The sequence below is a fragment of the Nonomuraea harbinensis genome, from assembly GCF_019396385.1.
GTDB lineage: Bacteria > Actinomycetota > Actinomycetes > Streptosporangiales > Streptosporangiaceae > Nonomuraea > Nonomuraea ferruginea.
The window spans coordinates 1-56,203 of sequence record NZ_JAHKRN010000010.1 but is presented as its reverse complement, the minus strand read 5'-3'; the positions used below and the strand labels follow the sequence as shown (position 1 = coordinate 56,203).

Sequence of the window (56,203 nt, the reverse complement as noted above, 5' to 3'; positions counted from 1 at the left end):
CGCGGTCGCCGCCGGTGCCGACGACGTCCACGACCGGGCCCTCGACGTGCAGCGGCGTGGCGAGGTCGAGCATCGTCCGGGCCAGGCCGGTCACCTCGGCCACGGTCTCGCCCTTGGCGCGCAGCGCGACCACGAAGGCGGAGATCTGGGCGGGTGTGGCGGTGCCGGACATGATCTCCCGCATCGCCCAGGCCGTCTCGTCGGCCGTGAGGTGCTCCCCGGACAGGAGCGCGGAAAGGATGGCCGGCCAGGTCGTCCGCGAGTCCACGTCAGGCACCTACTTGGCGTTGAGTCGGGTGGAGGAGCGACGGCGCATGAGGTCGGCGACGGTGTCGGCCAGCACCATGGGCTCCAGGGGCTGGGACACGACGGCGTCGGCCCTGGACCAGTCGGCCAGCCAGCGGTCGTCGCGCCGGGCGATGATGAGGCAGATGGGCGGGCAGTCGTAGACCTCGTCCTTGGCCTGGCGGCTGATGCCCATGCCGCCCGCGGGCTGGGTCTCGCCGTCGAGCACGGCCACGTCGATCTCGCCGGAGCCGAGCCACTGGTGCACCTTGGGCTCGGTGGCGCACTCCACGACCTCCACGAAGGGCACGTCCATCGCCGGCCGCCGGCCGATCGCCTGCCTTACCGCCTGCCGGGTGGCGGCGTCGTCGCTGTAGACGAGGACCTTCATCGTGTCGGTGCTCATCGTGTCGGTGCTCACGGTCGCGCTCACTATCGGTCGTAGCGGTAGGGTCATCTGGGATCGTACCGTTGGCACGGCGTGCGGACCCAGGTTGGCGCCCCTGGCGGGCGATATGTCCCAATTATCCCAGGTTAGACGCCTGATTGTTCCCGCTAACGGGGGGGCGTGCGCCGGACCGACCACCAGAGCCGCAATAATGCTGCCCGTGGCGACAGCATCCGCAATTACTTCGACGACGACAGGTCAGCCGTACCGCAGACCCAACCTGGTCAGCGTGGGTACGATCGTCTGGCTGTCCTCTGAGCTCATGTTCTTCGCGGCGCTGTTCGCGATGTACTTCACCATCCGGTCGGTGAGCGTGGGCCAAGGCATCGACTGGGCACCCGCCTACATCCCGGCGGGCGCCTCGGCCGAGGGCCTGGCTCACCTGAACATCCCGTTCGCGACGGTCAACACGACCATCCTGGTTCTGTCCAGTGTGACGTGCCAGCTCGGCGTGTGGGCCGCGGAAAAGGGGCAAGTCAGCAAGCTCAGGTTCTGGTATCTCGTCAGCTTCCTGATGGGGTCGGTGTTCATCGCCGGCCAGCTGTACGAGTACATGGAGCTGGCGAGCGAGGGCGCGACCTTGTCCGCCAACCCCTACACGTCGGTGTTCTACCTCACGACGGGCTTCCACGGCCTGCACGTGACCGGTGGCCTGATCGCGTTCCTGTTCGTGCTGGGACGTACGTACGCCGCGAAGCGCTTCACGCATGAGCAGGCAACCAGCGCCATCGTCGTGTCCTACTACTGGCACTTCGTCGACGTCGTCTGGATTGGTCTTTTCGCGACCATCTACATCATTCAGTAAGGAACGGGACCTCTGTGACTAGGATCACCGCGTGGCGGCGGCATCCCCTCGCGAGATATGCCGTCCTGATTCTGGCGTTGGCGCTGGTCGGGACGGCATATGCCACCTTTGTGCAGGTGAGCAAGCCCGCTGACGCGGCGCTCGCGTCGGGCAAGGTGGACGACGTGGCGAACGGCAAGAGCCTCTTCCAGGCTCACTGCGCCAGCTGCCACGGGCTCAACGCCGAGGGCACGTCGACGGGCCCCACGCTCATCGGCGTCGGCGCCGCCTCTGTCGACTTCCAGATGAGCACCGGACGGATGCCCGCGTCCAACCCGGGTGCCCAGGTGCCGCGCAAGCCGCTGCCCGAGTGGGTCGACAGCGACAGCATCAGCGACATCGCGGCGTACGTGCAGTCGCTCGGCGGCGGTCCCACCGTGCCGTCCGGCGACCAGGTGGACCCGGCGCTGGGCGACGCCGCCAAGGGCGGTGAGCTCTTCCGCGCCAACTGCATCCAGTGCCACAACTGGGCGGGCGCCGGCGGCGCCCTGACGCGGGGCAAGTACGCCCCCAACCTGAACGAGTCTTCTCCCACCCAGATCTATGAGGCGATGGTCACCGGCCCGCAGGCGATGCCGGTCTTCAACGACACGACCATCACGCCCGAAGAGAAGCGCAACATGATCGCCTACATCGTCCAGGTGCGGGAGCAGACCGACCCCGGAGGTTTTGCCCTGGGTCGGATTGGCCCGGTAACCGAAGGCCTCGTAGCCTGGGTCGTGGGCATCCTTGCCCTCGTCCTCGCCGCAATCTGGATCACCGCGAAGAAGCGACAGAAGTCATGACTGACAACGAGCACGAGATCGAGCAGCCGGACGAGCGCGTCCCCAAGCGCGTGATCGGCACCCCGCCGCCGGGCACCCCGATGCTCGGCGAGGCGGAGGCGCGCGACGCCGGCGACGCCGGGGGCGAGACCCCCGGCATCACGCTGCAGGACGAGAAGAGGGCGAGCGGGGCCGAGAAGCTCGTCGCCCTCTGCTTCCTGCTCGCCTTCCTGGGAGGCGTCGCGTTCCTCGTCTCCTACGTGGTGTTCCAGGTGGGCAGCCCCGAGGCGACCGGAGTCTCCAACCTGGCTCTCGGCAGCTCCCTCACCGTGGCGGTGCTGGGCCTGGCCGTCGGCATCGTCGTCTGGGTCCGCCAGATCATGCCGAAGTACGCCCTGGTCCAGGAGCGCCACCTGATGGTCTCCGGCGAGGACGACCGCGAGGTCGTGGCCGACACCTTCGTCGAGGGCGCCAACGAGAGCGGCTTCGTCAAGCGCAAGATGATGCGCCGCACGCTGCTGCTGGCGGCCGCGCCGCTCGGCCTGATCCCCCTGATCCTGCTGCGCGACCTCGACAACACCAAGATGAAGGCCACCAGCTTCAACAAGCTGCTGCGCCACACCGTCTGGGGCGAGAAGACCGTGGAGGGCCAGCCGCGACGCCTCATCGTCGAGGGCACCGGCCAGCCGATCAGGGCGGCCGACTTCAACTCGCCCGGTGGCATCCTGTCCATCGTCCCCGAAGGCTACGAGCACGACCTGAACGTGCTCGCCAAGGCCACGCTGATCTTGATCAAGTTCCGGCCCGAGGAGCTGAAGTCGGGCGTCAACAAGAACTGGACGCACGACGGCATCGTGGCCTATTCGAAGATCTGCACGCACGTCGGCTGCCCCGCGGCCCTGTACGAGCAGACGACCCACCACATCCTGTGCCCGTGTCACCAGTCGACGTTCGACGCCGCCGACGGCGCCAAGGTCATCTTCGGTCCGGCGGCCCGGCCGCTGCCGCAGCTGCCGATCACCGTCGACAACGAGGGCTTCCTCGTCGCGGCCGGTGACTTCCCGGTGCCGGTCGGCCCCAGCTACTGGGAGCGCGGCGACGCCGAGGCGGAGGCCAGGGCCAAGGGAGGCCAGGCATGAGCGAGCTGACAACCGTGCCCAAGGCGGTCGGCGGACCGTCCAACTGGCTCGACGAGCGCCTCGGCGGAGCCAACTTCCTCAAGCGCAACCTGCGCAAGGTCTTCCCCGACCACTGGTCCTTCCTGCTGGGTGAGATCGCGCTCTACTCGTTCATCATCCTGCTGCTGACCGGTACGTTCCTGACGTTCTGGTTCAAGCCGAGCATGGAGCACGTCCTCTACGACGGCTCCTACGCGCCTCTGCAGGGCGTGGGGATGTCCGCGGCCTACGCGTCGTCGCTGGAGATCAGCTTCGACGTCCGCGGAGGTCTGCTCATGCGGCAGATGCACCACTGGGCGGCCCTGCTGTTCATCGCGGGCATGATGGTCCACATGCTCCGGGTGTTCTTCACCGGCGCCTACCGCAAGCCGCGTGAGATCAACTGGATCATCGGCATCCTGCTGCTGACCCTGGCCCTGGCCGAGGGCCTCACCGGTTACTCGCTGCCGGACGACCTGCTCTCCGGCGCGGGCGCGCGCATCACCCAGGGCGTGGCGATCTCGCTGCCGCTGGTCGGCACGTACGTCTCGTTCTTCCTGTTCGGCGGGGAGTACCCGGGCACGGATCTCATCTCCCGGTTCTACGCGCTGCACATCCTGCTCATCCCGGGCATCCTGCTGGCGCTGATCTCGGCCCACCTGGTGCTCATGTGGGTGCAGAAGCACACCCAGATGCCGGGCAAGGGGCGGGCCAACACGAACGTGGTGGGCGCGCCGTTCTACCCGGCGTTCATGGCCAAGGCGGGCGCCTACTTCCTGTTCACGCTCGCCGTGGTGGCAGGGCTGTCGACCTTCGCCCAGATCAACCCGATCTGGATCTACGGTCCCTACACGCCCGCCGACATCTCGGCCGGGTCCCAGCCAGACTGGTACATGGGCTTCCTCGAAGGATCCCTGCGCATCATGCCGGCGTGGGAGATCAACATGTTCGGCACGGCCCATGCCGGCACACTGCCACTGAGTGTGATCATCCCGGCGTTGTTGCCACTGGGGCTCGTCATGACGGGTCTGGCGCTCTATCCGTTCCTGGAACGCTGGATCACGGGCGACCACCGCGAGCACCACATGGCGGAGCGCCCGCGCAACAACCCGCACCGCACCTCGATCGGCATGGCCGGCATCTCGTTCTACGGGGTGCTCTGGCTGCTCGGCGCGAACGACGAGATCTCGGCGTTCTTCCACATCAACCTGAACTGGACCACGTACGCCGGCCGCGTGCTGGTGTTCGCCGCCCCGGTGCTGGCGTACATCATCACCTACCGGATCTGCCTGGGCCTTCAGCGTTCGGACGCCGAGGTCGTCTCGCACGGCGTGGAGTCGGGTGTCATCAAGCGGCTGCCGCACGGTGAGTTCATCGAGATCCACACGCCTCCGGCGGAGGACATCGAGGCCCACGTGCGGGGCAAGGAGCCGGTGGCCATGCTGCCGATGGCCGAGGACCCGTCCGGCATCCCGCACAAGGGCATGCGCGGGCCGATCGGCAAGCTCCGTGCCCGCATGTCCAAGGCCTACGGCGGGGAGAAGATCCCCCTCGTCGACGGCCACGGCCACGAGGAGGAAGAGCGCGCCGCGGTCGGTCCCGGCGAGGAGGACCATACGCTGACGCGATAGCTCATTCGCGAGGGGCTCGGGCGGTTCGCCCGGGCCCCTTTGCCTTTTCCGGCGGGGGTTCTTTTCTTTTACGGCACGGCCGAGGAAGGCCTACCCGCCGCACGCGGCCGGGGGCCTCCAGGAATACGGCCGCTGATCCCGCACGGGGCCGGGCGCCGTTACGCGCGCCTGCTGGGCCGTCTGAGCGGTAGTCGTGGACCGCTGTTTCTCGTTGACAGCCCGATAGGAGTCCCGCCCCTGCGGGAAGCGGAGGCCGGGGCTGGGAGGTGGTCAGTCGGCGTCGGGGAAGCCGATGGAGAAGGCGGCGTCCAGGTCGTGCTTGGAGTAGGCGCGGAAGGCTATGTGGGTCTCGGTGTTGAGCACGCCGGGCACCTTGTTGATGCGGCCGGGGATCACCTCGGCGACCTGCTCGTACTCGGCCACGCGGACCATGGCCAGCAGGTCGTAGGCGCCGGTGATGGAGTAGACCTCGCTGACGCCGTCGATCTCGGCGATCGTCTCGGCGACCTCCGGGATGCGGTCGACCTCGGCGTTGATGTGAACGATAGCCGTGACCATGGAACTACTGTATCGAATCACCGCAGAGGCCGCCCTTCGCGGTGGCGGACGCGGTCGATCCCCTGATAGGCCAGGTCGATGCGGGCCTTGTGGCGGGCGGCGCCGTGGGCCGGCAGGCTCCACTCGCCGTCGACCTCGACCAGCCGCACCCCGGGTGACTCCAGCCATCGCAGGATGCACTCGGTCTCCTCGGCGCTGGCCGCGTGGACCGGCCCAGGGCCGGGGATGACGGCCTCGGCCGTGGCGGTGAGCGACTCGACGAACGGGGTGGGGTGGGCGCCGCGCGGCATCACGCCGGCCGCGGCGAGGCGGCCGTAGCGGATGACGTGGATGTCCCATCCGCCGTCGAAGGCGGGGCTGGCCGCCACCAGGTGGGGGATGCGGGTGACGGCGGAGAGCCGCTGCATGCGGGCGGCGGTGCGGACGAACGCGGCCAGCCGGTCGCGGTCGACGGACGCCTCCTCGTAGCGCTGCTCGACCGACAGCCGCTCCATCCGGGCCGAGACGGCGGAGAAGACGGGGGAGGCGTCGAGCGTCATCGCCCGCCGCGCCGCCTCGGCGTGGGCCAGGTAGTCAGCCTGGCTCTGCTTGCCCTCGCAGGGGGCGCCGCAGCGGCCCATGTCGTGCAGGACGCAGGCCGAGCGGAGGGTGCGCAGGCTGATCGGCTGTGTGCACTGGCGCAGCGGCACCGCTTCGTGCAGCGCGGTGCGGGCGTCGTCGGCCAGACGCGTGCTGGAGAAGGGGCCGAGGTAGGCGGCGTCGTCGTCCTTGACCTCGCGCACGATCGACAGCCGCGGGAACGGCTCCTGGGTGAGCTTGAGCCAGAAGACCTTCTCGGGGAACCGGGACCTGCGGTTGTAGCGCGGCTTGGCGCCGCCGATCAGGCGCAGCTCGCGCACCTCGGCCTCCAGCGCCGTCGCGCACACGACGTGGCGGACCCGATCGGCGATGCCGATCATCTCGCGGATGCGGGGCCTGGTCTCGCTGGCGGTGAAATAGGAGCGCACCCGGTTGCGCAGGTTGGTGCTCTTGCCGATGTAGAGGATCTCGCCGCGCTCGTCCTCGAAGAAGTAGACGCCGGGCGCGTGCGGCACCGACTCGGCGAGGTGGCGCTTGCTCTGCTGCTCGGGCGTGGGGGCGCGGACGAACGACTTGAGCTCCTCCAGCGTGTGGACCTGGAAGGAGCCGGCCCGCTCGATGAGCCCGTGGAGCACGTCGACGGTGGCCCTGGCGTCGTGGAGCGCGCGGTGGCACGGCTCCGTCGAGGCGCGGAAGAAGCGGGCCAGCGTGGACAGCTTGGCGTTGGGCGTCTCGTCACGGGTCAGCACGCGCCGGGCCAGGTCGACCGTGTCGACGACCGGGTTGGCCGGCGGGGGATAGCCGTGGGCGGCGCAGGCGGCCTTGAGGAAGCGGGTGTCGAAGCCCGCGTTGTGGGCGACGAGCGTGGCCCCTCTGATGAACTCCAGGAAGCTCGGCAGCACGGCCTCCACGCGCGGCGCCGCCATGACCATCGCGTCGGTGATGCCCGTCAGCACCGAGATGAACGGCGGGATCGGGCCACCGGGATCGACCAGGGTGGAGAACTCGCCCAGCACCTCACCCGCCCGGACCTTCACCGCGCCGATCTCGGTGATCTTGTGCTCGGCCGGTGAACCGCCGGTGGTCTCGAGGTCGAACACCACGAAAGTGACTTCGCTCAGCGGGGTGCCGAGCTCGTCGAGAGTGCCTTGAACGGGATCCACGAACCAAGACCATAGAGAGGGCCACCGACAGTTGCGGAGCCGAACGAATAACTATTCGGCCTGTTCCTTCGTTACGCTTCCCCTTGTGTCCCAGGAACGACTCGCCCGCCGTTACCTCCTGCTGCGGCCGCTCGGCAGCGGCGGCATGGGCCGGGTCTGGCTGGCCAGGGACGAGATGCTCGACCGCGAGGTGGCCGTCAAGGAGCTGACGCTGCCCGAAGGGCTGCCCCCGCAGGAGCGCGCCGAGCTGATCGCCAGGGCCGCGCGCGAGGCGCAGGCCACGGCCCAGCTCCGTCACCCCGGCATCGTGGCGCTGCACGACGTGGTCGTCGAGCACGACCGCCCGTGGCTGGTCATGGAGCTGCTGCGCGGCCGCACCCTGGGCGACGCGGTGCGCGAGCACGGCCCCATGCCGCAGGAGTACGCCGCCAGGATCGGCGTCGAGATGCTCGACGCGCTGTCCGCGGCCCACGCCCGCGGCCTCCAGCACCGCGACGTCAAGCCCGGCAACGTGTTCCTGACCGACAGCGGCAGGGTGGTGCTCACCGACTTCGGCATCGCCCGCCAGGAGGGCCAGGCGACGCTCACCGAGCAGGGCCTGATGATCGGCTCCCCGGGCTTCATCGCGCCCGAGCGGCTGGAGGGCGACCCGGGCGGCCCCGCCAGCGACGTGTGGTCGCTCGGCGCGACCCTGTTCACCGCGGTGACCGGCGCCCCCGCCTACGGCGGCACGGCGGCCGAGCGCATCCGGGCGACGCTCACCCGGCCGGTGCCGCACGCTCCCGGCCCGCTCGGCCCGGTGATCGCCGCCATGATGGCGCCCCATCCGGCCGCCCGCCCGCCCGCGCCGCAGCTGATCCAGGCGTTACGCCAGGTCGCGGCCGGTCAGCAGGCGCAGCTGCCCGCCCACCACGAGGCCACGACGCCCGTGCGGGTCAGGAAACGCGGCAGGCCGCTGCTGTGGGTGGCCGTCGCCGCGGTCGCGGCGGTGGTGGTCGCCGCCGCCACGACCACCGTCCTGCTGATGCGCGACCGGGCCTCGGGCGGTGTCCCCGAGGCGTTCACCGCGCCGATGGACGTGTGCTCGCTGCTCGGCGAGGAGGAGGTCGGCCTCTTCCTGCGCACCCAGCAGCCGCCCAAGGCGACGCCCGGCTCCGACGAGGTCGGCCCCCGCTGTCAGTGGCCGATCCAGGGCAGCGGGGTGGAGCTCCAGGTGCAGAAGGACTCCGACACCCGGGACCCGTGGGCGATGACCCCCGAGACGGCCCGCACCCTCTTCGCCAACCAGCGGCGCTGGTGGGACACCCACGACAAGCTCGACTGGACGTGGCCCGAGATCGGGACCAAGGCCAGCGTCCCGGTGACCCGCACCCCCGTGCGGACGATCGCCGGCGTCGGCGAGGAGGCGTTCGCGTTCGAGCTGAAGGGCGGCACCGGCCGCATCCACACCGCCATCGTCCACTACCGCCTGTCCAACCTGGTGGTCTTCGTCGGCTACACGGCGCTGTCCGAGCGGCTCGGCGACGAGGACATCAAGCAGGCGGCGGTCAAGGCCGCGCAGGCGACCGAGCGGGCGTTGCGCCATGCCGGTTGACGCCTACCTGCTGGCCGGCCGCTACCGGCTCGTGGAGCGGCTCGGCGAGGGCGGCGCCGGCACGGTGTGGCGGGCCCGCGACGAGACGCTCAACCGCGAGGTCGCGGTCAAGCAGGTGCGGATCCCGCCCCGGCTGACCCCGGCGCAGCGGGCCGAGTTCGCCGACCGGGCGATCTACGAGGCGCGGGCCGCCGGGCGGCTGCGCGACCCGGCCATCGTCGTGATCCACGACGTGGTGCTGGAGGCCGACCAGCCCTGGATCATCATGGACCTGGTCACCGGCCGCTCACTCGACCAGGCGATCAAGGACTTCGGTCCGCTGCCGCCGCCGAGCGTGGCCCGCATCGGCCTGAGCGTGCTGTCGGCGCTGCAGGTCGCCCACTCGTACGGCATGGTCCACCAGGACGTCAAGCCGGCCAACATCCTCCTCGACGCCGACGGCTCGGCCATGCTCACCGACTTCGGGATCGCCGTCACCATGGGCGCCAAGGGCGACCGCTACGGCAGCGCCGGGTCGCCCGGCTACATGGCGCCGGAGCGGCTCAACGAGCAGCCGTCCGGCCCCGCCTCCGACCTGTGGTCCCTCGGCGCGAGCCTCTACACCGCTGTGGAGGGGCGGCCGCCCTTCGCGCGGCCCAACCCGGCCGCGATGGCCGCCGCCGTGCTGCTGCACGACCCCCCGTTCCCTGCCAGGGCGGGTCGCGAGCTCGGCGGGCTGCTGATGGCGATGCTCGCCAAGGACCCTGCCGCGCGCCCCACCGCCGGGCAGGTCCGTCAGGCGCTGGAGCACGCCGTCTCGCCGGGCCGTGCCCCCGCGCCGTCCGCGGGCCGGCGCCGTGCCTGGTGGCTGGTGCCGGTGCTGCTCGCCGCCGTCGCACTGCTCGGCACCGCGGGCTGGTACGGGTGGACTGTGCTCAACCGGGGCGAGCCGGGCCGTTACGCGGCCGCGCCCGACCCGTGCCGCCTGCTCACCGCCGCCCAGGCCGAGCAGGTGGTGGGAGGCGCGACGGGGGCGGAGAAGACCCGCGAGGGCGAGTGCCAGTGGCGTCTGCAGCAGGGCTCCCTGGTCACGCGCAGGGTGACCGTGCGCGTCTGGATCGAGCGGCCCGACGGCTCGCGCGGCGCCCCCGAGGTGGCTGCCCGCCGGTTCGACATGGAGCGCGCCAGCAGGCGGGCCGCCGAGGGCTCGGTGTTCCGCGAGCGGGTCGGCGAGGTGCGCGACGTGCCCGGTACGGGCGAGGCCGCGTTCGTGCAGTCCCGCTTCGAGCGCTACATCAACTCGCCCGGCTCCGGCCGGGCCGACACCGCCGTGCTGCTGCGCGACAGCAACCTGATAGCCGAGGTGGTCTGGCACCGGACGGACGTCGGCATCGACGATCCCGCCGACGAGAAGACCGCCGTCGACGCCGCCGGGATGGTCTCGGGTGCGTTGCGAGGATGAGGTCGTTCAAGTGGCTTGCAACCGGGCTGACTAGCATGTCTCCCCGCAAGTCATGGCTAACCCCAGGAGTCACTGGTGCATCCCGGTAGCGAGAACCAGCCGCCGAACCCCTACCCGGCACCTGGCGGACCCTTCCAGCCACCGGCGGGTCCCCCGGGGCCGCACCCGCCGCCGCACCCGCCGATGCAGGTGATGCGGCAGATGCCTCAGATGCCGCAGAGCCTGCCGGGCCCGCCGCCCGGCCCGCCGCCCGGGCCGCCGCGCCCGCCCAGGCGCCGCCCGTGGCTGCTGCCGCTGCTGGCCGCCGCCGCCGTCGTGCTGGTGGGCGGGGGCGCGAGCGGCTATCTGGTGTACGGGCAGCTCTCGCGGGCGAGCGACCCCGCGCCCACGCGGCAGCAGGCGGACCCCACCGCCTCCCAGGCGTCGGCCGGCGCGGCGGCGGTGGACGGCCCCGACGTCTGCGCGATGCTGCCCAAGGAGGAGGCCGACCGGCTGGTGCCCGGGGCGACCGTGGTCAAGGGCTCCCGGCAGCACCCGTCGGTCACCACGTTCACCTGTAACTGGGTGAACCAGCGCATCTCGTACGGCGAGTTCTGGCGCAACCGCGAGGTGGACGTCAAGATCGGGCAGCACCTGGGCGACGGCGCGAAGACCGGCCGGGCCATGGCGCAGAGCTCCTACGAGTTCGACTACGGCGGCGCGAAGTACCGCGAGACGGCCAGGCCGACCCCGAAGAAGGGCGAGAAGGAACGCATCTCCCCGGTCACGGACATCCCCGGCGTCGGCGACGGCGCCTACGCCCAGTACACCTGGCGCCGCTCCGGCCAGCTGCTGTGGTACTCGTTCGGCCAGGCCTACGCCCGCGTCCACGACATGACGATCGAGGTCAAGTACCAAGCGGGCCAGCAGCGCAAGGACGCGCAGATCCTCAGCAACCAGACCACCCAGTCGATCACCGAGGAGAACGCGATCCGCGAGGTGACCGGCCTGATCAAGCACTTCGCCAAGGGCGTCGCCGACTGGAAGGCCAAGCACCCGAACGTCGTCGCCCAGCCGTACCCGACCGTCACGAGCACGCCGCAGGCCGCCCCCACCCCGACGCCGACGGAGCTGAAGATCTTCCCCGCCGCCTGCGAGTCCATCACGCAGGCCGTCACCGCGCTGGTGCCGGAGCCGGAGACCCGGGCGCGCGGCACCGAGACGGGCAACGACACCCAGACCGAGTGCCGCTGGCTCAACCGGGACGCGCCGGGCGTGGCGGGCAAGACCCGCGTCCGCAGCGTCCTCATCACCGTGCACAGCTTCACCAACCGGGCCGGCGTGGCCGACAAGACCGCGGCCGGGTCCTACTACTCGACCCAGCGCGGCCAGGACAACAGCACCGAGAACTCGTCGTTCAGCGGCATCGTGTTCGGCGACGTCCGCGACGTCGAAGGGCTCGGCGAGGCCGCCTACGGCCGCTACGTCCAGACCCGGCGCGGCGACGTGCACGCCGGCAGCGGCAGCGTGACGGCGCGGCAGGGCTCGCTGGTCGTGGTGGTCGACTACGCGGGCGCCGACCGGCCCGAGGGCAAGCCCGCCGACGCGCCCGAGGCCGAGATGCTCCCGGAGAAGGAGGCCCGCGACGGCGCGCTCACGATGGCCAAGGCGTTCCTGGCCGCGCTGGCCCAGAAGCCGATCGGCAGCTAGGCGGGGGTGTCGCGCAGGCGTTCCACCCGTACGCCGCGCAGCAGCAGCTCGGAGACCAGCAGCGCGCACAGCAGCGTGGCCGCCAGCGCGGCGCCGGTGACGAGCGCCACGGGCGCCGCCGCGACCTCGTGCGGCAGCGGCGGCGTCACCACCGGCTCGGCGAACTGCGGGATGCGGCCCAGCGCCGCCTCGGCGGCGACCAGTCCGGCCACCAGCCCGGCCAGCGTGCCGGTCACGACCGTGATCGCCTGTTCGAGCAGCAGCGACAGCCGCAGAGCCGGCGCCTTCGCGCCGGCCGCCTCCAGCGCGGCCAGCTCGTAGCCGCGCCGCCGCGCCGCCGTGTGCAGGGCCAGCACGGTCCTGCCGAGCGCGAGCACGGCCGCGGCCAGCGCCGACACCAGCAGCAGCATGAGCGCCAGCCCCGGCCCCTCGGCGGCGTATCCGGCCTCCAGATCCGCGGCGCGCACCGTGGACACCACCGTCAGCCCTTCCCTGGCCAGCGCCGCCTCCAGCGCCGCGGTGCCGGACTGGCGGGTCCACACCTGGAACTGGGCCTTCTCGTCCACCCCGTACGCGATCCTGTCGGCCTGTTCGAGATCCATCAGGACGCCGGCGCCGGTGATGCCCGGCGCGGCCGCGGCGGTGACCGCGGGCCGGACGCGGTAGGCGAAGGCGTTGTCCAGCCCCGGCACCGCCTTCGCGCCCACCTCGCCGACCACGATCCCGGCGGGCTCCTGCTCGTAGGTGGCCGGCCGCAGCACCTGCATGCCCGTGTCGGAGACGCCGAAGCTGCCGTCCGTCCGGCTCGGGTCCTGGTCCACCCGCCAGGCGGGAGCCGGCACCGGCTGCCAGGCGCCGTCCCGCAGCACCTCCATGCTCTCCACCCGCACCTCGACGAAGGCCCCGCCCTCCACGCTCCCCAGGGCGTTCAGGTCGGCGTGGATCCTGCGCAGCTCGCAGGGCACCTGGCGGCAGGGCAGGGGCAGGTTCCACTCGTACGCGCCGCCGGCGCCGCGGAGCTCGCCCATGGTGATCGAGACCGGGCCCACCCTGCCGGTGATCCGGAAGGCGGCCTTGACCTGCGCCGCCCAGTTCTCGGTCAGCTCGCTGTGGGCCAGCCGCAGCCGGAACCGCTCGCCGCGCACCCACACCCGGGCGGCGTCGGGGCTCGGCAGCGCGGCCATCGCCCCGGCCAGGTCCTTGCCGCCCGCGAGCTCGGGATCCCAGTGCGCCACCCGTGCCAGCCGGTCGGGGTCGGAGACCACGAGCTGCGGCGTACCCGGCATCTTGATCACCGGCGCGGCGAGCGCGCCTCCGGGGTCGGCGGCCTCGACCGCGGCGGCCAGTTCGCCCGGCTCGACCGGCTGGACGGTGATGGCGGTGGGAGCGCCGTTGTGGAAGGCCGCCACCCGCGCGTAGTCGTCGCTCGTCGCCGTCCACGCCGCCACGGCGAAGGTGGCCAGCCCGAACGCGGTGCCCAGGACGATCACACTGCCCGCCGTCACGGGACCCCTGGCCACCTGGCGCAGCGCCAGGAAGGGCCCCAGCCCGCCGCGCCGCCGGGTGAGACCGAACAGCCATCCGCTCGCCACCGGCAGGACACGGCTGGCCAGCAGCGCGACGCCGAGCGCCATCAGCCCGGGCACGGCCATCGCGCCGGCGCTCTCCCCGGAGGCATCGGTGATCACACCGGCCGCCAGCAGTTCCGTCAGCCCCAGCGCCGTCACGGCCAGCACCACCGCGTCCAGCGCCCAGCCGCGGGCGCTCCTGCGCGGCGTGCGCCGCCACTCCTCGGTGACCGGCCGGGTGGCGACGCGCCAGGCCGACGCGGTCGCGGCCAGCACCCCGCCGAGCGTGGCCGCCAGCCCGGCCGCGACCGCCGCCGGAGGGAACGTGGTGGGGACGCCCGCGGGCAGGAGCGCGCCGATCATCAGGCTCGCCGCCGCGAAGCCCGCCGCGAGGCCCAGCGGCACCGCCAGCAGGAGCAGCAGCAACGGCTCGGCGAGCGCGAACCGCCACACCCGCACCCTGCCGTGGCCGCGGAGCCTGGCCAGCGCGATCTCCGGCCCCCGGGCGCGCACCAGGTCGCCGACCGTCTGGAACAGCAGCAGCCAGCCCAGCCCGACGAGTTGCGCCGCCACCAGCAGCGCGGGCACGCCCAGCGTGCCGGCGTTGGCGTCCATCGTCCGCAGCGTGTCGGCCATCCGGGAGAACACGATGGCGTCGGTGGTCCGGCCCGTGGCCTCGGCCAGCGCCTGCATCTCCGCCAGCAACGGCAGGTCCGTGCCGGTCAGCCGGTCCGGATTGACGCGGATCAGGGCGTAGTCGGTCCAGGCCTGCTCCCCGAGGCCCGAGCCGACGTAGTAGGTGACGGAGCGGGTCTCGCGTGCCGTGAACAGCGCGTCGGCCTTGTTCTGGCTGGGCTGCCCCTGCGGGTCGAACAGCGTCCTGCCGAACCAGAACGGGTCCGCGGGGTCGCCCGGCCGGTAGACGCCGACGACCTCCAGCGGGGCCGTCTCCAGCGTGGCCGAGCCCGGCCGCGCGGACCGGAGCGACCTCAGGCGCACGACGTCGCCGGTCTCCAGCCCGGACGCCTCGCTGGCCATCACCTCCCCGGCGGCGGCGGGGCAGCGCCCCCGGGCCGGTTCCAGGTGCTCGCACTGGCCGTCCTGCCACACCACCGTGTACGCGCGACGGTCGTCCTGGTCGGCGCTGCCGCTGGACACCTCCATGCCGAACACCGGCGGGTCGGTGAAGCCCGCGCCCGCCGTGAAGCCGGCCACCTTGGGCTCGATGGTGCCGCCGGACGTGGTGTAGCGCCAGCCGCGGCCCTCCACCGGCGCCTCGCGTATCGCGTCGCGGACGATCGTGGTCAGCGCGCCCGCCGAGTAGATCGGCGCCACGGCGGCCGAGGCGATCGGCACGACCGCGATCAGCAGCACCACCAGGGCGAGCGTGCGGCGTTCCCACAGGCCTCGCAGGATCACGGCTCCACCCTTCGCAGCACGACCCCGTCCTCCACCGCCTCGATCCTGGCCATGGAACCGGGGGGCAGCAGGTGGTGGTACTCGGGCGGCACCTGCACCGCGCCCTCCCTGCCGACCACCACGAAGTCCTCGCCGTGACGGCCCTCGGCGCCGACCCGGCCGTCCCTGATCGTCACCGTGCGGCCCAGCGCCTCGCTGACGCCCGGGTCGTGCGTCACCACCACCGCCGTGGTGCCCTCGGCCTCGGCGGACTCCTTGATCAGGTCGATCACCCGCTGCCCGGACCCGGCGTCGAGCTGGCTGGTGGGCTCGTCGGCCAGCAGCAGCCTGGGGGAGTTGGCCAGCGCCACAGCCAGCGCCAGCCGCTGCTGCTCGCCGCCCGACATCCCGCCCGCGGGCCGGTCGCCGACGTCTTCCAGCCCGACGCGGGCCAGCAGGTCACGGACCCGGCGCCGGTCGCGCTTCACCGCGCGCTGGGCGAACGCGACGTTCTGGGCGGCCGGGAGGTAGCCGATCAGGTTGCGCGACGGGTTCTGCAGGACCACGCCGATGCGCGACGCCCGCAACCGGTCGAGCCCGCGCTGGTCGAGCCGGCCCACGTCGGTCCCGTCGAGCCACAGCCGGCCGGCGCTGGGCCGCAGCAGCCCCGCGAGCAGCCACAACAGCGTCGACTTGCCCGCGCCCGAGGGACCCAGCAGCGCCACCGTCTCGCCGGGATCGATCACCAGGTCGACGTCGCGCAGCGCCACCACCTCGACGTCCTGCGCCCGGTAGATCTGCACGATCCCGTCGCAGCGCACCATGCTCATCGGTGGACCGCCGCGCGCAGCTCGACGACCCGATCGCAGCGTTCGGCCACCTCCGGGTCGTGGGTGGCGATCACCAGCGTGGTGCCGTCCGCGCCGACGGCGAGCAGCTCGTCCAGCACCACCTCGCGGTGGACCGCGTCCTGCTCGGCGGTCGGCTCGTCGGCCAGCAGCACCCTGGGGCGCAGCGCCAGCGCCCTGGCCACGGCCACCCGCTGCTGCTGCCCGCCGGACAGCTCCTCCACCAGGTGATCGGCGAACCTGGCCACCCGCAGCCGCTCCAGCGCCGCCGCCGCCAGCCGCATCGCCTCACGCGGCGGCCGGCCCGCCGCGCGCAGCGCCACCTCCACGTTCTCCGCCGCCGTCAGCAGGCTCAGCAGACCGTACGACTGGAAGACGAGGGCCAGGCCGGCCCGCAGCTCCGGCTGCTCGTCGAGCGGCACACCGCCCACCAGGACGCGCCCCTCGGCGGGCGGCGCCAGCCCGGCCAGCGTCGTCAGCAGCGTCGTCTTGCCCGAGCCGGACGGGCCCATGAGCGCGACCCGCTCGCCCTCGTCCAGTTCGAGTGTGAGGTCGTCGATGAGTTTCCTGCCCGCGACGACGCAGGAGAGCGCGCGACAGGAGATGGCAGGTGGGGGCACCACGCGCGGATCATCCTCCGGGGGGCGGCTTGACGTCAACCGTCAACAACCTCGCAAGTCCGCTGCAAGCACGCCGCATACCGTGGTGCCAGCAGGCGACACGTGAGCCGCGCGAGCAGAGCCGCCCAGCACAGGGGCCTGGGCGGGCAGGAGTGGGGGAGCCGCGCGGCTCACCGCCGTCTCCGTCCCACCCCTGAGCCGTGACCTACTTGTGATCTTGTGACCGTGGCCCCGGATCAGGAACGGTTCCAGCAGGCCGGGGGCCGCACGCGCCGCCAGCTCCAGAACCTCGCCGCGAGCCGCGCCCGGTGGCCAGTCCAGCCCTGTCAGCACGCGCGCCGGCACCGTCACCGCCGGCACCGCGACGGCCGGCGACTTGACAGCGATTTGACAGCGATTTGACAGCGGCCGCCCGCAGGTTGCCGCGAGGCAGCTCCTGCCACTCCTCCTCCGGCTCGGGCACGGCGGCCTCGCCCATGTCACATCCCTCCGTGCGCGCGGGCCCGGGGGTCATGTGGCGTCGCCCGGGGTGGACTGGGTCGCGGCTGTCAGGCGGGCGGCCAAGGAGGTGTGGGTCAGCCAGCCCCCGCGCGTGTAGACCGCCTCGCCGGTGACCTCCCAGCGCTGGACCCGGTAGTACGTGTGCGGTGCCACCAGAGCCACCGCCAGGCATCCCACCGCGAGTGCCGTCGCCGCCACGCCCAGCCACAACGGCCGGTCGGTCAGGAACCAGAACGCCGCGACCGCGCTCCCGCCGATCGGCAGCATGAACAGCAGCCACTGCACCGTCCACCAGGACACCGCCCGGGGATCCGCCTGATTGCGGGGCGGGCGCAGCGCGGTCTCGCGCGCATCGACAACCACGTCCATGGCCGTCAAGGGTGGCACGAGCCCCGCGGACCCGCGCGTCGGCCCGAGGTTTCGCGCGCCATCGACTTTGGTCGCTGTTCGATCGCCATCGGTAGCGCCTAACCTCGTGAGACGTGACCCCGACGAGCGAGCCGCACCAGGAGTACCGATGGGTGCTCCCGTCCGTGCTGCTCGGCGACGGCGGCGCGGGCGGGCCGGTGCGGCGCTCCACCCGCGACTGGATCGTCGACATCGCCATGTTCCTGCTGGCCTGCGGGCTCACTCTGATGACCGCGCTGGAGATCGACGGGCCGACGCCGCTGGTGGCCGCGGAACAGGTGGTGGGCGTGATCTCCTGCCTGTCGGTGTGGCTGCGCCGCCGCTGGCCGGTCGGCCTCGCGCTGGTCACCACCGTGGCCTCGGGCTACTTCGAGATGGTCGGCGGGGCGTCCGTGGTGGCGCTGTTCACGGTGGCGGTGCACCGGCCGTTCAAGATCTCCGGCACGATCGCCGGGCTCGGGCTGCTCGTGATCGTGCCGTTCTACTTCCTCCGCCCGGACGTGGATCTCGGCGGGCCGACGTACGCGATCCTCGCCCTCGCGATCGTGCTGACCACCTTCGCCTGGGGCATCGTCGTCCGGGCCAGGCGCCAGCTCATCTGGTCGCTCAGGCAGCGGGCCGACGGAGCCGCCGAGGAGGCCAAGCGGCTGGAGCGGGAGCGGATCGCCAGGGAGATGCACGACGTGCTCGCGCACCGGCTGTCCATGCTCAGCCTGCACGCGGGCGCGCTGGAGTTCCGGCCCGGCGCGCCCCCCGACGAGGTCGCCAGGGCCGCCGGGGCCATCAGGGCCAGCGCCCACCTCGCGCTGCAGGACCTGCGTGAGGTGATCGGCGTGCTGCGTCACCACGACGCGGACGCGGAGGTCCCCGACCGGCCCCAGCCCACGCTCGCCGACCTGCCCGCGCTGGTGGCGGAGTGCGAGCAGGCGGGCATGGACGTGAGCCTGCGTCTCAAGGCCGGCGAGGTGCCGGAGAAGCCGGGGCGCAACCTCTACCGCATCGTCCAGGAGGCGCTCACCAACGCGCGCAAACACGCGGCGGGCGCACCGGTCACCGTGACCGTGACCGGTGGGCCGGGTGAGGGGGTGTCGGCCGAGGTGCGCAACTGGCTGCCCGTGCGCCACGGCCCCCGCATCCCCGGCGTCCAGATCCCCGGCGCCGGGGCCGGGCTCATCGGCCTGACGGAGCGCGCCGCGCTGGCGGGCGGGCGGCTGGAGCACGGCCCGACCCCCGAGGGTGAGTACGTGGTCCGCGCCTGGCTACCCTGGCCGGCGCGGACATGACGGCGAGGGGCGGGGAAGGCGCTGGTGAAGGGCTGGTGGCAGGACGGATGACGACGCCAGGGGCGCGGCCGGTCAGGGTGCTGATCGTCGACGACGACGCGCTCGTCCGGGCGGGGCTGTCGATGATCCTCGGCGGCGCCGACGACATCGCGATCGTCGGTGAGGCGGGCGACGGCGCCGAGGTGCCGGCGATGGTCGCCCGCCATCGGCCGGACGTGGTGCTGATGGACATCCGGATGCCGGACGTCGACGGGCTGACCGCGACCGAGGCGCTGCGGGCCGCCCAGTCGCCGCCCGAGGTCCTCGTGCTGACTACGTTCCACGCCGACGCGCAGGTGCTGCGGGCGTTGCGCGCGGGCGCGGCCGGGTTCCTGCTCAAGGACATCCCGCCCGTCGAGCTGGTGGCCGCCATCAGGAAGGTGGCGGCGGGGGAGCCGATCCTGTCGCCCGCCGTGACCCGGCAGCTCATCGCCCACGTCTCCAACGGCGGCGCCGGTGGCCGCGCGGACCGGGCCAGGGCCCTGATCGGCCGGCTCAGCGAGCGCGAGCGGGAGGTGGCGCTGGCCGTGGGGCGGGGCAGGTCCAACGCGGAGATCGGGCGCGAGCTGTTCATGAGCGTCCCCACGGTCAAGGCGCACGTCTCGCGCATCCTGACGAAGCTCGAACTGAACAACAGGGTGCAGGTGGCCCTGCTGGTCTACGACGCCAGTCTCTGACGCACGTCCTGGAGTTCCAGGTTTTGCCCGGCCTTTCCTTGCGGGCCGGTCCCGTACGGGAGTGACTCCACGCAGGTACGGGCCACACACGCACCGTCGGAACCGCTCGCCTCGCACGGACGGCGCGAGAGGACGCGCCCGAGTTCCCGAGGAGACGCCTCGCAGGTCGGCGCTGGGGCAGGGGGGTGGAAACGGCCGCGGGACCGAGCGCTTAGCCGGAAAAGGATGCCCGTTACGGACAGGTACCCGGCAGCCGTACCCTTGTCTGAAAGAGCATGTCATGAAGGGACAGTGGGATGAGCTCAGCGGGTGAAGGCCTGTCTCGCCCGCTTCCCGAGCAGGTGCGACTCAACGTCGTCGACCTGGCCGCCCAGGTTCTCGGCTCGATGCCCGCCGCCACCGTCCCGCCGCCGCTGCGCGGCATCGCCAAGTTCGATCCGCGCAAGCGTGCCCGCCTGGGCGGCGCGCCCATCGCCGCCCAGCTGGAGAACGACAAGGACTTCCGCGTGGCCGTCGCGGAGCACGTGACGGCCGGGTGGCCGGAGCTCGTCTCGTCGCTGGCCGAGGGCAACGTCCCGCCCGCCGCCGATCCCGTGCTCGTCGCCGCGGCCGCCTACCTCACCCGCCCGCCGGGGTGGGAGGAGATGATCGAGGCCGCCAGGACCGACCTGGAGAGGAACGCCGCCGCCGCCGAGGGCGCGGAGCGCGAGGAGGTCGTGTCCCGGCTGCGCGAGCAGCTCGCCGCGCAGAAGTCGGCGGCCAAGGAGGAGGTCGACCGGCTGCGCGAGCAGCTCAAGGCCGCCCGGGGGGAGAACTCCGACCTGCGCCGCAAGCTCCACGACGCCCGGGAGCGGGCGAAGGCGGCCGTGCAGCGGGCCGAGGCGATGGAACAGACCGCCCAGGACGCCAGGGCCGCGGCCACGGCCGCCGGCAGCGCCGGTGAGACCGAGCTGCGCCGGCTGCGCGAGCGCCTGGCCGACGTGGAGAAACAGCTCGAAGCCTCGCGCAGGGCCGCCCGCGAGGGGCGCAGCATCGAGGACGCCCGCATACGGGTGCTGCTCGACGCGCTGCAGGACGCCTCCGCCGGGCTGCGCAGGGAGCTGGCGCTGCCCACCACCATCTCCAGGCCCGCCGACTCGGTGGCCGCCGTCGCCGGGGAGACGCCCGGCGTGCGGGGGGTGCCGGCCCGCGCACTGGCCGACGACGATCCGCAGCTGCTCGACCAGCTCCTCGCCCTGCCGCAGGTCCATCTGATCATAGACGGCTACAACGTGACCAAGACCGGTTACGGCACTCTCACGCTGGCCGACCAGCGCAACCGGCTGATGACCGGGCTCGGCGGCCTGGTCGCGCAGACCAGGGTCGAGGTGACCGTGGTGTTCGACGGGGCGGAGCTGAACGCGCCGGTGCAGGTCGTCGCGCCGCGCGGGGTGCGGGTGCTGTTCAGCGCGCCGGGGGAGATCGCCGACGACCTGATCCGCCAGCTGGTACGCGCCGAGCCGCCGGGCCGCGCCATGGCCGTGGTCTCCTCCGACCGCGAGGTGGCCGAATCCGTCCGGCGCATGGGAGCCAGACCCGTTCCGTCTGCTTTGCTGCTGCGCAGGCTCGGCCGCGCCTAGATTACAAATCAGTGTTTAGGTGAGACCTCACCTTCCACTTCTGTACTATTTCGCCCCAGATGTATTCCCCCTGGGAGGCGAGCTGTGAGGTTGGGCCGGGCGCCACTGGCCGCGGGTCTCGTGATCGGGCTGATCACTCTCCCCACGGGAGGAGTGGCCGCCGACCCGCAACCGACGATCAGTCAGGCCAAGGCCAAGCTCGAGAAGCTCAACGACAAGGCCGACAAGGTCGTCGATCGCTACAACACGGCGACGGAGAACTACAAGGCCGCCAAGAAGCGCTACGACAAGCTCAACGCCGGCTACAAGCGGAAGCTCGCCACCGTCGCCGAGCTGCGGCAGCAGGTCGTCACGATGGCCGTCGACGGCTACAAGATGGGCCGCGACCTGACCTCGATGCCGACCATGGTGACCGCCGAGAACCCGGGTGACCTGCTCTACCAGATGGCGCTGACGGAGCGGCTGACCGCCGATCGCGCCGGCAGGCTGGCCGCCTTCGACCGGGAGAACCGCGGGCTCAAGATCGAGCGTGACAAGGCCCAGGGGGCTCTGGGCGAGGCCGACGAGGAGCGCGACAAGGTCAAGAAGGAGCGCTCCGAGATCGAGAAGCTGATCGCCCAGCAGAAGAAGCTGCTCGACCGCCTCGGGGCCTACCGCGTCGGCGACCCGAACAGCACCGGCGTCAAGTACACCGGCCCCGCCTCGGGGAGCGCGGCGGCGGTGCTCAACTTCGCCTACGCCCAGATCGGCAAGCCCTACCAGTTCGGCGGCACCGGCCCCGGCGGCTGGGACTGCTCCGGCCTGACGCAGGCCTCGTGGCGCGCGGCCGGCGTCTCCCTGCCGCGTACGACGTGGCAGCAGTGGGCCTGGGGCGCGAGCCGGAGGGTGTCGCTGGACGCCCTGGAGCCCGGTGACCTCATCTTCAGCGAAGGGCTGGGCCACGTGAGCATCTATGCGGGAAACGGCAAGATCGTGCACGCGCCGCAGACCGGTGACGTGGTCAAGGTCGTCCCGCTCTCCGCGTACGGGCGCCGGCTCGTCGGCGCGGTACGCCCGTGAGCCGCTGAAACCCCTGTGACTGATGTGACAGAAGGGCTCTGACACATCGTCAGGGCGGCAAGTGTGAGTATGGTCACATCTGGGTAACGGGACTGGCTTGCCAGCAGGGATCCGCGGGTCTGACAGCGGGCTTGTCAGATCGTCATGTGCTGACCGTGCCTTTGCCAGCCCATGACTTCAGGCGTAGGTTCTGGCGTCGCGGCGGACACCCCATGCCCGCCGCCGGCCATCGCCGCCGCGCCGCCGGCGCCGCGACGTGGACGAACAAGAATCCGCCGGTCACCGCCACATCTCCGGGAACCTTCACCCGGGTGGTGGCCTGCCGAATCCGTGCAGCCAGGAGGCACGGAGCCGGGGAACCATAGATCCCGTCATTTCAGGGCGGGATCAGGGGTGAATCGGCGCGGCGACGCGCCGTAGGGCGACTTCCAGGCCCGAATCCGTCAGCTAACCCGGTAGGCGTTCGTGGAAGACTCAAGGAGCAATCCTGTCTACCTCCCCTAAGAACCCCCGTCTGTCTCGCCTTGCCGTCAGCGGCGTGGCGCTCAGCATGACCGTGACGGCCGGAGGGCTGGCCCTCCACGTCCCGGCGGCGCAGGCGGACACGGTGATCGCCCCGGCCGGAGCTTCGGTGACGACGGTCGAGGCCGTCAAGACCACTGCTTCCAAGAAGGCGACTTCGAAGAAGGTCCTGTCCAAGAAGCAGGCGAAGGCGGCCCGGCAGAAGGTGAAGGCCCACAAGGCCGTCGCGGTGGCCAAGAAGCAGATCGGTGACCCGTACCGCTACGGGGCCACCGGGCCGCACGCCTTCGACTGCTCAGGTCTCGTCCAGTTCGCCTGGCGGAAGGCCGGGGTGAAGATCCCGCGCGTGACGAACAGCCAGTTCGCGGGCATCAGGAAGAAGGTCTCCTACAAGAACCTGAAGCCGGGTGACCTGATGTTCTTCCGCGGGCTCGGCCACGTGGGCATGTACATCGGCAAGGGCAAGATGGTGCACTCGCCGAGCTCGGGCAAGACGGTGCGCGTCGAGAAGCTGAACGGATGGCGCAAGTCGTCGTTCGCCGGCGCGGTACGCCCCGGTCTGTGACCGATCGCGAAGGCCCCGCCCCTGACTGGGGGCGGGGCCTTCGTGATGCGTGGGACGGGCGTCCCGCCGCTAGCATCGGACAGCATGTCCGGGATCGTGGGCCGTCGAGCGGTGGTGGCGGGGCTGGTCCTCGCCGTGGCCGCGGCCGGCGGGGCGGCGCCGGAGTCGTGGTCCGCCGGGGTGCCCGACGAGCTGGCCGGGGTGCGGGAGCTGTGGCGGGGCGAGCTGGGCGTCGCGCGCGGCGAGCGGGCGCTGGTCGCCGGGCAGCGGGCCGATCCCGGGCTGCTGGCCGATCTGGCGCGGCGGGCCGACGCGGCGGGGCGACGGGTGTCGGGCGTGCTGGGCCGGCCCGTGCGCCCGCTGGTGCTGGTGCCCGCGTCAGGGGAGCAGGCCGCGCGGCTGGCCGGCGTCGCCGACGTGCGCGGGCTGGCGGCGGTGGCGGACGGGCAGCGGGTGATCGTGGTGCCCGAGGGTTTCGCGCGGCTCAACCCGACCGGCAGGGACGTGGTCCTCGCGCATGAGCTCACGCACGTCGCCGCGGGCACCGACGGGCTGCCCGGCTGGCTGTACGAGGGATTCGCCGACTACGTGGCCTATCGGGACGCGGGGCTGGCGGTCACCGTGGCGGCGGCCGAACTGGCGGCCGAGGTGCGGGCGGGGCGGCTGCCGGACGAGCTGCCCGGGGCCGGTGACTTCGGCTCCCGGGGGGACGCGCTGGCGCGTGCGTACCAGGAGGCGTGGCTGGCGTGTCGGTTCCTGGCCGAGAGCGCGGGCGAGGGGACTCTGGTGAGGCTCTACCGTGATGCCCAGAGTGTCGGCACCGACCGGGCACTCGCCGCGCGGGGGCTCACGCTCGGCGGCCTGACCCGGGGGTGGCGCGCGTACGTGCGGGACCAGCTGGGGTGAGAGGACGCGAAGTGGACGACGGCCACGACAGGAACGGCGCCACGGGCGACCAGGCCGGGACCCGATCCGGGACGCCGGGGCCGCAGGACGGTGGGGCGGGTCGGAGGGGGCGGCGGCAGGCTGGGGTGGCCGGGGTCGTGCTGGGGGCCGGGATCCTCGCGGTGGTGGGGCTGACGACGCCGTGGCAGGCGCTGCCGGGGGCGCCGGAGGTGGCCGCCGACCCGGCCGCGGACTTCACCGCCGGGCAGATCGCCCGCGCCCAGGCGTTCGACGCGGCCACCGGCGTGCCCGGCTACCTGTCGCTCGGGCTGACGCTGGTGTTCGCGGGACTGCTCGTCGCCACCCCGCTGGGCGCCAGAATCCTCGGGGTGCTGCGCGGGCCGTGGTGGGTGCGGGTCCTGCTGGGGGTGCTCGTGCTCACGGTCGTCGAGGAGGCGCTGCGCTGGCCGCTCGGCGTCTGGTTCGAGACCGTGCTGCGCGACTACGGCCTCTCCACGCAGGACTGGGCGTCCTGGACGGGCGACCGGCTCAAGAGCATCGCCATCAACACGGCTCTGCTGGGCGTGATGGTCGTGGCGGTGGTGGCGCTGGCCCGGCGGTTCAGGCGCTGGTGGATTCCCGCCGCGGCGGGGGCGTTCGCGCTCACCGTGGCCGCCTCGTTCGTCTACCCGGTGGTGTTCGAGCCGGTGTTCAACGACTTCAGGTCCATGCCGGAAGGCCCGCTGCGGACGAACCTGCTGGCGATGGCCGAGCGCGACGGGGTGCCGGTGGAGGACGTGCTGGTGGCCGACGCCTCCCGCCGCACCACCGCGCTGAACGCCTACGTGTCCGGCTTCGGCGCCACCCGCCGCATCGTGGTCTACGACAACCTGCTCAAGGCCCCGCAGCCCGAGGTCGAGCTGGTGGTAGCGCACGAGCTGGGCCACGCGGGGGAGAACGACGTGCTCTACGGCACGCTCGTCGGCGCGCTGGGCGCGGCGCTCGGCGCGATCCTGCTGTTCCTGGTCTTCGGGCCGGTACGCCGGCGCGCCGGGGTCACGTCGATCGCCGACTGGCGCGCGGCGGGCGCGATCCTGGGGTTGATGACGCTGGCGACGTTCCTGTCCGGCCCCGCGCAGAACTTCGTCAGCCGCCACATCGAGGCCAGGGCCGACGCCCACGCCCTGAACCTGACGCGGGATCCGGTCACGTTCGCCGCGATGCAAAAACGCCTGGCAACAGCCAATATTTCCGACTTGTCGCCCGATGCAGTGGAATATGTGCTCTATGCCTCCCATCCCACGGCACCGGAACGGATCGCGATGGCCCGCTCCTGGGCGAAGCTGAACGGCGTCCCCGGCCCGTGACCCGAGTCGTCTTCGTCACCAACGACTTCCCGCCCCGCCCGGGCGGCATCCAGTCGTTCGTGCACGGCCTGGCCCTGCGCACCCCGGGCGCGGTCGTCTACGCCCCCGCCTGGCGCGGGTGCGCCGAGTTCGACCGCCGTCAGCCGTACCCCGTCGTCCGTCACCCCGGGCGGCTCATGCTGCCCGTCCCGTCCGTCGCCCGTACGGCGGCCGAGCTGGTGGCCGGGCACGGCGCGGACACCGTCGTGTTCGGCGCGGCGGCGCCGCTCGGCCTGCTCGCGCCGCGCCTGCGCGCGGCGGGCGCGCGGCGCGTGGTGATGCTCACCCACGGCCACGAGGCGTCGTGGGCGAGCGCGCCCGGCTTCCGCGCGGTGCTGCGCCGCATCGGCGCGCACGCCGACGTGGTCACCTACCTGGGCGAGTACACGCGCGCGCGGCTGGCCCGCGCCATCCCGCAGGACAAGCTGGTACGGCTCGCGCCCGGCGTCGACACCGGCCTGTTCCACCCGGGGGCGGCCAAGGCGGAGCTGGGGCTGGCGGGCAGGCCGGTGGTCGCGTGCGTGTCCAGGCTGGTGCCGCGCAAGGGCCAGGACCGGCTCATCAGGGCCTGGCCGGAGGTGCTCGGCGCGGTGCCGGACGCCGTGCTGCTCCTGGTCGGCGGCGGGCCGCACCGGCGCGCGCTGGAGAAGCTGGCCGGCGGGCACCCGTCGATCGTCTTCACCGGCACCGTCCCGGCCGCCGACCTGCCCGGCTACTACGCCGCCGCCGACGTCTTCGCCATGCCGTGCCGTACCCGATGGGGCGGGATCGACGTGGAGGGGCTCGGCATCGTGTTCCTGGAGGCGGCCGCGACCGGCCTGCCGGTCGTGGCCGGCCGCTCGGGCGGCGCGCCCGAGGCCGTACGCGACGGCGAGACCGGCCTGGTCGTCGACGGCGCGGACCCGGCCCCCGCGGCCCGCGCCGTCGTCGAGCTGCTGACCCGTCCCGAGCAGGCGCGGAAGATGGGCGAGACCGGCCGCGACTGGGTCGTCGGCGAGTGGTCCTGGGACCGGGTCGCCGCCCGCTTCCACGCCCTGCTCTGATTCATCCCTTCGTCGAGCCGAGCGTCAGCCCGGCCACGAAATGCTTGTGCAGCAGCTGGAACACGATCAGCGTCGGCAGCGCCACCAGCACCGATCCGGCGGCCAGCAGGTTGTAGTCGGTGAAGAACTGGCCGCGCAGGTTGTTCAGCGCCGAGGTGACGGGCAGCTTGTCGCCCGACACCATGAGCACCAGCGCCCACAGGAAGTCGTTGTACATCCAGGTGAACTGCAGCGTGCCCAGCGCCGCCAGCACGGGCCTGCACAGCGGCAACGTCAGCGTCCAGTAGCGGCGCCACAGGCTCGCCCCGTCGACCAGCGCCGCCTCGGAGATCTCCTCGGGAATCGTGCGCATGAAGTTCGCGATGACGAACACGCAGAACCCGAACTGGAACGCCACGTGGATGAGGATCAGCCCCAGGTACGAGTCGTACAGGGACTGCGAGTCCGACAGCCACGCGGGCAGCGGGATCAGCGTGTAGAGCGAGTACAGCGGGGTGATGAGGACCTGCGGCGGCAGCAGGTTGCCCGCGGTGAACACGATGAGCAGCGTCTTGCGGCCGGGGATGCGCGCCCGCGCGATGGCGAACGCCACGAACGAGGCCAGGAACAGCGTCAGCACCAGCGCCGGGATCACGATGATCAGCGTGTTGAGGTAGTAGCGGGGCAGCTCGGCCTGGCTCCACGCCTGCCCGTAGTAGTCGAGCGTGAGCTGCTCGGGCAGCGAGAAGTAGCCCAGGCGGGCGGTCTCGTCGTACGGGCGCAGCGACGCGTACACGGCCAGCAGGAGCGGCATCAGCCAGCCCAGGGCCACCACCGCCAGGAAGGCGTGCAGCAGCCAGCGCAGCGGCCGGGCCCCGCGCCGGGGCGGCGGCGCCGCCTCGCGTTCCGGGCTGGTGCCGACGGGCGCGGTCAGCGTCATCGTTCCTCCCTGAACAGCTGCGACAGGTAGGTGACGATGAACCCGAGCGAGATCACCAGCAGGATCACCGCGATGGCCGAGCCGAACCCGATCCGGCTGGCCTCGCCCACGATGTTCTCGGTGACCAGCACCGACAGCAGTTCGAGCCCGTTCCTGCCCTTGTTGATGGCGTAGACGATGTCGAACGCGCGCAGCGCCTCGATCACCGTGATCACCAGCACGATCACGTTGACCGGCCGCAGCGTCGGGAACACCACCCGGAAGAACGCCTGCCTCTCGTTGGCCCCGTCGATGGCGGCGGCCTCCTTGAGCGCCGGGTCCACCGCCTTCAGCCCGGCCAGATAGATGATCATGACGTAACCGACGTGCCGCCAGGCCGCCGCCACCATGACCACCCAGATGTTGATCGACCGGTCGCCGAGCCAGTCGGCCGACAGCCCGGTGACGGCGTTCAGCACGCCGTAGTCGTGCGAGTAGACGAGCTGGGCGATGAACCCGACCACCGCCAGCGACAGCACGACCGGCATGTACAGGGCGCTCTGGTAGAAGCGCGAGCCGCGCAGCCGCCGGTCCAGCAGCACCGCGCAGAACAGCCCGAACGGGGTCGCGACCAGCCCGAGGAAGACCAGCCAGAGGATGTTGTTGCGGACGGCCGACCAGAACGGCGGATACTCGCCGGCCAGGTCGGAGTAGTTCCGCCCGCCGATCCACTCGATCGGCCCGAAGCCGTTCCAGTCGGTGGCGGACAGGGCGACGGAGGCCAGCGTGGGCCCCCAGATGAGGCCCACGTTGACGATGACGGCCACCCCCACCCCGATGACCAGCACGGTCACGTCACGGGCGGAGTAGCGACGGGTCTTGACGGTCATCAGCGGAAGATGTTGGCCTTCTGCTGTTCGATGCTCGTGAGTAAGGAGTCGATCTCGGCGGGCTTGTCGACGAACGACTGCAGCGACGGGATCATCACCGTGGAGGCGAAGTCCGGCCGCGTGTCACGGTCGAGGAACTGGGCGATGTGCGAGGCCTGCGACACCAGCTCGGCGCCGCGCTTCTGCAGCGCGCTGTAGCCGCTGGTGTCGGCCTTGGAGCTGGCCGCGAGGGTGCCGGGGTCCAGCTCGGTGGCGATGTCCTGCGACGACGCCTGGGCGAGGTGCTTGACGAGCGCCTTGGCCCCGTCGACGTTCTTGGCCTTGGCGGAGACCATGTAGCCGTCGATGGGGGCGTCGATGGAGTCGGTGCCGTGGGTGGGGTTGATCTCCGGGAAGGTGAAGAAGTCCAGGTCGGCCAGGTCCTCCTCGGGGAACTGCTGGGCCACGAACATGCCGAGCAGGTACATGCCGCTCTTCTTCTGCACCAGCGACTGCGCGGCCTCCTGCCAGGTGCGGCCCAGCGACGCCGGCTGGTGATACTCCATCAGCCCCCGCCAGGTGTCGAACACCTGCTTGACCCGCGGGTCCGTCCACGACTCCTTGCCCGCCATGAGCGAGATGTGGAAGTCGTAGCCGTTCATCCGCATGTTGATGATGTCGAACGTGCCCATGGCGGGCCAGCCGTCCTTGTCGGCGAACGCGATCGGGACGAGGTCGTCGCCCTGCATCTTCTTGGCCAGCGCGGTCAGCTCGTCGAGCGTCTTGGGCGGCTCGTAGCCCTTCTCCTCCCACACGCTCTTGCGGTAGAAGACCGCCCACGGGTAGTAGGTGAACGGGATGAAGTACTGCTTGCCGTCGACGCCGGTGGAGGCGTCCCTGAACGCCTGCGTGTAGTCGCCGCCGATCTCCTGCCACACGTCCGAGATGTCGGTGGCCAGGCCCTGCTCGGCGAAGAACTGCATCCGGTAGCCGGCGAACCAGGTGAACACGTCGTCGGGCGTGCCCCTGAGGTAGCGGTTGATGTTCTCCTGGAAGGTGTTGTGGTCGACGGTGTTGATCCGCACGCTCGCCTGGGTGAACTTCTCGATCACGGTGGCGAGCGACTTCTTCGGCACCTCGTCGGAGGCGTTGGATCCCAGGGTGACTGCGCCGAGGTTGCCGGAGGTGCTGCCGGGGCTCGGCTGTTCGGAGCCGCCGCATCCTGCCAGCACGGCGGGCACGCCGAAGGCGGCGGCCGTGCCGAGCAGCAGATTGCGGCGGGAGATCGGCGGACGGTGGTCCATGGTGGTTCCTCCTTGGCCGGACCCTCAGATTCCCCCGAGTTCGATCACCCTTCATCGAAAAGCCAACTTTTCAAACTGTCAACGGACATATGCCAAAAGGCCGCCAGGGCGTCCTGGCGGCCTTCCGGGTGTTCGTGAGTTGCAGGAGTGGCGGTTGTGGGGCTTGATCAGCCCTTCGGGGCGTACAGCGCCTCGATGTCGGCCTCGAAGTCGCGCATCACGACACCCCGCTTGACCTTGAGCGTCGGGGTCAGGTGACCGCTCTCCTCGGTGATGTCCGCGGCCAGCACGGTGAACTTCTTGATCTGCTCGGCCTTGGACACCATGCTGTTGGCCCGGTCGACCGCGCCCTGCACCTCGGCCAGCACGCGCGGGTCGGTGCGCAGCTCCGCGGCCGTGGCGGGGGCGTACGGCTCCAGCGCCTCGGGATCGAGGGTGACGAGCGCGCTGACGAACGGCCGCCCGTCGCCGATCACCATCGCCTGGGAGACGAGCGGGTGCGCGCGCAGCGCGTCCTCCAGCGGGCCGGGGGCGACGTTCTTGCCCGCGGCCGTCACCAGGATCTCCTTCTTTCGCCCGGTGATGCGCAGGTAGCCGTCGTCGTCCAGCTCGCCCACGTCGCCGGTGTGGAACCAGCCCTCGGCGTCGAGGACCTCGCCGGTGGCCCGATCGTCGTTCCAGTAGCCGGTGAAGACGTTGCGTCCCCTGGCCAGGATCTCGCCGTCGTCGGCGACGCGCAGGGTGACGCCGGGCAGCGGCCGGCCCACGGTGCCGATCTTGTTGCCGCCCGGCAGGTTGACCGAGCACGGGGCGGACGTCTCGGTCAGGCCGTAGCCCTCGAACACCTCGATGCCGACGCCGCGGAAGAAGTGGCCCAGCCGGTCGCCCAGCGCCGACCCGCCCGACACCGCCGCCGACAGCCGGCCGCCCGTGGCCTCGCGGAGCTTGGCGTACACCAGCTTGTCGAAGACGGCGTGCTGGAGCCGCAGCCCGAGCCCGGCGCCGCCGCCGGCGCGGGCCTTGCTCCAGGCGACCGCCACGTCGACGGCGCGGGCGAAGATCTTGCCCTTGCCGCCCGCGATGGCCTTCTGCTCGGCGGCGTTGTAGACCTTCTCGAACACGCGCGGCACGCCCAGCAGGAACGTCGGCCGGAACTCCTGGAGGTCGGGCGCGACGTTCTTCATGTTGGGGGTGTGCGCCATGACCGCGCCCGCCTCCAGCAGCACGACCTGGATCATCCGCGCGAAGATGTGCGCCAGCGGCAGGAACAGCAGCGCGGCGGGAGCGCCGGTGAACAGCGGCCGCAGCGGCCCGCGCAGCACGTTCAGCGCGGTGAACAGCAGGTTGTCGTGGGTGATGAGGCAGCCTTTGGGCCTGCCCGTGGTGCCGGAGGTGTAGACGATCGTCGCCAGGTCGGACCCGCTCACCCGGGACCTGAGCTCCTCCAGGGCGGCGTCGTCCACGTCGCCGGGGGCGAGCGAGCCGTCCAGCGCGGCCTCCACCCGCCAGACGTCCTTCAGCCCGGGCGCCGCCTCGCGCACCGTGCGCTCGTGCGTGTCGAGCTCGGTGAAGGCGGCCTTGGCCCCGCTGTCGGAGATGATCCACCTGACCTGTTCGGCCGAGGAGGTCTCGTAGATCGGCACGGTGACCGCGCCGATCGTCCAGAGCGCGTAGTCGACGAGCGTCCACTCGTAGCGGGTGCGCGACATCAGCGCCACCCGGTCGCCGTGCCCGACCCCCGCCGCGGTGAGCCCCTTGGCCAGGGCGGCCACCTGGTCGCGGAACTCTCCCGCGGTGACCTCGGGCCAGCCGTCGCCGGTCTTGCGTGCCATGATCACCCGGTCGGGCTCGTCCCGGCCCCGTTGGAACACGGTGTCGGCAAGCGAGGCAGAGGCGGGGACATCCACCAGTACGGGGACGCTGTACTCGCGCACGGATCAACTCCTCCGGGTGCACGCTTCGGGTCGACCCGGACGTTACCGCGATATGTTACCTAGCGGTAGGTTTCGTCATCCAGGCGTTATGTGGAACGAATCATCACGCTAGCAGGCGTAACTCGTAGGATTTCCCGCATGAGGGTCCATGTGGTCAGTGACGTACACGGCAGGGCCGACGCGCTGGCGACCGCGGGAGACGGCGCCGACGCGCTGATCTGTCTCGGTGATCTCATCCTGTTCATCGACTACGACGACCACGGCCAGGGCATCTTCGCCGACCTGTTCGGCGCCGAACGGGCCGGGGAGTTCATCGCCCTGCGCACCGCCAAGCGCTTCGACGAGGCCAGGGCGATGTCGGCCGAGCTGTGGGCGAGCCTCGACGGCGACCCCCGCGACCACATCGAGCGCCACGTGCGCGCCCAGTACGCCGAGCTGTTCGCCGCCATGCCCGCGCCGGCCTACCTGACCTACGGCAACGTGGACGTGCCCCGCCTGGGCGGCGACTACCTCAGGCCCGGCCACCGGGTGCTCGACGGGGAGACGGTGGAGATCGGCGGGCTGCGCTTCGGCTTCGTCGGCGGCGGGCTCAAGACCGACTACCGCACCCCCAACGAGATCAGCGACGAGGAGTTCGCCGCCAAGGTGGAGGCGGTCGGAGAGGTGGACGTGCTGTGCTGCCACATCCCGCCCGCCGTGCCCGAGCTGCTCTACGACGTGGTGGCCCGGCGCTTCGAGCGGGGCAGCGAGGCCACGCTGGAGCTGATCAGGCGCACCCAGCCGCGTTACGCCCTGTTCGGGCACGTCCACCAGCCGCTCCACCGCCGCACCCGCATCGGCCGCACCGAGTGCGTCAACGTCGGCCACTTCAGGGGCAGGGGCGTGCCGTACGTCCTCGAGTGGTGACCCGGGCCGCTCCGCCGCTGAGGCGGGTTTCTGCACTACTTTGGTCCCATGGCTGATCGCACCAGTTCGAGTATCACCGTCGACGCCGACCGCGCCCGCGTGATGGCGGTCATCGCGGACCTTCCCTCGTACCCCGAATGGGCAGGTCAGGTCAAGAGCGCCGAGGTCCTCAGCAGCGGCCCCGACGGCAGGCCGGAGACCGTGCGGTTCGTGCTCGACGCCGGCGTGATCAGCGACACCTACACCCTCGCCTACACCTGGAACGGCGACGAGAGCGTCACCTGGCAGGTGTCCGAGCCCGGCAAGATGGTCTCCGAGCTCGACGGGCGTTACCTCCTGGCGGACACGGGCAAGGGAGTCGAGGTGACGTACGAGCTCGCCGTCGGCCTCGCCGTCCCCATGATCGGCATGATCAAGCGGAAGGCGGAGAAGGTGATCGTCGACACGGCGCTCAAGGGTCTCAAGAAGCGTGTCGAAGGTCGTTGAGGTGACTCCGCGCGTTCTGCTCTTCACCGGCAAGGGCGGCGTCGGCAAGACCACCGCCGCGGCCGCCACCGCCACCCTCGCGGCCCGGCGCGGGCTCAAGACGCTCATCGTCTCCACCGACACCGCCCACTCCCTGGCCGACGCGCTCGACGCCGAGCCCGGCGAGATCGCCCCCGGCCTCCACCTGCACCAGGTCGACACCCAGCGCACGCTCGAACGCCACTGGGGAGAGCTGCGGGAGTACGCCCGCGGCGTGCTCGTCGAGCTGGGCCTCGACGAGATCACCTCCGAGGAGATCACCGTCCTGCCCGGCGCCGAGGAGATCATCGCCCTGCTGGAGCTGCGCGAGCACGCCCGCGAGGGCCGCTGGGACGTCATCGTCGTCGACTGCGCGCCCACCGCCGAGACGCTGCGCCTGCTCGCCCTGCCCGAGGCGCTCGACTGGCACGTCAACCGCCTGCTGCCGGTCGGCCGCAGGCTCATGCGGCTGGCCGCCCCGCTGGTGCGCGGCGTGGCCAGGGTCAGCACGCCGGGCGAGGAGGTGATGAGCGCCGGCGAGCGCTTCCACCGCGGGCTGCTGGAGGTGCGGGAGCTGCTCACCGGCGACCACGCCTCCGTGCGCCTCGTGCTCACGCCGGAGGCCGTGGTGCTCGCCGAGGCCAGGCGCACGCTCACCTCGCTCAACCTGTACGGGTACCGCGTCGACGCGGTCATCGCCAATCGGATCTTCCCCGGCGAGGACGCCGACGAGTGGCGCGCCCGCTGGGTGGCCGCCCAGTCGCGGCTGCTGGCCGAGGCGGAGGAGTCGTTCGCGCCGCTGCCCGTGCACACCGTGCCCTACCTGCCCGCCGAGCCCGTCGGCCGGCACGCGCTCGCGGCCGTCGGCGAGGCGCTGTACGGCGAGTGCGACCCGTTCGCGCCGCCCTCGGTGGAGCCCCCGCTGCGGCTGTCGGCCGACGAGCTCACCCTGGCCCTGCCCGGGGCCGAACGGGGCGAGGTCGACCTGGCGCGCAAGGGCGACGAACTGATCATCACCGCGGGCCCGTACCGGCGCATCCTGGCCTTGCCCATGGCGCTGGCGCGAAGGAAGATCAGTGGGGCCGTGCTCCGCGACGGCCTGCTCCGGGTACGGTTCACCTCGGAGGCGGAAACCGACGAAGCGCACGGCCGGGACGGCACGTGAGCGAAGAGGGCGGACGCCGTACCGACCGGGAGGGTCCCATGACCGAGAACACTCGCAACACAGAGAACGACAGAGATCCCATCGGCGCCGTCGCCGAGGAGGCGCGCAAGCTCTTCGACAGCTTGCAGGGCCGCGCCACCCGGCATGTCGGGAAGTCCGTCTTCCACTCGTTCACCGGTGGCGGCGGACGATCCGAGAAGGACGTGTGGAGCGAGGCCGTCGCCGAGCCCGACGACGAGTACATCTGCCGCGCCTGCCCGGTCTGCCGGGCCATCGCGGCGCAGCGCGAGTCGGGCGCCGGCCGCGCCCCCGAGGGCACCGCCGACGTCGCCACCCACCTCGTGGCGGCCGGCGGCGAGCTGTTCGCGGCCTTCCGCGGCGCGCTCGACGTGCTCGGCAGCCGCCCCGAGCCGCGTCAGCGGGACGACAGGGGGCGCGACGACCGCGACAATGTGGAACACATAGACCTGGACTAGCTGAGGGGATGCGTCATGCTCACGATCGGTGTGGACATCGGCGGCACCAAGGTGGCAGCGGGCGTGGTGGACGACGACGGCGTGATCGTCGAGCAGACCCTCAGGCCCACCGACGCCGAACACCCCGATCTGGTCGCCGAGACCGTCGCCGCCTGCGTCCGCGAGCTGGGCGCCGGGCGGGAGATCGAGGCGGTGGGCATCGGCGCGGCCGGGTTCGTCGACGAGTCCCGCTCGGTCGTGCGCTTCGCGCCCAACCTGGCCTGGCGGGAGGAGCCGCTGCAGAAGCGGATCAGCGGCCTGGTCGGGCTGCCCGTCGTGGTGGAGAACGACGCCAACGCCATGGCCTGGGGAGAGTTCAGGTACGGCGCGGGGCGCGGCCAGTCGCACATCGTCTGCCTGACCATCGGCACCGGCATCGGCGGCGGCATCGTCCTCGACGGCGCCCTCTACCGCGGCCGCTGGGGGATGGGCGCCGAGCTGGGCCACACGCAGATGGTGCCCGGCGGGCGGCTGTGCGGCTGCGGCCTGCACGGCTGCTGGGAGCAGTACGCGAGCGGCAACGCGCTGGTCGTCGAGGCCAGGGAGATCGCCGCCGCGCACCCGGAACGGGCCGAGATCCTGCTCGGGCTGGCCGGCGGCAAGATCGACGGCGAGGAGGTGACCGAGGCGGCGCGCCAGGGCGACGACGCCTCGCTGTCCGCCTTCGCGGTCCTCGCCGACGGGCTCGGCCAGGGCATGGCCGATCTGGCCGCCGTGCTCGACCCCGGCTGCTTCATCCTCGGCGGCGGCGTGTCCAGGGCGGCCGACCTGTTCGTCGACCGCGCCAGGAAGGCCTTCGAGGAACGGCTGACCGGCAGGGGCCACCGGCCGGTGGCCGAGGTGCGGCTGGCCGAACTCGGTCCCTCCGCCGGCCTGGTGGGCGCGGCCGACCTGGCCCGCCGGCGCTGAGCCGGTTGACCACCCTCAGGATCGGCACGTACAACCTGCGCGGCCTGCGGGACGACGTGCCCGCGCTGGTCCGCGTGATCAGCGTGATGGGCGCCGACCTGGTCTGCCTGCAGGAGGCTCCCCGGCTGGCCGGCTGGCGGGCCCGCTGCCGCGCGCTGGCGGCCCGTTGCGGCCTGCGCCTGGTCGCGGGCCAGGGCGTGGCCGGGGTGGCGGTGCTGGCCGCCCCCTGGGTGCGGCCGGTGCACGCGGAGAGCCGCCTGCTGCGGGTCTTCCTCGGCCTGGAGCCGCGCGGGCTGGCCATGGCCGTCGTGCGGGCGGGCCCGGCGCTCCTGGCCGTCGGCTCGGTCCACCTCGACCTCGACGGCCGGGCCAGGCTCCACCACGCCGCCGAGGCGGTGGCCCGCCTGCGCCGGATGGCGGCACCGTACGGCGCGCCCGTCGTGCTGGGCGGGGACGTGAACGAGAGCCCGCACCAGCCCGCCTGGCGCTACCTCGCCGGGCAACTGACCGACTGCTACGCCGCCGCGCCCCGGGGCGACGGGCTGACCTTCAGCTCCAGGCGGCCCCTGCACCGCATCGACGGGCTGTTCGCCGCGCCCGGGATCCAGGTGGTGTCCTGCGGCGGCGTGGACGCCTCCGGCGCCGATCTGGCCGGTGCCACCGACCATCTGCCCGTCGTCGCCGAGGTCCGACTTGGAGAGTGAAGGGTGATCGGCGTCGCGCAACCCGTAGCATTTCCCTCATGACCCGTCGCTCTCGGCGGCGTGCGCTCACCATGATCCTGGCGGCCGTCCTGGCCGTACCCGGCCTCCCGACCGCCGCGCATGCCGATCCACGTCCACGCCCCGCCGCCAACGACGCGTGGCAGCGGACCACGAGCGTGCAGCTGCCGGTCGACGGGTCGCTCTCCGACGTGCTCGCGCTGTCGCCCGGCGACGTGTGGGCCGTCGGCCAGCAGCAGATCTGGGACGTGTGGAAGAACCGCGGCACCATCCGCCACTGGAACGGCGAGCGGTGGAGCGAGATCGGCATCCGCGACGCCACCGGCGCCGGCAACCTGCGGTCGGTCTCGGCGGCCAAGACGGGCGAGGTGTGGGCGGTCGGCGACGGCCACGACGGGGTGCCCTACATCGCCCACGGCAACGTCGGCGGCTTCGACCGGATCAGGCCCCAGGGGCTGCGCAGCGGCGACTGGCTCGGCGGCGTCGAGGCGGGCGCCGACCGGGTCGTGGGCGTCGGCAGCCGCGGCAAGCACGCGCTCGTCGTCACCCGCGAAGACGGCGACTGGCTCGTCCGCGAGACCGGCGAGAAGGGCGCTCTCTACGCCGTCGACGGTGACTTCGCCGTCGGCGACACCGGCACCGGGCCGCTGATCATGAAGCGGTCGGGCAGCTCGTGGAAGCGGGTGAAGACGCCGGCCATCGCCGGCGGCTACCTGCGCGACGTGCACACCGACAGCGCCAAGCGGGCGCTCGCCGTCGGCGGCGTCTACCACGGCCCCGGCGAGGTCGAGCCGCTCGCGCTCTCGTGGAACGGCAAGCAGTGGCGGCGCCTGCCCGTCCCGACCGGCGCGGCCAGGCTCTACGGGGTGACCGGCGACGGCAAGGGCCACTACTGGATCTCCGGCTACGACCCCGGCCACGCCGCCGAGGCCTACATGCTGCGCTGCGGCAGGCGTTCCTGCGACGTCGTGCGGGGCAAGGCGGCCGACGGCAGGAGCAGCGTCCGCCTGCAGGCCGTCACCTACCTGGCGGGCAGCCAGGCGGTGTGGGCGGTCGGCCACGCCGTCGACGCCCAGGAGCGCTACACCGACGTGGTGGAGTCCTTCGGGCCGCGCGATCCGAAGAAGTCCTAGAGACGGGCCCCTACAGACGGGCGCCGTCGTCCCACCCGGAGTCGCCGCTGGGACCGTCGCCCATGCGCACCACCAGCGCCACGAACCCGCCGATGAACGCCGCCACCGCGGTGAACAGCGCCCAGCCCTCCATGTGCCAGTCGGCGATCGCGGCGATCAGGAGGTAGGCCGGGCCGCCGAACAGCGCCACCCAGGCGAGCTTGGCCGGCAGGTCGAGCTTCGGCAGCGGGGGAGGAGGCGGCGGCACGTAGTGGTCGTCGTCCTCGTGGGGCTTATCGTCATCATCGTCGTCGTCGGCGCCGTGCTCGTCGTCCTCGGCGAACTCCTCCGGCGGCCTGACCACCCGCCGCCCGGGCTCGACCGGGACGTTCTCGCTGTCCGGCCAGGGCTGATCGGCCGAGTCGCGCTCGGCGGTGTCGTTGAAGGACGCGACGATCTGCCGCCAGACCTCGTCCTCGTCACTCTGGGGCGTCACCTAGATGGGCCTCTCCACAGCGATCGCGACTTCCCCCTGGGTGCGATCAGTCCCTCTGCAAGGGTACCGAGGCATGGGTTCGGATGAAGTCGAGGCTCCCGGCAAAGATCCTGTCGGCATCGTTGTCCAGCGTCGCAACATGGTAACTATCGGCCAGCTCCTCGATCGTGGCCTGCGGGACCTTCTCACGGATGATGGCCACGGAGGCGGGTTTCACCACATGGTCGTCGGTGCTGTGGTAGACGAGCACCGGCTGCGTCAGCTTGTCCAGGTCGGCCTGTACCAGCGACCAGAGCTCGGGCAGCGACGCCGCCGCCTTCACCGGCGTGCGGCTGTAGCCCAGCTCGGTGACCCCCGGCTTCTTCACGTCGTTGGCCACGCCGGGCACCGACGGGACGAACCACTTGAGCAGCGGCGCCAGCTTCATCAGCCACACGTCGTTGGTGATCGACGGGTTGACCACCACCACGCCGCGCACGCCGTCGCCGTGCATCTCGGCCAGCCGCAGCGCCAGGCAGCCGCCCAGCGACAGCCCCGCGGTGAACACCTCGGCGCAGCGGCCCTGGAGGTCCTCGAACGCCTTCTCCACCTCGGCGTACCAGTCCTCCCAGCGGGTGCGGTTCATCTCCTGCCAGGTGGTGCCGTGACCGGGCTGCCGCGGCAGCGACACGGTGAGCCCGTGCGCGGCCAGATACTCGGCCCACGGGCGCAGCGACTGCGGCGTGCCGGTGAAGCCGTGGCACAGCAGCACGCCGATCGGACCTGCTCGGTGGTGATAGGGCTCGGCGCCTGGCATGAGCGGCATAACAGCTCCTCCATGCTTTTTCATCCCGGAACTGCCCGATCGTCGCACGATCCAGGGCATTTGTGCGAGAGCTGGTGTAGGAGCATCCACCGAGGGATGGGAAGATGACTACGCGTTGCCGACCGTCGCGTGAGGAAGAGGTGGCCGGGTGTTCTACTGGGTGGTCAAGGCCATCTTGGGGCCGATCCTCCACATCGTCTTCCGGCCGTGGGCCGAAGGCGTCGACAACGTGCCCAAGGAGGGGCCCGCGATCCTCGCCGGCAACCACCTCTCCTTCGCCGACCACTTCTTCGGCCCGCTCCACCTCCGCCGCAAGGTCATCAGCCTGGGCAAGTCCGACTACTTCACCGGGCGCGGCATCAAAGGCTTCTTCACCCGCATGTTCTTCAGCGGGGTCGGCACCGTCCCGATCGACCGCTCCGGCGGCAAGGCGAGCGAGGCGGCGCTCCGCACCGGTCTTCGCGTGCTGCGCGAGGGCCACCTGCTCGGCATCTACCCCGAGGGCACCCGCTCGCCCGACGGCCGCCTCTACAAGGGCAAGACCGGCGTGGCCAGGCTGGCGCTGGAGTCGCGGGCCCCGGTCATCCCGTGGGCCATGGTCAACACCTTCGAGATGATGCCGCCTGGCCGCCCGCTGCCGAAGTTCGGCATCCGGCCCGAGGTGCGGTTCGGCAAGCCGCTCGACTTCTCCCGCTACTACGGCATGGAGGACGACCGGCTGGTGCTCCGCGCGGTGACGGACGAGATCATGTACGCCCTGATGGAGCTGTCGGGGCAGGAGTACGTCGACAAGTACGCCGCCAGCGCCAGGGTCGAGATGGAGCGCGCGGCCAGGGCCGCGGCCAAGGGCGAGTGACCCCGGCTCCCGCCTGTCAGGGCAGGTGGGCGACGATCTGCCGGATGTGCTCTGGAGTCGTACGGCAGCAGCCGCCGATCAGTGAGGCCCCCGCCGCCTGCCACTCCTTGGCCGCCTGACCGTACTCGATCGGGTCGGCCAGGCCGCGCCAGCGGCGTTCGGCGGCGTCCCAGGTCTCGCCGGAGTTCGGGTAGACCACGATGGGCAGGCCGCCGCGGAGCGCGGCGATGAGGCCGGGGATGTGCCGCGGGGCGGTGCAGTTGGCGCCGACGGCCACCACCTGCGGGTTGCCGGCGAACAGGGCCGCGGCCTCGGTGATCGGGGTGCCGTCGCTGATGTGGGCGGCGTCGCGGCAGGAGAAGCTCACCCACACCTTGACCGACGGCGTCTCGGCCAGCAACCTGGCCAGCGCCCGCGCCTCCGCGAACGACGGGATGGTCTCGCAGGCGAGCATGTCGGCCTCCGAGGAGGCGAGGATCTCCCAGCGAGGGCGGTGCCAGGCCAGCAGGGCGTCTTCGTCGATGCCGTAGTCGCCGGTGTATTCGGCGCCGTTGGCGAGGTAGGCGCCGTAGGGGCCGATCGAGGCGGCGACGAGCCCGTGGCCCGCCTCGTCGCGGGCCTGCGCGGCCACCTCCACCGACGCGCGGATCAGGCGCTCGGCCTGGCCGCGGTCGAGGCCCCTGCGCACGAAGCCGGGGACGGACGCCTGGTAGCTGGCGGTCGTGGCCACGTCGGCGCCGGCCGCGAAGTAGGCGGCGTGCGCCTGGCGGATCAGGCCGGGGTCGTCGAGGAGAAGGCGCGCCGTCCAGAGCTCGTCGCCGAGGTCGGCGCCGAGCGCACTGAGCTGGGTGGAGAGCCCACCGTCCAGAACCATCGTGGTCACCCGTCCAGAATATGGTCCGGACGGGGCTGTCCGGCCCCTCAGGCATGCGTTTTCCCGGGACCGTCATCCGCTCGTTTGTCAGCCGTCCCCGAGGATACCCCGCCCTCGGGCGGGAGGAATCGGACCCTGCCGGACACCCTCGCCGCAGGGCGTACGAAGAGGCGAAAGACCTGCTGAAGCCGGTGTAATACTGCAGCAAGCGTTCTCCCGGCATCCAGGGTCTGGAGGATGTCAAGACTGTGAGAAATCACCCCAAACAAAGCCCTTCGGCGCGTCGCCAGACGACACTCGCGGCTCTCCGGCGGTGCGCGTCGTCCGACAGCTCCGGCCCGGCTGGGTTTTCGGCGCGGGCGGAGCGACGGCGGATTGGACGCGCCGGGCGGTGGCGTCAGGGGCGCTTCCAGAAGGGGCGGCGGGCGTCGCCGGGGTTTCCCGGGGGAGGGCCGCCGGTCAGGGCGGTGAGCACCTCGATGGCCCGCTGCCTGAGGGACTCGGGGTCGGTTCCGGGACGTTCGGCCGATTCCAGCTCGCGGGCCAGTGCCGACAGTTCGGCGTGCCCGCCGAGGTACGCCGACAGGGCGGCCAGGCGGGAGCCGAGGTCCGCCAGGTAGAGGGCGTTCGGCGCGTGCAGCGCCTTCAGCCGGTCCAGCTCGGCGACGAGCTGGACCCTGACGGTGTCCAGGCCCCGCGTCGCCCGCGGGGCGGGCGCGGGACGGGCGGACATGGGACCGCGAGGCATACCCGCGGGTCGGCCGGACATCGGGCCGCGCGGTCCCGCCGCGCCGCCGGCCAGGAAGTCGGGCACGTCCAGGTCGTCGAAACCGGCCGAGCTCATCCGAGCCACCGCCGGCGCGATCGCGCCGGGAGCCGGGCCCGCCATCGCGGTGAGCCCGAACGCCATCGGCGCGGCGGGCGCCTCCCACCCGCTCGGCAGCTCCACCGGCTGGATCACCCGGTGCTCGGGGCCGCCCTCGGCCGCCGGCCGGGAGTCGACCGCGACGTAGGCGGTGAACCGGCACAGCACGCCGTGCTCCAGCGAGACCCGGACGATCTCCCGCTCCAGCTCCCGCTCGCCCATCGCGTACCGGTCCTCCAGCTCGCGCAGGTGGGCCCGCGCCCAGACGGCGCGCAGCGCGGGGCTGTCGGCGACGGTGCCCGGCACCCGCTCCTCCCACGGCGCGCCGGACGCCAGCCCGCGCACGGTCACCGACGAGCCGCCCCGGCACCGCCCGTACACCCGCAGCGGCACGCCCGGGAAGATCGACCCCAGCCGGGTGACCGTGCCCGGCTCCACGTCCAGGTCCTTCAGCGACAGGTCCGTCACCATCGGCGCGCCGATCCGGCGGTGGATCTGCTCCATCGCCGCGTCCAGCCGGTCCTCCGACTCGACCAGCTCGCTGCGGCCCGCGCCGAGACCGGCCAGCCTGCCCAGGAAACCCGCGTTCACCGCCCGGTCGATGCCGACCGTGTGCACCCGCATCGCCGACAGCGCGCCGCCGGTCAGCTCCAGGATGTGGTCCTCGTTGCCCACCTGGCCGTCGGTGACCAGCACCAGGACGCGCTCCCTGCCCTGCTCGCCGTCCAGCAGGCCGATCGCCCGGCGCAGCGGCTCCAGCAGCTCGGTGCCGCCGCGCGCGTCCACCCTGGCCAGGTGCTCGACCGCGCGGTAGCGGTTGCGGTCGGACCCCTCGGCCAGGCCCTCGAACGCCTCCTCCACCACCGAGTCGAACGCCAGCACAGCGAACCGGTCGCGCGGCGTGAGCGTGTCCACGATCCGGGCCGCCGCCCTGCGGGCCGCGACCATCTTCCAGCCCGCCATGCTGCCCGAACGGTCCAGCAGCAGGACGAGGTCGCGCGGCTGCCTGTCGGCCTCCAGCTCGGGCGGGACCACGAACAGCGCGAACGTGCCCGCGCCGTCGAACTGCAGGGACGTGGACGCGGCGAACGACATCCGCAGGATGAAGTCCCGGTCCAGCCGTTCACCGGCGCGCAGTCGTACGATGTCGCCTTCTTCCTCGACCACGTGCAGGCTGGAGGCCAGCTCGCGCAACTCCAGCCCGGCGGCGTCGATCCTGGCCGACAGGGACAGGCGGACGGGGTTCGGGAAGCCGGGGAGCAGCACCGGGGGAGTGATGCGGGAGGCGTCCGGGACCGCGTCGGTGTCCGGCGCGGCGCCCGAGCCAGCCGGCTCGCCGTCGATCGGCTCGCCGGGGATGTAGCGGGGCGCCACCACCAGCGGGAAGCGGAACGTCGCCGCGCCGTCCTCGTACGGCAGCGGCTGGCTCAGCGTCAGCCGGACCGTCACCCGTTCGCCGGGCAGGATGTTGCCCACGCGGATGGTGAACACGTCCGGCCGGTCCTCCTCGGCGATCGCCGCCCGCCTGCCCTCGCGCAGCGCCCGGTCGTAGTCGGCGCGCGCCTGGCCGCGCTCCTTCAGCACGCCCTCGACGACGCGGTCGTCCGCCTCCATCCGGAACGCGGTGACGGCCGCCCTGTCGGGCAGCGGGAAGACGTACGTGGCCTCCAGCGTGACGTCGAACGGGTTGCGGAATCCCTGGGCCACCTCGACCCCGGCGACCAGGCCCGAGATCGTCGCGTGCACGTCGACGTTCTCCAGCGGCAGGTTGCCGCGCTCGGTCCGCAGCGCGCCGATCCCCGCGTCGGGCTCCGGCACGCATCGGGCGGGCTCGAGCGATGTGATCTTCATGTGAGTCCCCTCTCTTCGAGCACCGCGAGCAGCGGCGCCGCGGCCGCGAGTAGTGCCCGCACGTCGTCGTCTCCCGGCGCCGGGCCCGTCCCGTCGAGCACCAGCACCACCCCGGCCGCCAGTCGCACCCCGTGCACGGCACCCGGCACCTTCTCTTGTACGGGCCGGTCCGCCCCTTCCGCAGCCCGATCCGCCTCCTGCGCCGTCCGATCCGTCCAGAACCTGGCCCGTACCTCCGGCTTCCCGTCCCCTCGGTACGCACCCTCACCCCCGCCTTCAGGGAGACTCCCTGGCGGGATCACCCCATCAGAGGGAACCACCACGTCCCCCCGCCGACCCGTCCCCGACCCGGAAACCCGCGCCGCACCCACTCCCGTGGAGTACGGAGGAGCCGGCGCGGGGGCTTGCGTCGGGTCTGTCCCGGTGGGGTGTGGAGCGGCGGGCCGGGAGGTGTGTGCCGCACCCGCTCCCGTGGAGTGCGGCGGAGCCGGCGCGGGGGCTTGCGTCGGGTCTGTCCCGGTGGGGTGTGGAGCGGCGGGCCGGGAGGTTTGCGCCGCACCCGCTCCCGTGGAGTGCGGGGGAGCCGGTGCGGGGATCTGCGTCGGGTCCGGGCCCGCGAGATGCGGAGCGCCCGGTCCGGAGGTTTGCGCCGGGTCCGGTCCTGCGAAGTGCGGAGCGGCCGGCCCAGAAGTTTGCGCCGTGTCCGGGCCCGTGGGGTGCTGAGCTCTCGGTGGGGAGGGTTCCGTGGCGTGCGACTGGTCTGCCCTTGCGGCCTGCGGCGTGCTGGGGCCCGATGAGGGCTGGGTGGCCTGTGGGGGCGCCTTGGTGGGGGCCGGTTGGTGGGGGTCTGGGGTGGGGTGGCCGGGGTCCGGACCCGGGACGGGCCAATGGTGGGGGGCGGCCGGGAGGCGGGCGGTGGCTTCGAGGGTGGTGTCGGCGGCGCCGGCGAGGGCGATCTGGATGTCGGCGATCGACATGCCCTCCGCCTGCAGCCGCTTGACGGCCACGAGTTGCAGCAGGTGACGGCGCCCGTACCGGGCGATCCGGCCGCGCCGGGTCAGGGGCGGGTCGACCAGCCCGATCGTGGTGTACCACCTGATGAGCCGTTCGCCCGGCACCTCGCGGACCCGGCCGTTGAGCGGCCGCGCGTGCGCGCGCAGCGCGTCGGCCGCGCGCTCCGCCAGCTCGCCGATGGTCCAGGTGTCGCTCATGTCCTCACAGTGACACTGTCACAATTACAGTGTCAAGGGGAATTCGGATAAGACGAATGAAAGGGACATCTACGGGGAGGAGGTACACCATGGCTCCGATTACCAGCCCGCTTTCGGGCGAAGCTAAGACCACCACCGCGAAGTGCCTGCAGGGCGCCCTGATGGACCTGATCGACCTGTCCCTGGTCGGCAAGCAGCTGCACTGGAACGTCATCGGCCCGAACTTCCGTTCGGTCCACCTGCAGCTCGACGAGGTCGTCTCGCTGGCCCGCGCGCACACCGACATCGTCGCCGAGCGCCTGGTCGCGCTGGGCGCCAACGCCGACGGCAGGGCCGCCACGGTGTCCAAGTCCACCAAGCTGACGCAGCCGGAGTCCGGCTGGATCGAGTCGGGCAAGGTGGCGGCGACGATGACCGACATCCTCGACGGCGTCAGCAAGCGGATGCGCGAGCGCATCGACCTGACCGACGAGACGGACCAGGCGACGCAGGACATCATCATCGCGGTCACCCAGGAGATCGAGAAGCAGCGCTGGATGTTCCAGGCCATGAGCTGATGTGTGCGGTCACCAGCCCGGGAGCCGAGCGGCCCCGGGCTTCCGCATGTCCGGCGCGGGCAGTTCGCATTCTGTTCGATCCGGGAGTCCTCGCCATTCATGTCCGTGCGGTCCACTAGCGTGGCACCCAGAGGGAGGCCTCAAGATGTCCCGCAAGACTCTCCTCCGCACGGGCCCGCTCTCCCAGGGCGGCGCGGGCCCCTACGGACCTGTCGAGGAGCCCGTCGCCGGCGGGCTGACCCTGCCCGCGGGGTTCGGCGGCAGGGTGGTGGCCCGTTCCGGGAGCAAGGTGGCCGGGCTGACCTGGCACGCCGCGCCCGACGGGGGAGCCTGCTTCCCCGACGGCGACGGCTGGATCTACGTGTCCAACTCCGAGCTCTCGCTGCTCGGCGGTGCGGCGGCGATCCGCTTCCGGCCGGACGGCTCCGTCGGCGACGCCTACCGCATCCTGTCCGGCACCGAGCTCAACCGCGCCGGCGGCGCCACGCCCTGGAACACGTGGCTGTCGTGCGAGCTCGGCCACCGGGGCCGGGTGTTCGAGTGCGACCCGTACGGCGCCCGCGCGCCGCGGCCCCGGCTGGCCATGGGCCGGTTCAAGCACGAGGCGGCCGCCTGCGACCCCGACCGGCGGGTCGTCTACCTGACCGAGGGCGAGCCCGACGGCTGCTTCTACCGGTTCCGCCCGTACGACTGGGGCGACCTGACCGAGGGCGCGCTGGAGGTGCTGTGCGGCTCGGGCCGGTGGGAGCCGGTGCCGTGGCCGGCCGCGCTGCTCAAGGGCACCCGCCACCAGGTGCGCGGGGCGCGCCGGTTCGACCGCGCGGACGCCTGCCACTACGCCGGCGGCGTGTGCTTCTTCACCACCAGGGGCGACGGCGCGCTGTGGGCCTACGACGTCCAGACCTCGGCGGTGGAGCGGCTGTGTGACGGCGTGCGCGCCGTCACCGCGGCCCCGTCCGGCGACCTGTACGTGACCAGGCGGACCACGCGGATCGACGTGATCACCCCCGACCGCGAGATCGCCCCGTTCCTCACCCTCGCCGGTCACGCGGGCGCCGAGCTGACCGGGCTGGCGTTCGCGCCGGGCGGTGACCGGCTCTACTTCTCCGCCAGGCGGGGCTCGGATGAGGGTCACACGTTCGAGGTCACCGGCCCGTTCCGCAGGTAGGCCACCAGCGCCCGCTTGAGCTCGGCGACGAGCTCGGCCGCCCGCGCCGATCCGGCGGCGGAGACCAGCGGCATCACGGCCTTGACCATGGCCACCGCCATCGTGCCCATGAGCAGGGCGCGCGCCTCGTCCAGTCCGGGGGAGCGGCGCCGCTGTCTCCACTTTCGCGCTCAACCTGACCCTGGCGATGGGGCTCGGGCTGGGCATCGACTACAGCCTGTTCGTGATCGCCCGCTTCCGCGAGGAGGTGCGCGCCGGGCGCGACCGCGCCGCCGCCGTGGCCGGGGCGGTCGAGCACGCCGGGCGCACCGTGCTGTTCAGCGGGCTGACCGTCGCGGCCTCCCTCGCCGTCCTGTTCGCGCTGCCCTTCGACTTCCTGCGCTTGTTCGCGTACGCGGGCATCGCCGTGGTCGCCGGCGGCGTCGTGGCGGCGGTGGTCGTGCTGCCCGCCGTGCTCGCCGCGATCGGCGGCCGGATGCTGCCGCGACGGGAGCGGCCGGCCCGGCCCGGCGGGTTCTGGGCGGCGCTGGCGGTGCGGGTGATGCGGCGGCCCCTGGCGTACGGCGGCGCGGCGGCGGCGCTCCTGCTCCTGCTGGCCTCGCCGTTCCTGAGCCTGCGCTTCGGCGTCGCCGACGACCGCGTCCTGCCGCCCGACGCCGCGCCCCGGCAGACCCAGGACATCATCCGCCAGGGCTTCCCCGCCGAGGAGACGGACGCCGTCCAGATCGTCTCCGCCGGCGCGGCGGGCGGCGACGTGACCCGGTACGCCGCCGCGCTGTCCCAGGTGCCGGGCGTCGCCCAGGTCGACTCCGCCGCCGGGATCTTCGCGGGCGGGCAGCGGCTCATGCTCGGCGTGACGTTCGCCGTGCTGCTCGCCATGACCCGCAGCGTCCTGCTGCCCGTCAAGGCGACGCTGCTCAACGTGCTGAGCCTGGGTGTCATGTTCGGCGCCCTGGTCTGGGTCTTCCAGGAGGGCAACCTGTCGGGGGTGCTCGGGTTCACGCCGACCGGCTCGCTCGACCCGAGCATCCCCATCCTCATGCTCTGCGTGGCGTACGGGCTGTCGATGGACTACGAGGTGTTCCTCCTGTCGCGGATCAAGGAGGAATACGACAGGACCGGCGACACCGAGCGGGCGGTGGCGTCCGGGCTGCAGGGCGGCGTCCCTCTGATCACCGCCGCCGGCGGCATCCTGGCGCTCACGTTCGCCGCTTACGCCACGGCCTCGGTCTCGTTCGTGCAGATGCTGGGCGTCGGCATGGCGGTCGTGGTGCTGGTGGACGCGACCTTGATCAGGGCGGTGCTGGTGCCGAGCCTGATGCGGCTGGCGGGCCCGCTCAACTGGGGCCCGCTCAACTGGTGGCCGCGAGGTCGAGCGACCACATCTCCTCGTTGAGCTCGATCCCGTTCTCCATCCCCTTCTCCTGGGAGTCGAGCCGGAACCCGGCGGCCTCGTAGACGCGCCGCGCGCTGGTCAGGCAGTCGCGGGTCCACAGCACCAGCCGCTCGCACCCGTCGGCCCTGGCGTGCCGCACGCACTCGTCCACCAGCCGCCGGCCCAGGCCCAGGCCGCGCGCGGACGGCTCCACCAGCAGCAGCCTGAGCTGCCCCGTGGTGTCGTCCTTGCGCATGTAGAAGACGGAGCCGGCGGGCCGGCCGCCGACCTCGGCGATCCAGGCCGTGTCGCGCGACGGATCGAAGGCGGCGACGATCCGCGCCACCAACAGCTCGAAATCCCTGCCCCAGCCGTACTCCCTGGCGTAGAGCACGCCGTGCCGGTGGACCACCCAGCTCAGGTCGCCGTCGCGGAGCGGCCTGATCAGGCAGGACTCCGGCCCGGCGGGCGGGTCGAGCACGTCCCTGATCGCCCGCATGCCGGTGACCAGGCGTTCCCTGGCGTCCTCCGGCAATCCGGCGAGCAGGCGCTCGATGTCCTCGTTCGAGGCCTGGTCGAGCGTCTCGAACGCCTTCCGCCCCGCCGGGCTGAGCCGTACCACGTGCTTGCGCGCGTCGGCGGCCGAGCGCTCCCTGACGATCAGCCCGTCGCCGTCGAACCTGGCCAGGATCCGGCTCAGGTAGCCCGCGTCCAGGTCGAGCAGCGCCCGCAGCTCGCCGGTCCCGATCGAGTCCGCGTGCGCGACCTCGAACAGCACTCTGCCCTCGGTGAGCGAGTACGGCAGGTGGTGCATGCCGGCCTGCAGCACTCCGATGACCTTGGTGTAGAAGCGGTTGAAGGCCCGGACCTCAGAAACTCTTGCCTCTGTCAACGAATTCATTGCCTCAGTCAACCATGAGAGGATGGCCGTGTGAAGAGGCACCTTTACATAGGCGGCTACGGCCCCGGCATCATCGAGCCCGGAGGCGAGCTGACCCGCCTCGCCGCCCCCTCCTTCCTGGCGCGCCATCCCTCGCTTCCCGTGATCTACGCGGTGGGCGAGCTGGCCCAGGGGTGGATCACCGCCTTCGGCGCCGGAGGGCGCAGGCTGTCGCCGTGGGACGAGCGTTCCAGCGGGGGAGACAGCCCGTGCCACCTGGCCGTCCACCCGTCCGGGTCGCTCCTGGCGGTGGCCAACTACGGCGACGGCGCCGCCGCCCTCCACCGGCTCGACTCGCGCGGCGTGTTCGACGGCGACCCGATCGTGCTCCGCCACCACGGCTCCGGGCCCCACCCCGAGCGCCAGCGGGGCCCGCACGCCCACCAGGCCGTCTTCCACGAGGACCTGCTGTACGTCTCCGACCTCGGCACCGACGAGATCCGCCGCTACACCCTGGAGGGGGAGGCGCTGGAGCCGATCACGCTGCCGCCCGGCACCGGCCCCCGCCACTTCGCCTTCGCCGGCTCGACCCTCTACGTCGCGGGCGAGCTCGACGGCACCGTCACCCGCCTGGCCGCCGGCGAGGACGGCATCCGGGTGCGCGCCTCCACCACCGTGACGGACAACTCCCCGTCCCACCTGGAGCTCGCCGGCGAGCTGGTCTACGTGGCCAACCGCGGCCCCGACACGATCTCCGTCCTGCGGGCCGACGACCTGTCGCAGGTGGCGGAGGTGCCGTCGGGCGGCGCGTGGCCGCGCCACTTCGCGATCGACGGCGACCGCATGTACGTGGCCAACCAGCACTCGGGGAGCGTGGCGGAGTTCGCGCTCGCCGGCGGCGTCCCCGAGCCGACGGGCGAGGTGATCGAGGCCGAGGGCGCGTCCTGCGTGCTGCCCGCCTAGCCGGTCCCGCCTCTGATCACGAGCTCCGTCAGCATCCGCTTGAGCTGCTCCTCAGCGGCCTCCTTGGTCAGCCCGAGCCCGGCCAGCGCCTGCGCGGCCGGGTCCTCGTCCAGCGTGAGCAGGGCGAGCAGCAGGTGCTCTGTGCCGACGTAGTTGTGGCCGAGCCGCAGCGCCTCGCGCAGCGTCAGCTCCAGCGCCTTCCTGCCCTGCGCGGAGAACGGCGGCGTGGCCGGCGGGGCGTCGCCGCCCGGGCCGAGCGCGCTCTCCACCGCCTGCCTGACCTCGGCGAGCGGCGCGCCGAGCGTCACCATGGCCTTGGCCGCCAGCCCTTCGGGCTCGTGCAGCAGGCCGAGCACGAGGTGACCGGGGCCGATGTGGTCGTGCCCGAGGCGGCGCGCCTCCTCCTGTGACTTGACGATCACCACGCGGGCGCGGGCGGTGTAGCGCGCGTAGCTGCTCAGGTCCTCGGCGAGCGAGCCCTCCTTGGGCACGAACCGCTTCTGCGCCGCCTGCTTGGACACCCCCATGCTGCGGCCGATGTCGGTCCAGGACGCGCCGGAGTGGCGGGCCCTGTCGACGAAGTGGCCGATCAGATGGTCGGCCACTTCGCCCAGGTGCTCGCCCAGGGTGACCGCGTCGGACAGCTCGCCGAGCGGGTCGCCATCGGGGTAGCGGCTCTTGATGACCTCGATGAGGTCGTCGAGACGAACGGTGTGTTCCATGCGTCAACCATAGGTTGACGACAGGTGACCGTCAACCCTCGGTTGACGCCATGGCCAGCTCCACCGCCCTCCGCCAGCGGTCGTACAGGGCGTCGTCCCGCCCGCCCGGCTCGAAACGGCGGTCGAGCTGCCAGGTCTTGCGCAGCTCTTCCCGCGAGCCCCACACCCCGGCGCCCAGCCCGGCCAGGAACGCCGCGCCCAGCGCCGTCGTCTCCTGGATCACCGGCCGCTCCACCGGCGTGCCGAGTTGGTCGGCCTGGAACTGCATGAGCAGGTCGTTGCCGCTGGCCCCGCCGTCGGCCTTGAGCACCGGCGGCCGGCCCTCGGCCGACGCCTCCACCACGTCACGCACCTCGAACGCGATCGCCTCCAGCGTGGCCCGCACCAGGTGCGCCCGGGTGGTGCCGCGGGTGATGCCGGTGATGAGCCCGCGCGCCTCCGGATCCCAGTGCGGCGCGCCCAGCCCGGTCAGCGCGGGCACGAACACCACGCCGCCGCTGTCGGGCACCGTGCGCGCGATCGCCTCGGACTCCGGCGCGGTGCCGATCAGCCCGAGCCCGTCGCGCAGCCACTGGATGGCCGCCCCGGTCACGAACACCGACCCCTCCAGCGCGTAGGTCCGCTCTCCCGAGGGCGCCTGCCAGGCCACGGTGGTCAGCAGCCCCGACTCCGAGCGGACGATCTCCCCGCCGGTGTTGGTCAGGATGAACGAGCCCGTCCCGTAGGTGCACTTGACCTCGCCCACCGCGTAACAGGTCTGCCCGAACAGCGCCGCCTGCTGGTCGCCCGCCACCCCGCTGATCGGCAGCTCCAGCCCGAGGAACGCGCCCGGATCCGTACGCCCGAGCTCCCCGAAGTTGGGCACCACCTCGGGCAGCGCCGACTCGGGCACCCCGAACAGCTCGCACAGCTCCGGCTCCCACGCGCCGGACTCCAGCCCGTACAGCAGCGTGCGCGAGGCGTTGGACGGGTCGGTCACGTGCCGCGCGCCCGCAGTGAGCCGGGCGATCAGGTAGGCGTCCACGGTGCCCACGACCACCCGGCCCGAGGTGACGCCCTCCCACGCGGCCGGGTCGTTCTCGGCCAGCCAGGTGAGCTTGGAACCGGTGAAGTACGGGTCGAGGCGCAGCCCGGTCAGCTCGGCCACCCTCGGCTCGTGCCCGGCCGAGCGCAGCCGCTCGCAGATGCCGGCCGTGCGCCGGTCCTGCCACACGACGGCGCGGCGCGGCGCGGCCAGCGACCGGCGGTCCCACAGCACGGCCGTCTCACGCTGGTTGGTGATGCCGACGCAGGCCGGCGTCGTCGACGCCCCGGCCAGGGCGGCGGCGCAGGCGCTCAGCGTGGCCTGCCAGATGTCCTCGGGGTTGTGCTCCACCCAGCCCGGCCGCGGGAAGTGCTGGGCGAACTCCTCGTACCCCCTCGACTCGATCCGGCCGTCCTCGGTCACGACGAGTGCCGTGACACCCGTCGTTCCCGCGTCGATGGCCAACACACTCACGAAATCGCCTCCTGAACCGGGTTTGGGCCGCTACGCTCGCGTTTGGTCTAGACCAATGCCCGCTATGACGGGCACAATGCGATTCTGGTCGTGAACCACATCGGGAGGAACCCGCCATGCGTATAGGAGTGCTCACCGGGGGCGGAGACTGCCCCGGGCTGAACGCCGTGATCAGGGGCGTAGTCCGCAAGGGGGTGAGCGTCTACGGGCATGAGTTCGTCGGCTTCCGCGACGGCTGGCGCGGCCCCCTGGAGGGCGAGACCATGCCGCTCGACATCCAGGCCGTCCGGGGCATCCTGCCGCGCGGCGGCACGATACTCGGCTCCTCCAGGACCAACCCGCTCAAGATCGAGGGCGGCGTCGACCGGATCAAGGAGAACCTGGCGGCCACCGGGGTCGACGCGCTGATCGCCATCGGCGGCGAGGACACCCTCGGCGTCGCCAAGCAGCTCTTCGACCGCGACGTCAGGGTCGTCGGCGTGCCCAAGACGATCGACAACGACCTGTCGGGCACCGACTACACCTTCGGCTTCGACACCGCCGTCAACATCGCCACCGAGGCGATCGACCGGCTCCACACCACCGCCGAGTCCCACCACCGGGCGCTCATCTGCGAGGTCATGGGCCGCCACGCCGGGTGGATAGCGCTGCACGCCGGCATGGCCGGCGGCGCCAACGTCATCCTCATCCCGGAGAAGCCGTTCGACATCGACCGCGTCTGCGAGTACGTCGAGTCCCGCTTCCGCACCCGCTACTCGCCGATAATCGTGGTCGCCGAGGGCGCCCACCCGATCGAGGGGCAGATGCAGCTGCAGGCCGGCGAGCTGGACGCGTTCGGCCACGTCCGCCTGGGCGGCATCGGGGAGACGCTGGCCAAGGAGATCGAGAAGCGCACCGGCAAGGAGGCCCGCACGACCGTGCTCGGCCACATCCAGCGCGGCGGCACGCCCACCGCGTTCGACCGGGTGCTGGCCACGAGGTTCGGCCTGCAGGCGATCGACGCGGTGCACGACGGTGACTTCGGCAAGATGGTGGCGCTGCGCGGCACGGACATCGTCCGCATCGGGCTCGACGAGGCCACCGCCGAGCTCAAGACGGTCCCGGTCGAGCGTTACGCCGAGGCCGAGGTCTTCTTCGGCTGAGTGTCGCCGGGCTGTAAGTGACTTGCAAGCGGCCGGCCGTACCTTCTGGAGCAGCGGGGTTACCGCTACAACCCCCCTTCAGGGTACGGCTTGCGCCGCGGCGAGTCGGCGGCCCACCACGCGTCGCAAGCCGTACCTAGGAGATAGCTCAACCGCGGGGCGTGCCGAAGTAGTCCACATCCGGCGCGCCCTCGCCGTCGCGCGGGTGGGGGCCGGCCGCGCGGGTGAGGTACTCCTGCTCGTGGCGGAGCTCCCGCTCGCTGGGGGAGAGCATGACGGCCAGCAGCAGGCCCACCGTGACGACGGTGATGCCGACGAGCAGCGGCAGCAGGAAGTCGATGCCCGGCGTGCCCCCCACCGGCCCGGGTGTGTGGTGCGGCTCCACGGACATCCCCAGCATGCCGGTGTAGTGCATGCCCGACACCGCCACGCCCATGAGCAGGGCGGCGGCGCCGATCTTCAGCGCCCCGGTGACCCGACCGGCGAACCAGAGCGCCGCGGTGGCGGCGGCGATGGCGACGAGCACGGACAGGGCGACCGTGACCGGGGCGTAGGAGACGTGCGCGGACATCCGCATCGCGGCCATGCCCAGGTAGTGCATGCCGGCCACGCCGACGCCGGCCAGCACGCCGCCGCTCAGCAGGAACGCCGTCCGCTGCCTGCCGTGGTGGGCCAGGAACAGGCCGGCGCCGACGACCACGATGGCCAGCAGGGCGGACGCGGCGGTGAGCGGCACGTCGTACTGGATCACGGTGCCGGCGACCGAGAAGCCCATCATGGCGATGAAGTGCATGGTCCAGATGCCGGTGCCGCCGATGGCGACGGCCGCGCCGATCAGCCAGTAGGCGCTCTCGCGTCCTTCCGCGAGCCGCGCGCGGGAGCTGAGCAGCAGGCCGAGCATGCAGCCCAGGCTGGACATGGCGTAGGCGAGGACGGGCGTGAGCCCGCCGTGCGCGAAGTGGTCGATCGGCGACATATCCCGCCCCTTGGTTCGGTTGGCAGGAGTATGCGGGCGGGGTAGATGAAAGCGCAACTAACGATTTCGTGTCGGCCGAAAGGGTTCCCACCTGGGAGAGGGCCGGCAAAGGCGAGGCAAGCTCACGACGTTCGCGAGCGTCCCGCGCGGACTAAACTCGATGCCGCGAGGCGTTGTTTCTACCGCGCATCCCCTGTCTCCCCCGGAGGTTCCACCATGACGATGCCAGCCCTGGGCGAGCCGTGCGTTCTGCTCAAACTGGGCGAGATCGTCCTCAAGGGCAAGAACCGCGAGCTGTTCGAACGCCGACTCATCGGCAACATCCGCCAGGCGCTCAAGGAGTTCGACCTCAAGGTCGACGTGCGCAGGCGCCACGGCGTCATCGCGATCTTCCTGCCCGAAGGCACCACCGCCGAGCAGGCGCATGCCGTGGCCGAGCGGGTCGCCGACGTGCCCGGCCTGGTGTGGATCCACCCCGCCTGGCGGGTCGCCAAGGACCCCGAGACCGTGCTCAAGGCCGGGCTCGCGCTGTTCGCCGAACGCGAGGAGGTCAAGCGCAAGGCCAGCTTCGCGGTCCGCTCCCGCCGCCGCGACAAGCGCTTCCCGCTGCGCTCCAACGAGCTCGACCGGCTCGTCGGCGGCGCCATCAACGACGAGTACGGCCTGCCGGTCGACCTCAAGAACCCCGAGCTGACCCTCTTCGTCGAGGTCGACAGGGACGAGGTGTTCGTCTTCACCGGCGGCCTGCCCGGCCAGGGCGGGCTCCCGGTCGGCAGCAGCGGCCGGGCGCTGGTGCTCATGTCCGGAGGCATCGACTCGCCGGTGGCCGCCTACCGCATGATGCGGCGCGGGCTGCACGTCGACTTCCTCCACTTCTCCGGCATCCCGTTCACCACGTCCGAGTCCATCTACAAGGCCTACGCGCTGGTCAGGAAGCTCGACCGGTTCCAGGGCGGGGCGCGGCTCTGGGTGGTGCCGTTCGGCAAGGCCCAGCAGTCGATCCGCAACTCCGGCCAGGACCGGCTCGCCGTGATCGCCCAGCGGCGGCTGATGCTCAAGACGGCCGAGGAGGTCGCCCACCGCATCCGCGCCGGGGCCCTGATCACCGGCGACGCGCTCGGCCAGGTGTCCTCCCAGACGCTGGCCAACATCACCGCCCAGGACCACGCCGTCGACCTGCCGATCCTGCGTCCCCTGGTGGGCTGGGACAAGACCGAGATCATGGCCGAGGCCCGGCGCATCGGCACGCTGGAGATCTCCGAGCTGCCCGACGAGGACTGCTGCTCGCTCCTGGCCCCGCGCCGCGCCGAGACCCGCGCCAAGATCGAGGACCTCAAGCAGATCGAGAAGCGCCTCGACGCCGAGGAGCTGGCCGTCCAGCTCGCCGACTCCATCCAGGAATACAAGCTCTGACATCGGCGGGGCCCGTGACGGGCCCCGCCGGGGTCTCAGACCGTCAGCGCGGCGGCGGCCGTCTTGCCCAGCAGCGGCGGGAAGTCGCGCATCACCTGGGCCAGCTCGCCCAGGTCGGTGTCGACCAGCGCCTGCGGCCCGTCACACAGCGCCTGCTCCGGCCGCGGGTGCACGTCGATGATCACCCCGTCGGCGCCGGCCGCGATGGCCGCCCTGCTCAGCGGCAGCACCAGGTCCCGCCGGCCGCCCGAGTGGGACGGGTCCACGATCACCGGCAGGTGCGACAGGCGCTGCGCCACCGGCACCGCCGACACGTCCAGCGTGTTGCGGGTGGCGGTCTCGAAGGTCCTGATGCCCCGCTCGCACAGCACCACATCCAGGTTGCCGCGCTGCGCGATGTACTCGGCCGCCATCAGCCACTCCTCCATGGTGCTGCTCATGCCGCGCTTGAGCAGCACCGGCTTCCCGGCCGCGCCGACCGCCTGCAGCAGCCCGAAGTTCTGCGCGTTGCGGGTGCCGACCTGCAGCATGTCCACGTACGAGGCCACCAGCGGCACGTCCTGGGCCTCCACCACCTCGGTCACGATCGGCAGCCCGGTCCGCTCGCGCACGTCGGCCAGGATGCGCAGCCCCGCCTCACCCAGCCCCTGGAACGCGTAGGGCGAGGTGCGCGGCTTGTAGGCGCCGCCGCGCAGCAGCGTCGCCCCGGCGGCCTGGGCCATCCTGGCCGCGTCCAGCGTCTGCTCCGGCGTCTCCACCGCGCACGGCCCGGCGATCAGCGTCACCGTGCCCGGCCCGATCGGCACCCCGCTCACGTGGACCGTCGAGCGTTCGGGATGGTTCTCCCTGCTGACCAGCTTGTACGGGGTGGAGACGCGCATCACGTCGCGCACCCCGGCCATGCCGCGCAGGCTGGCGGCGTCGAGCTGGGTCACGTCGCCCACCAGGCCGACGATCGTGCGCTGCACCCCCTTGCTCACGAACGCCTCCACACCGGCCGACTGCACGACGCCGACGACGGTCGCCACGTTCGCGGAGGTGGCCTCCGGGCCCATCACGATGACCATGTGTACTCCTTCGGGAAACGCAGAAGGCCCCGGGTCCTGTCGGACCCGGGGC

Annotated in this window: 52 protein-coding genes, 1 pseudogene and 1 riboswitch (1 of these 54 cut by a window edge); of the genes and pseudogenes, 30 read left to right on the top strand and 23 right to left on the bottom strand. The window is 72.1% G+C overall.

Features of this window, described 5'->3' with window-relative positions; all coding sequences use genetic code 11:
• On the bottom strand, positions 1–268 hold the beginning of the coding sequence (gene trpD, locus KME79_RS13145; RefSeq protein WP_219544671.1) for an anthranilate phosphoribosyltransferase. The gene continues 776 nt to the left of window position 1, outside the view; the window shows 268 of its 1,044 coding nt (coding positions 1–268); it begins with the start codon at positions 266–268; its stop codon lies off the left edge, out of view.
• Between the two features lie 9 nt (positions 269–277).
• Positions 278–691: a response regulator gene (locus KME79_RS13140; protein ID WP_372452427.1), complete on the bottom strand. Its 414-nt coding sequence runs from the start codon at positions 689–691 to the stop codon at positions 278–280.
• 193 nt (positions 692–884) lie between these two features.
• On the opposite strand from KME79_RS13140, the gene ctaE reads away from it, so the two are divergent.
• Genes ctaE through qcrB form a run of 4 tightly spaced genes read left to right on the top strand, consistent with a single transcriptional unit; the run spans position 885 to position 5,129 of the window.
• The gene (gene ctaE, locus KME79_RS13135) at positions 885–1,538 is read left to right on the top strand and encodes an aa3-type cytochrome oxidase subunit III (protein WP_281429370.1); all 654 of its coding nucleotides are present in this window, start codon (positions 885–887) and stop codon (positions 1,536–1,538) included.
• Between the two features lie 14 nt (positions 1,539–1,552).
• Complete coding sequence (qcrC, locus tag KME79_RS13130; protein WP_148032808.1) at positions 1,553–2,362, top strand: cytochrome bc1 complex diheme cytochrome c subunit; 810 nt, start codon at positions 1,553–1,555, stop codon at positions 2,360–2,362.
• Positions 2,359–3,480, top strand: a complete 1,122-nt coding sequence (gene qcrA / locus KME79_RS13125) for a cytochrome bc1 complex Rieske iron-sulfur subunit (protein ID WP_148032807.1) — start codon at positions 2,359–2,361, stop codon at positions 3,478–3,480. The genes qcrC and qcrA overlap by 4 nt, the downstream gene beginning before the upstream one ends.
• Positions 3,477–5,129 (top strand): cytochrome bc1 complex cytochrome b subunit, encoded by a 1,653-nt coding sequence (gene qcrB, locus KME79_RS13120; RefSeq protein ID WP_148032806.1) that lies wholly within the window; start codon positions 3,477–3,479, stop codon positions 5,127–5,129. The genes qcrA and qcrB overlap by 4 nt, the downstream gene beginning before the upstream one ends.
• Before the next feature lie 270 nt (positions 5,130–5,399).
• Here qcrB and KME79_RS13115 read toward each other — a convergent pair whose 3' ends face one another.
• Entirely contained in the window at positions 5,400–5,687 is a 288-nt protein-coding gene (locus KME79_RS13115; protein ID WP_148032805.1) for an Lrp/AsnC family transcriptional regulator, read from the bottom strand.
• A gap of 17 nt (positions 5,688–5,704) precedes the next feature.
• Positions 5,705–7,429, bottom strand: a complete 1,725-nt coding sequence (locus KME79_RS13110) for a DEDD exonuclease domain-containing protein (protein ID WP_148032804.1) — start codon at positions 7,427–7,429, stop codon at positions 5,705–5,707.
• Between the two features lie 85 nt (positions 7,430–7,514).
• On the opposite strand from KME79_RS13110, the gene KME79_RS13105 reads away from it, so the two are divergent.
• From KME79_RS13105 to KME79_RS13095, 3 genes are all read left to right on the top strand, one after another.
• A complete protein-coding gene (locus tag KME79_RS13105) occupies positions 7,515–9,023 on the top strand; it encodes a serine/threonine-protein kinase (RefSeq protein ID WP_219544669.1) in 1,509 nt (502 codons plus the stop codon).
• Entirely contained in the window at positions 9,013–10,464 is a 1,452-nt protein-coding gene (locus KME79_RS13100; RefSeq protein WP_219544668.1) for a serine/threonine-protein kinase, read from the top strand. Before KME79_RS13105 ends, KME79_RS13100 begins: the two co-directional genes overlap by 11 nt.
• A gap of 201 nt (positions 10,465–10,665) precedes the next feature.
• Positions 10,666–12,153, top strand: coding sequence for a hypothetical protein (locus KME79_RS13095; RefSeq protein WP_219544667.1), 1,488 nt, complete (start codon positions 10,666–10,668; stop codon positions 12,151–12,153).
• On the opposite strand, the gene KME79_RS13090 is transcribed toward KME79_RS13095, so the two are convergent.
• From KME79_RS13090 to KME79_RS13075, 4 genes are all read right to left on the bottom strand, one after another.
• The gene (locus KME79_RS13090) at positions 12,150–15,140 is read right to left on the bottom strand and encodes an FtsX-like permease family protein (RefSeq protein ID WP_219544666.1); all 2,991 of its coding nucleotides are present in this window, start codon (positions 15,138–15,140) and stop codon (positions 12,150–12,152) included. The genes KME79_RS13095 and KME79_RS13090 overlap by 4 nt on opposite strands.
• Complete coding sequence (locus KME79_RS13085; protein ID WP_219544665.1) at positions 15,137–15,949, bottom strand: ABC transporter ATP-binding protein; 813 nt, start codon at positions 15,947–15,949, stop codon at positions 15,137–15,139. The genes KME79_RS13090 and KME79_RS13085 overlap by 4 nt, the downstream gene beginning before the upstream one ends.
• Positions 15,946–16,590 (bottom strand): ATP-binding cassette domain-containing protein, encoded by a 645-nt coding sequence (locus KME79_RS13080; RefSeq protein WP_219544664.1) that lies wholly within the window; start codon positions 16,588–16,590, stop codon positions 15,946–15,948. Before KME79_RS13080 ends, KME79_RS13085 begins: the two co-directional genes overlap by 4 nt.
• Before the next feature lie 507 nt (positions 16,591–17,097).
• Positions 17,098–17,457 (bottom strand): PH domain-containing protein, encoded by a 360-nt coding sequence (locus KME79_RS13075; protein WP_219544663.1) that lies wholly within the window; start codon positions 17,455–17,457, stop codon positions 17,098–17,100.
• A 113-nt stretch (positions 17,458–17,570) separates the two neighbouring features.
• Between KME79_RS13075 and KME79_RS13070 the strand changes: the two genes are divergently transcribed.
• The 8 genes from KME79_RS13070 to KME79_RS13035 all read left to right on the top strand — a co-directional run bounded on the left by KME79_RS13070 (position 17,571) and on the right by KME79_RS13035 (position 26,594).
• Positions 17,571–18,779: a sensor histidine kinase gene (locus KME79_RS13070; RefSeq protein WP_308248895.1), complete on the top strand. Its 1,209-nt coding sequence runs from the start codon at positions 17,571–17,573 to the stop codon at positions 18,777–18,779.
• Between the two features lie 47 nt (positions 18,780–18,826).
• Positions 18,827–19,495, top strand: coding sequence for a response regulator (locus KME79_RS13065; RefSeq protein ID WP_219544662.1), 669 nt, complete (start codon positions 18,827–18,829; stop codon positions 19,493–19,495).
• A gap of 296 nt (positions 19,496–19,791) precedes the next feature.
• Positions 19,792–21,114 carry an NYN domain-containing protein gene (locus KME79_RS13060; RefSeq protein ID WP_219544661.1) on the top strand — a complete coding sequence of 441 codons (1,323 nt, stop codon included), beginning with the start codon at positions 19,792–19,794 and terminating at the stop codon, positions 21,112–21,114.
• Positions 21,115–21,198: 84 nt separating this feature from the next.
• Positions 21,199–22,173: a C40 family peptidase gene (locus KME79_RS13055; RefSeq protein WP_308248894.1), complete on the top strand. Its 975-nt coding sequence runs from the start codon at positions 21,199–21,201 to the stop codon at positions 22,171–22,173.
• Positions 22,174–22,483: 310 nt separating this feature from the next.
• Positions 22,484–22,650, top strand: a riboswitch (cyclic di-AMP (ydaO/yuaA leader).
• A 61-nt stretch (positions 22,651–22,711) separates the two neighbouring features.
• Entirely contained in the window at positions 22,712–23,260 is a 549-nt protein-coding gene (locus KME79_RS13050; RefSeq protein ID WP_261808682.1) for a C40 family peptidase, read from the top strand.
• Between the two features lie 84 nt (positions 23,261–23,344).
• A complete protein-coding gene (locus KME79_RS13045) occupies positions 23,345–24,166 on the top strand; it encodes a hypothetical protein (protein ID WP_219544660.1) in 822 nt (273 codons plus the stop codon).
• On the top strand, positions 24,163–25,512 hold the full coding sequence (locus KME79_RS13040; protein ID WP_308248893.1) for a M48 family metallopeptidase: 1,350 nt from the start codon (positions 24,163–24,165) through the stop codon (positions 25,510–25,512). The genes KME79_RS13045 and KME79_RS13040 overlap by 4 nt, the downstream gene beginning before the upstream one ends.
• The gene (locus tag KME79_RS13035) at positions 25,509–26,594 is read left to right on the top strand and encodes a glycosyltransferase family 4 protein (RefSeq protein ID WP_219544659.1); all 1,086 of its coding nucleotides are present in this window, start codon (positions 25,509–25,511) and stop codon (positions 26,592–26,594) included. The genes KME79_RS13040 and KME79_RS13035 overlap by 4 nt, the downstream gene beginning before the upstream one ends.
• Before the next feature lies 1 nt (position 26,595).
• Here the strand turns inward: KME79_RS13035 and KME79_RS13030 are convergent, their stop codons facing one another.
• The 4 genes from KME79_RS13030 to KME79_RS13015 all read right to left on the bottom strand — a co-directional run bounded on the left by KME79_RS13030 (position 26,596) and on the right by KME79_RS13015 (position 31,599).
• A complete protein-coding gene (locus KME79_RS13030) occupies positions 26,596–27,513 on the bottom strand; it encodes a carbohydrate ABC transporter permease (protein ID WP_148032789.1) in 918 nt (305 codons plus the stop codon).
• The gene (locus tag KME79_RS13025; protein WP_219544658.1) at positions 27,510–28,382 is read right to left on the bottom strand and encodes a carbohydrate ABC transporter permease; all 873 of its coding nucleotides are present in this window, start codon (positions 28,380–28,382) and stop codon (positions 27,510–27,512) included. The genes KME79_RS13030 and KME79_RS13025 overlap by 4 nt, the downstream gene beginning before the upstream one ends.
• Positions 28,382–29,665, bottom strand: coding sequence for an ABC transporter substrate-binding protein (locus KME79_RS13020; RefSeq protein ID WP_219544657.1), 1,284 nt, complete (start codon positions 29,663–29,665; stop codon positions 28,382–28,384). The genes KME79_RS13025 and KME79_RS13020 overlap by 1 nt, the downstream gene beginning before the upstream one ends.
• Before the next feature lie 167 nt (positions 29,666–29,832).
• Positions 29,833–31,599 carry an AMP-dependent synthetase/ligase gene (locus KME79_RS13015; RefSeq protein WP_219544656.1) on the bottom strand — a complete coding sequence of 589 codons (1,767 nt, stop codon included), beginning with the start codon at positions 31,597–31,599 and terminating at the stop codon, positions 29,833–29,835.
• A gap of 138 nt (positions 31,600–31,737) precedes the next feature.
• On the opposite strand from KME79_RS13015, the gene KME79_RS13010 reads away from it, so the two are divergent.
• From KME79_RS13010 to KME79_RS12980, 7 genes are read left to right on the top strand one after another with little or no spacing between them, the layout of a single operon-like run.
• Complete coding sequence (locus KME79_RS13010) at positions 31,738–32,505, top strand: metallophosphoesterase family protein (RefSeq protein ID WP_219544655.1); 768 nt, start codon at positions 31,738–31,740, stop codon at positions 32,503–32,505.
• A 48-nt stretch (positions 32,506–32,553) separates the two neighbouring features.
• Positions 32,554–32,991 (top strand): SRPBCC family protein, encoded by a 438-nt coding sequence (locus KME79_RS13005; RefSeq protein ID WP_148032784.1) that lies wholly within the window; start codon positions 32,554–32,556, stop codon positions 32,989–32,991.
• Between the two features lies 1 nt (position 32,992).
• Entirely contained in the window at positions 32,993–34,174 is a 1,182-nt protein-coding gene (locus KME79_RS13000; RefSeq protein WP_219544654.1) for an ArsA family ATPase, read from the top strand.
• A gap of 38 nt (positions 34,175–34,212) precedes the next feature.
• A complete protein-coding gene (locus KME79_RS12995; protein ID WP_148032782.1) occupies positions 34,213–34,650 on the top strand; it encodes a hypothetical protein in 438 nt (145 codons plus the stop codon).
• Positions 34,651–34,665: 15 nt separating this feature from the next.
• Complete coding sequence (locus KME79_RS12990; RefSeq protein ID WP_148032781.1) at positions 34,666–35,598, top strand: ROK family glucokinase; 933 nt, start codon at positions 34,666–34,668, stop codon at positions 35,596–35,598.
• Positions 35,599–35,603: 5 nt separating this feature from the next.
• On the top strand, positions 35,604–36,302 hold the full coding sequence (locus KME79_RS12985) for an endonuclease/exonuclease/phosphatase family protein (protein WP_219544653.1): 699 nt from the start codon (positions 35,604–35,606) through the stop codon (positions 36,300–36,302).
• A 38-nt stretch (positions 36,303–36,340) separates the two neighbouring features.
• Positions 36,341–37,453 (top strand): ligand-binding sensor domain-containing protein, encoded by a 1,113-nt coding sequence (locus tag KME79_RS12980; protein ID WP_246639774.1) that lies wholly within the window; start codon positions 36,341–36,343, stop codon positions 37,451–37,453.
• A 10-nt stretch (positions 37,454–37,463) separates the two neighbouring features.
• On the opposite strand, the gene KME79_RS12975 is transcribed toward KME79_RS12980, so the two are convergent.
• A complete protein-coding gene (locus KME79_RS12975) occupies positions 37,464–37,928 on the bottom strand; it encodes a hypothetical protein (RefSeq protein WP_219544652.1) in 465 nt (154 codons plus the stop codon).
• Between the two features lie 46 nt (positions 37,929–37,974).
• Positions 37,975–38,733 (bottom strand): alpha/beta hydrolase, encoded by a 759-nt coding sequence (locus KME79_RS12970; protein ID WP_219544651.1) that lies wholly within the window; start codon positions 38,731–38,733, stop codon positions 37,975–37,977.
• Between the two features lie 148 nt (positions 38,734–38,881).
• Between KME79_RS12970 and KME79_RS12965 the strand changes: the two genes are divergently transcribed.
• The gene (locus KME79_RS12965) at positions 38,882–39,589 is read left to right on the top strand and encodes a lysophospholipid acyltransferase family protein (protein ID WP_148032777.1); all 708 of its coding nucleotides are present in this window, start codon (positions 38,882–38,884) and stop codon (positions 39,587–39,589) included.
• A 16-nt stretch (positions 39,590–39,605) separates the two neighbouring features.
• Here KME79_RS12965 and mmuM read toward each other — a convergent pair whose 3' ends face one another.
• The 3 genes from mmuM to KME79_RS46270 all read right to left on the bottom strand — a co-directional run bounded on the left by mmuM (position 39,606) and on the right by KME79_RS46270 (position 44,390).
• Entirely contained in the window at positions 39,606–40,463 is an 858-nt protein-coding gene (mmuM, locus tag KME79_RS12960; RefSeq protein WP_219544780.1) for a homocysteine S-methyltransferase, read from the bottom strand.
• Between the two features lie 397 nt (positions 40,464–40,860).
• On the bottom strand, positions 40,861–43,179 hold the full coding sequence (locus KME79_RS12955; RefSeq protein ID WP_219544650.1) for a VIT domain-containing protein: 2,319 nt from the start codon (positions 43,177–43,179) through the stop codon (positions 40,861–40,863).
• Positions 43,176–44,390: a helix-turn-helix domain-containing protein gene (locus KME79_RS46270; protein WP_281429367.1), complete on the bottom strand. Its 1,215-nt coding sequence runs from the start codon at positions 44,388–44,390 to the stop codon at positions 43,176–43,178. The genes KME79_RS12955 and KME79_RS46270 overlap by 4 nt, the downstream gene beginning before the upstream one ends.
• Before the next feature lie 89 nt (positions 44,391–44,479).
• Here KME79_RS46270 and KME79_RS12945 point away from each other — a divergent pair, with 89 nt between their 5' ends.
• Together KME79_RS12945 and KME79_RS12940 are read left to right on the top strand one after the other, a co-directional pair.
• On the top strand, positions 44,480–44,947 hold the full coding sequence (locus KME79_RS12945; RefSeq protein WP_148032775.1) for a Dps family protein: 468 nt from the start codon (positions 44,480–44,482) through the stop codon (positions 44,945–44,947).
• Between the two features lie 145 nt (positions 44,948–45,092).
• Positions 45,093–46,115, top strand: coding sequence for an alkaline phosphatase PhoX (locus tag KME79_RS12940; protein ID WP_219544649.1), 1,023 nt, complete (start codon positions 45,093–45,095; stop codon positions 46,113–46,115).
• Here the strand turns inward: KME79_RS12940 and KME79_RS12935 are convergent.
• The gene (locus KME79_RS12935; RefSeq protein ID WP_219544779.1) at positions 46,079–46,225 is read right to left on the bottom strand and encodes a hypothetical protein; all 147 of its coding nucleotides are present in this window, start codon (positions 46,223–46,225) and stop codon (positions 46,079–46,081) included. The two genes, KME79_RS12940 and KME79_RS12935, sit on opposite strands and share 37 nt — an antisense overlap.
• 44 nt (positions 46,226–46,269) lie before the next feature.
• On the opposite strand from KME79_RS12935, the pseudogene KME79_RS46265 reads away from it, so the two are divergent.
• Both KME79_RS46265 and KME79_RS46920 read left to right on the top strand, forming a co-directional pair.
• Positions 46,270–46,662, top strand: a pseudogene (locus tag KME79_RS46265) (MMPL family transporter); the annotation flags it as partial.
• Positions 46,657–47,511, top strand: coding sequence for an MMPL family transporter (locus tag KME79_RS46920; protein ID WP_308248903.1), 855 nt, complete (start codon positions 46,657–46,659; stop codon positions 47,509–47,511). The pseudogene KME79_RS46265 and the gene KME79_RS46920, both read left to right, overlap by 6 nt.
• On the opposite strand, the gene KME79_RS12925 is transcribed toward KME79_RS46920, so the two are convergent.
• Positions 47,468–48,391 carry a bifunctional helix-turn-helix transcriptional regulator/GNAT family N-acetyltransferase gene (locus tag KME79_RS12925; RefSeq protein WP_219544647.1) on the bottom strand — a complete coding sequence of 308 codons (924 nt, stop codon included), beginning with the start codon at positions 48,389–48,391 and terminating at the stop codon, positions 47,468–47,470. The genes KME79_RS46920 and KME79_RS12925 overlap by 44 nt on opposite strands.
• A 30-nt stretch (positions 48,392–48,421) precedes the next feature.
• On the opposite strand from KME79_RS12925, the gene KME79_RS12920 reads away from it, so the two are divergent.
• On the top strand, positions 48,422–49,333 hold the full coding sequence (locus tag KME79_RS12920) for a lactonase family protein (RefSeq protein WP_219544646.1): 912 nt from the start codon (positions 48,422–48,424) through the stop codon (positions 49,331–49,333).
• Here KME79_RS12920 and KME79_RS12915 read toward each other — a convergent pair.
• Together KME79_RS12915 and glpK are read right to left on the bottom strand one after the other, a co-directional pair.
• Positions 49,330–50,055: a Clp protease N-terminal domain-containing protein gene (locus tag KME79_RS12915; RefSeq protein ID WP_148032770.1), complete on the bottom strand. Its 726-nt coding sequence runs from the start codon at positions 50,053–50,055 to the stop codon at positions 49,330–49,332. The two genes, KME79_RS12920 and KME79_RS12915, sit on opposite strands and share 4 nt — an antisense overlap.
• 31 nt (positions 50,056–50,086) lie before the next feature.
• Positions 50,087–51,553: a glycerol kinase GlpK gene (gene glpK, locus KME79_RS12910; RefSeq protein WP_219544645.1), complete on the bottom strand. Its 1,467-nt coding sequence runs from the start codon at positions 51,551–51,553 to the stop codon at positions 50,087–50,089.
• A 116-nt stretch (positions 51,554–51,669) separates the two neighbouring features.
• On the opposite strand from glpK, the gene KME79_RS12905 reads away from it, so the two are divergent.
• Entirely contained in the window at positions 51,670–52,695 is a 1,026-nt protein-coding gene (locus KME79_RS12905; RefSeq protein ID WP_148032768.1) for a 6-phosphofructokinase, read from the top strand.
• A gap of 148 nt (positions 52,696–52,843) precedes the next feature.
• Here KME79_RS12905 and KME79_RS12900 read toward each other — a convergent pair whose 3' ends face one another.
• A complete protein-coding gene (locus KME79_RS12900) occupies positions 52,844–53,671 on the bottom strand; it encodes an MHYT domain-containing protein (protein ID WP_219544644.1) in 828 nt (275 codons plus the stop codon).
• 216 nt (positions 53,672–53,887) lie between these two features.
• On the opposite strand from KME79_RS12900, the gene thiI reads away from it, so the two are divergent.
• Positions 53,888–55,084, top strand: coding sequence for a tRNA uracil 4-sulfurtransferase ThiI (gene thiI / locus KME79_RS12895; protein ID WP_148032766.1), 1,197 nt, complete (start codon positions 53,888–53,890; stop codon positions 55,082–55,084).
• 35 nt (positions 55,085–55,119) lie between these two features.
• On the opposite strand, the gene aroF is transcribed toward thiI, so the two are convergent.
• Positions 55,120–56,151: a 3-deoxy-7-phosphoheptulonate synthase gene (gene aroF / locus KME79_RS12890; RefSeq protein WP_148032765.1), complete on the bottom strand. Its 1,032-nt coding sequence runs from the start codon at positions 56,149–56,151 to the stop codon at positions 55,120–55,122.
• Positions 56,152–56,203: the final 52 nt, after the last annotated feature.

Bases quoted from the DNA above. Each gene is read 5' to 3' on its own strand.
- KME79_RS13065 (WP_219544662.1), top strand. From the start codon at position 18,827: ATGACGACGCCAGGGGCGCGGCCGGTCAGGGTGCTGATCGTCGACGAC.
- KME79_RS13095 (WP_219544667.1), top strand. From the start codon at position 10,666: ATGCCTCAGATGCCGCAGAGCCTGCCGGGCCCGCCGCCCGGCCCGCCG.
- KME79_RS13140 (WP_372452427.1), bottom strand. From the start codon at position 691: ATGAGCACCGACACGATGAAGGTCCTCGTCTACAGCGACGACGCCGCC.
- KME79_RS12905 (WP_148032768.1), top strand. From the start codon at position 51,670: ATGCGTATAGGAGTGCTCACCGGGGGCGGAGACTGCCCCGGGCTGAAC.
- KME79_RS12995 (WP_148032782.1), top strand. From the start codon at position 34,213: ATGACCGAGAACACTCGCAACACAGAGAACGACAGAGATCCCATCGGC.
- KME79_RS46920 (WP_308248903.1), top strand. From the start codon at position 46,657: ATGCGGCGGCCCCTGGCGTACGGCGGCGCGGCGGCGGCGCTCCTGCTC.
- KME79_RS13020 (WP_219544657.1), bottom strand. From the start codon at position 29,665: ATGGACCACCGTCCGCCGATCTCCCGCCGCAATCTGCTGCTCGGCACG.
- KME79_RS12945 (WP_148032775.1), top strand. From the start codon at position 44,480: ATGGCTCCGATTACCAGCCCGCTTTCGGGCGAAGCTAAGACCACCACC.
- KME79_RS13025 (WP_219544658.1), bottom strand. From the start codon at position 28,382: ATGACCGTCAAGACCCGTCGCTACTCCGCCCGTGACGTGACCGTGCTG.
- qcrA (WP_148032807.1), top strand. From the start codon at position 2,359: ATGACTGACAACGAGCACGAGATCGAGCAGCCGGACGAGCGCGTCCCC.
- ctaE (WP_281429370.1), top strand. From the start codon at position 885: ATGCTGCCCGTGGCGACAGCATCCGCAATTACTTCGACGACGACAGGT.
- KME79_RS12935 (WP_219544779.1), bottom strand. From the start codon at position 46,225: ATGGGCACGATGGCGGTGGCCATGGTCAAGGCCGTGATGCCGCTGGTC.
- KME79_RS13010 (WP_219544655.1), top strand. From the start codon at position 31,738: ATGAGGGTCCATGTGGTCAGTGACGTACACGGCAGGGCCGACGCGCTG.
- KME79_RS12940 (WP_219544649.1), top strand. From the start codon at position 45,093: ATGTCCCGCAAGACTCTCCTCCGCACGGGCCCGCTCTCCCAGGGCGGC.
- qcrB (WP_148032806.1), top strand. From the start codon at position 3,477: ATGAGCGAGCTGACAACCGTGCCCAAGGCGGTCGGCGGACCGTCCAAC.
- KME79_RS13075 (WP_219544663.1), bottom strand. From the start codon at position 17,457: ATGGACGTGGTTGTCGATGCGCGCGAGACCGCGCTGCGCCCGCCCCGC.
- KME79_RS12915 (WP_148032770.1), bottom strand. From the start codon at position 50,055: ATGGAACACACCGTTCGTCTCGACGACCTCATCGAGGTCATCAAGAGC.
- KME79_RS12955 (WP_219544650.1), bottom strand. From the start codon at position 43,179: ATGAAGATCACATCGCTCGAGCCCGCCCGATGCGTGCCGGAGCCCGAC.
- KME79_RS12990 (WP_148032781.1), top strand. From the start codon at position 34,666: ATGCTCACGATCGGTGTGGACATCGGCGGCACCAAGGTGGCAGCGGGC.
- KME79_RS13060 (WP_219544661.1), top strand. From the start codon at position 19,792: ATGAGCTCAGCGGGTGAAGGCCTGTCTCGCCCGCTTCCCGAGCAGGTG.
- KME79_RS13045 (WP_219544660.1), top strand. From the start codon at position 23,345: ATGTCCGGGATCGTGGGCCGTCGAGCGGTGGTGGCGGGGCTGGTCCTC.
- thiI (WP_148032766.1), top strand. From the start codon at position 53,888: ATGACGATGCCAGCCCTGGGCGAGCCGTGCGTTCTGCTCAAACTGGGC.
- KME79_RS12925 (WP_219544647.1), bottom strand. From the start codon at position 48,391: ATGAATTCGTTGACAGAGGCAAGAGTTTCTGAGGTCCGGGCCTTCAAC.
- KME79_RS13005 (WP_148032784.1), top strand. From the start codon at position 32,554: ATGGCTGATCGCACCAGTTCGAGTATCACCGTCGACGCCGACCGCGCC.
- KME79_RS13085 (WP_219544665.1), bottom strand. From the start codon at position 15,949: ATGAGCATGGTGCGCTGCGACGGGATCGTGCAGATCTACCGGGCGCAG.
- KME79_RS13030 (WP_148032789.1), bottom strand. From the start codon at position 27,513: ATGACGCTGACCGCGCCCGTCGGCACCAGCCCGGAACGCGAGGCGGCG.
- aroF (WP_148032765.1), bottom strand. From the start codon at position 56,151: ATGGTCATCGTGATGGGCCCGGAGGCCACCTCCGCGAACGTGGCGACC.
- mmuM (WP_219544780.1), bottom strand. From the start codon at position 40,463: ATGGTTCTGGACGGTGGGCTCTCCACCCAGCTCAGTGCGCTCGGCGCC.
- KME79_RS13115 (WP_148032805.1), bottom strand. From the start codon at position 5,687: ATGGTCACGGCTATCGTTCACATCAACGCCGAGGTCGACCGCATCCCG.
- KME79_RS13100 (WP_219544668.1), top strand. From the start codon at position 9,013: ATGCCGGTTGACGCCTACCTGCTGGCCGGCCGCTACCGGCTCGTGGAG.
- KME79_RS12980 (WP_246639774.1), top strand. From the start codon at position 36,341: ATGACCCGTCGCTCTCGGCGGCGTGCGCTCACCATGATCCTGGCGGCC.
- KME79_RS12970 (WP_219544651.1), bottom strand. From the start codon at position 38,733: ATGCCGCTCATGCCAGGCGCCGAGCCCTATCACCACCGAGCAGGTCCG.
- KME79_RS46270 (WP_281429367.1), bottom strand. From the start codon at position 44,390: ATGAGCGACACCTGGACCATCGGCGAGCTGGCGGAGCGCGCGGCCGAC.
- KME79_RS12900 (WP_219544644.1), bottom strand. From the start codon at position 53,671: ATGTCGCCGATCGACCACTTCGCGCACGGCGGGCTCACGCCCGTCCTC.